The following is a 57,671-nucleotide window of genomic DNA, read 5'->3' on the forward strand; positions in this document are numbered from 1 at the left end:
ATAAATTTTTACGTCTTTATTGCCGATGTACGACAATATTTCAACGATGACATGGGTTACAGAATATAGATCAACATTAGTAAGACGTAGTTTTAGTTCACCTTCTTTTATCTTTGAAAAATCTAATATATCATTAACAAGATGTGATAACTTTTCTGTGATATTAAAGATGAGCGAGATTTTTTCTTTTTGTTCCATCGTTAATGTGGTGCTTTCCTGAGGCTCTAGCATGGACTGAGAAATAGCAATTACACCATGTAAGGGCGTACGAAATTCATGAGAAGTTTTTGCGAGAAACTCATCTTTTAATTTATCTACTCGCATTAAAGCACTTGTTATTCGTCCTTTCTCTAAATAAGAGTCAGTAAAACGATGGGAAATATAAAGAGAAAGCATCGTTAAACAAATAAAAGGAAGTAAAGGTGGTAATGAATAGATTTCTAGATTAATATTCAGATTTAAAGTAGCTACGACCATATAGATGAGAATAGCCATCGAACTAAGCGATAAATATATAGCTCCTACTGATCGTTTAAAGATAGCAATGATTTGAATATAAAGGATATAAAAGATATTCATAAAAATATAAATAGAGTACACAAATTGTAAGTATGAGCTAATGGATATGGGGAGCATAACCGTAGCTAATAATAAAACGCCAATTATACAAAGTATTTTTACAATTTTTTCATAAGCAAATTGTTGAAGGGCATAGTAAAAATACAACAGCATGAAGATACCTGTACCGATACTCGAAATAATTTGAATTCTTATCAGGAACTCATAGGTAACAGGGAGTAACGACATTAAAATTTTTTCACCATGGGAGACGCTATATAAACCGACCATGAAACAAAATAAGGAAAAATAAAGCTGTTCGATATCGAGTCTCGCATAGAGATAAGAACCAGCAAAATAAATAAACATTGTAAAAAAAGCAGCAATCGTTATCAAATCGTAAAAAAGAGAGCTTTCTCTTAATTTTCCAATACTTTCTTGATCTCCAATGAAAATTGAACCAATAATTCCTCCACCTGATGCATAATCAAAATTAGCCACATGTATAAGCAGCTCTAACTCGTTTTTATTAGGTTGAAAGTAAGCAACATAGGGTACATTCTTTTGTACATATATTGACTCTTCAGCAGGTACACCGCTTTGTCCAATACGCTTTTCATCAATATAAATGGCATTGGACATACGAATATTCCCTGTTTTGATACCTAAAATATCATCGGGATTATTGATTAAAATTTTTAATCGATAAGTACCACTGCCGAAAGTGGTGAAATTTTCTTTATTGAGCGTATACTTTGACCATTGTGACGGGACTTCTACTAAATAGGAATGATGGTTATCGAAATCGGAATAATTCAACAATTTATCGGGGACGAAATCCCATTCTCCATCTAAACTTACTGTATTGTGGTGCAAATCGTATTGTTTTAGGTCTATTACGCCAGCAACAGCTTTAGGAGCGTCGGTTCTTTCATGTTTGAGTAACTGTGACGCCACACCAATAATCACTACACTAATAATGACCATAGAAATAAGTATTAGCTTTCTCATTATGGTTCTCTCAATCTTGTTATATTTAAAGGAAATAATATGTAATTATACCTACAGTATAGCATGTGAAAGTAAACTAAGAATAGTTAAAATGTGAGTGAATGCCTATTGTGACGAGTCCATTTTAGATGGATTTTGTGCATTTTATTTATTTATAGTGCATATGCTTACAATCACTCTGTTTTTTGCTTATAATAAGGAAGTCAGAGTTTTCTCTGAACAAAGTAGCCGCAAAGTGAGCGATTGCGATTGAAAAAATTATTATATAGTGTATGCTTTGTTGTGTTTATAGTCATTTTTTTGTACGTAAACAATCACTGGCTAGTCGTAAGTAAGCATGTGTTCGAATCAGAAAAAGTGCCTGCCAGCTTTGAAGGGCTACGCATTGTACAGGTATCGGATTTACATGACGCCCTCTTTGGTGACAATCAGCAAAGACTGATTGCAAAGGTTAAGGATACAAATCCTGACTATATCTTTATCACAGGTGATGTGATAGATAGCAATCGCTACGATTTAAAGCAAAGTCTACAGGCAGTAAAAGGACTAGTTGAAATAGCGGATGTTTATTATGTACTGGGCAACCATGAAGTAGCGACGAATAAGGTTGATGAAATTTATGAGGCGCTGTCATCGTTAGGGGTACATATACTGGCCAATGAATCGACCGTACTAGAGCGCGACGGGGAGCGCTTGGCGATTGTTGGAATTGAGGATCCGTTAATGGGTAGATCCACGGCAGACATGCTAGACATAGCAACAGCTTATTTACCAAACGATATGTTTAAGCTGTTACTGGCACATCGACCTGAGGTGTTTAATACGTATGTAAAGTATCACATGGATTTAGTATTTTCGGGACATGCGCATGGTGGGCAAGTTCGTATTCCTGGACTTGGTGGACTTGTTGCGCCAGGACAGGGGCTGTTTCCAAAATATACAGCTGGTGTCTACGAAGCAGGATCGACTGAAATGGTGGTTAGTCGTGGGCTAGGAAATAGCTCAGTACCATATCGCATTTTTAATCTTCCGGAAATTATTGTGATGGAATTAAAGAAAAAATAAGCACTGCGTTAAATTTTACGCAGTGCTTTCAATTTGTTTACGTTCTGTACGTCTGACAAGATAGATACTAATTTCATACAAAATAATCATAGGTATTAATACGAGTAGCTGACTGATAAAATCGGGTGGCGTGATAACAGCAGAACCTACGCCCATTGCGATATAAGACCAGCCTCGTATTTTTTTCATGGATTCAGCAGTCAGTACACCAATGGCTGATAAAAAGAGAGCAACAATGGGTAACTCGAATAATAAACCGAGCGGTACGGTGGTCATGATTAAAAAATGCATATATTCACTAGCTGATACCATAACATCGAAATTGGTAGCTCCGATACTTACTAAGAAGGTATAGCTAAGTGGATTGACAACAAAGTAGCCAAAAGCTATTCCTATTAAAAAAAGAACTAGCATAATCGGTGCATAGAGACCTAAAAATCGACTTTCCTCTTCCTTTAAGCCAGGCTTTACAAAGCTCCACAGAAAATGAACGAGAAAAGGCATTGCAAGACCAAATGCTAAAGTAGTAGAAATAGTCATATAAAATTTAACAACCTCAAGCGGCCCTAAAATAATGAGAGAATGACCTCGAGTTATGAATGGAAACCAAATATTTATAGTCGAAAAGACTACAATAAAAAATAAAATGAAAATTGTTAGCCCTTTTATAATTTGCTTACGCAGCTCAGAAAGATGTTCCAATAATGAGGTAACAGGTATCAGAGGTTCATCTGCTACATGATCTTCTTCACTTGCTACTACAGGTATTTCAGCTAAAGCCTCCACGGGTGATGGAAGCTCAGCTTGTGGTTTATCAAGAGGGCTTAAATATTTTCTTTTTCCGTCTTCATATGGATCCATAGGAACCCCTCCTACGAAGCATCAGATTTTTTTTCGACCTTTTTCTCGGAATCGTCCTCATCATCCATAAGCCCTTTAGTGGACTTTTTAAATTCTGCAAACGTTTTGCCAACTGCTCCGCCGATTTCTGGCAATTTCTTCGGACCAAATACAATTAACACAATGACCAAAATAATGATTAAGCCAGGTACTCCAATTGCTCCAAGACCTCCCATAAGCCTTACCTCCTTTAAATATAAGTTTTTTACACTAAAGAACCGCCTGATTGACTATATTTAATAACTCCCTCTGCACAGCGATAAGCAAGTGCTCCTAATGTACCTGTTGGATTGTAGCCGCTATTGTGTGCAAAGTTGCCTGCACTTACCGCGAACAGATTATCAACATCCCAATGCTGTAGGTAATTATTCACGACACCTTGCTCTGGCGTTGAACTCATGACTGTCCCACCTGTGTTATGCGTTGTTTGGTAAGGTACGATATTGTAGTCGGTAATTTCAGCGTTAGGAACAATTGTTTTTGCACCCATCTCTTTCATAATGTCAGCTGCTCTTGCGGAAATATATTTATGAAGTGCACGATCCTGCTCAGTAAAATTGTACGTTAATTGTATTAATGGCAAGCCATAAGCATCTTTATAGGTAGGGTCCAGTGATAAATAGTTTTGCTTATGTGGCATAGATGCTCCTTGCGCACCAATACCGAATGAGCGTGTATAGTAATAAATAGACTGCTTTTTAAATTCAGGTCCCCAAGTAGGCGTATCTGGTGGTGTTGGATTGGAACCAATTGGTCGAGTACCTGTCTGTGTAAGAGCAATGTTTCCTCCGTGAATAAAATCTAAATCACTATGGTCAAAATTATCCCCATTGAAGTCGTCTATACACATGCCTAATGAACCTGCGCCCATAAATGTATTGTATTGTTCATCGAAGAACCCCGCAGCACCAGGTAAGATTTGATAGCAATAGTTTCTGCCAAGTGTGCCTTTACCAGTAGTAGGATCATATCGTTCACCGATGTCTGAGACCATTAACAGCTTGGCATTATTAAAGACATAGCTAGTCAATACAACCGCATTAGCAGGCTGAATAAATTCTTCTCCCGACACAGTATCGATATATCTTACACCAGTAGCCTTATTGCCCTGCTTTAAAATTTCGACAACATTGGAATTAAAGCGTAAATCAAAGTTTCCTGTCTTTAAAGCGGTAGGGACGACTGTAATTTCTGCAGAAGATTTTGCGCCATATTCACAGCCAAATCGTTCACAGAAACCACAATATTGACAAGCATTGATCGTTTCACCATCAGGATTTTTATAAACCTCGGATACGTTGGCAGATGGCACCATATAAGGTGTAAGCTTTAAGCTTTGTGCCGCTTTCTCAAATTGCGTAAGCATAGGTGTTTTTTTCATAGGTGGTGTAGGATAGGGATTTGAACGCTTGCCGCTAAATGGATTTTTATCATCACCTGAAATACCTGCTGTTTTTTCAAATTTATCGAAATAGGGCTCCAGTTGATCGTATGTTAAACCCCAATCCTGTATTAGATAATCTGGTCCAAGCTTGTTTGGTCCATAACGTTTATCTGTTAATGTTTTTATTTGAAAATCATAGGGTAAAAATCGATAGGTCATACCATTCCAGTGCGTTCCTGATCCTCCAAGACCCTCTCCAAGTAGGAAGGAGCCAAGCTGTCGCATTGGCAATGCCTTCATATTGCGATCATTTCGAAAGCTTACCGTTTCTTTAGATAGATTTTGCATCAAATCATATCGAATGGCATAACGGTATTCATCGTGAACATTTAAATAATCTTCGGTACCGCGCTTTTGACCACGCTCTAAACCGACCACCTTTAAGCCGGCTTTTGCACATTCAGCAGCAACGATACCGCCTGTCCAACCTACGCCAACTGTTACAACGTCTACACTAGGTAATGTTTTAGCCATTTTCTAACCCCCCTTAATGATTGCCTAATGGATTAGGCTCAATTTTTTGGAATTTCGCATCTTCTATTTGTGTAATATAAGCCATTTGGTGGCCAGGGAAGCCTTTCATGCGCCAGCCATCCATATTACGATTTCCGCCATACATAGGGTCAGAATAGGCACCCTCTAATGTAGCCGCACGCAGCAGTGTAAAGAAGAATGCGGATGTCACCCCAACCATTTCTATGTCACCCTTTTGAAAGGCTGTTAAAATTTCATCCATCTGTTTACCTTCTAAATCATTAAAGCTCTTTTGATAACGCTTTTGAGCTTCGTCCTCTAATTTTTGAATGCCCTGCCTGAAAATTTCTGCTCGTGTTAAACGACTTTGATAGCCTTGTGTAGGGGCACCTACGTCAAATGGAGCTTGCATATATTCTTTAGAGTTACTCCCATAATTTCCTGCCAGTTGATGATCGATAAAATAGGGAACATCTAAGCCTATAGCGCCGGGCCCTAAATCATCTTCTGGGAAGATACGCTCTGTAGCCTTTGATAAGATACTAAAATCTTTTTCATTTCTAAAAAACATCTTAGCCTTAGGCGAACCAGTAGCCTCATTCGTTTCATGCCCACCATGCTCCAGAGTGGAAGTCCCTTTACCTTGGATGTTGTAGCCTACTAGCCCTCCTATTAATCCACCACCGACTAATGTACCAGCAGCAATACCTGTTGTTTTCAAAAAGTCTCGACGAGAAACATTGTTTTTGTCTGAACTCATAGAAATCCTCCCCTCAAAATGTTTTAAACCGATCCTATTGTTAATAATCAGCAAAAATTGTGAATTATAATCAATTTTTATTGGAAAATGTTTTAATTTCATCCAATGTAGCGAGTATTCTGTCTTTCTATAGCAAACTATATCTATGAATTAAAAAATTTGTAGAAAATTGTTAGCACTATATAGATAGTGAAAATGGTATTATTATACATTTATTAATCATATTGGAAAACTTTTGTTGACTTCTACTTTTTGTGACTTTACTCTGAAGTTATGCATAAATATTCGAATAATATAGCTAAAAACGGAAGAAGTGAGAAAAAGGGATATGTGGATAAAAGGTATTGGTGGTAAATTAATTATTGCAATTATTGCTCTTGTTTTTGTAACTTGCGGCACACTTGGACTATCTACTTGGATCAATAGTACGAATGCAATGAATGAGCAAGTGGAATCCAATTTAGTATCTAGAGCAGAGGATGTTTCACAATACATAGAAGAACACTTCCAACTAACACTGGTAGAGGTAGAAGCAATCGCAGAGCAAGAGGCAGTTCGTAGTATGGACTTTGAAAAACAAAAACAATATTTGTCAAAACGCCTTGCTAATAATAAGAACTACTTAGGTTTTGGCATTATAAAAGCTGATGGGGTAGCCCATTATCTAGATGATACAACTGCTGAATTAGGCGATCGTGATTATGTAAAAGAAGGTTTTACTGGCAAGTCTGTCATGTCTGAAATAACGATTAGCCGTGTAACCGGCGAGCCGGTTATTTTAATTGTTTCACCAATTACTACAGCTACAGGTGAAAAAGCACTATTATTGGCTCGTATTGATGGTTATTATTTATCTAATATTGTCGAGGACATTAAGGTTGGAGACAGTGGCTATGCATTTATGCTGGATGCTCAAGGAACGATTATTGGACATAATAATCATTCCTATGTGAAGGAGCAAAATAATCCAATCGAAGAAGCGGAAGAAACAGGTGTTATGACGGGCAGGGCATTAGCTGCAAAAGAAATGATTACCAATGAAAGTGGCTATTTTTCGTTCGAAACAGAGGATGCTGGTACGAACTTAATGGGCTACCATACCCTTGATAATGGTTGGAAAATGGGGGTTATTGCATTAGAAAATGAGATGTTCTCAGGACTTTCTAAGCTTAAGACGAACTTTATTGTCACGACCATCATTGTTTCGATACTAGGACTATTCATCTCATTTGCTATTTCACGTTCGGTCAGTAGACCACTTCGTCATGTGCTTCGTATTAGTGAAGGCTTATCAGAAGGTGACTTTACACAGGAGATCCCTGAGAAGTATTTAAAGCGTATTGATGAGATGGGGACAATGGCGCGTGCATTAGATCGCATGATTGATAATATGCGAGAAATGGTAGCGAAAGTGAGTCAGGAAGCAACTGCAGTGAATGAAGCCTCGTGTGATTTAATGGGAGATGTCACTGCTGTGACAAAGCATTCTAAGCAAATAGCTAGTGCAATCAGTGAAGTAGACAGGGGGGCACAGAGTCAAACCGTGATGGCAGAAGAAAGTGCCTCTGCAATGGAACAAATGGCTATGGGTATACAAAATGTTGCCGAAGTAGCCTCAGCTATTGCCTGCAATACAGATTTTATTTCCCAGAAAATTAGTGAGAGCAATGAAGCTGTCCAGCAATCTATGCGCCGTATGAATGAAATTCAGGAGGGGACGACGGCTGAGCTAACAATTATTCACAAGCTAGAAAGAGAGTCAGAGGAAATTAGTTTAATTTCTAAAATGATTACAGATATTTCTGATCAAACAAATTTATTAGCATTGAATGCCTCCATCGAAGCAGCTCGTGCAGGAGAGGCAGGTAAAGGATTTGCTATTGTAGCGGATGAAGTTCGCAAGCTTTCGGAGCAGACGGCAGAGTCAGCTACCAAAATTAATGTATTAATTGAAAGCGTTCAATCCTACACATTAGAGGTAGTAAAGGCGGCAGAATCGGGCGAAGTTCATGTTGAACGCGGATTAGCTTCTATTGAGGCGGTTGGTGAACGTTTTGAGGAAATGGTTCGAGCGGTAGGTGAGATAGCAGGTCAAATTGAAGAAATGAACGCTTCAGCTGAACAAATGTCTGCAAATACAGAGGAAGTTTCAGCATCTATGGAAGAAATGGCAGCAACCGCACATGCAGCAAGTGATTATGTGCATGAGGTAACAGATGCAACAACAGAACAGTTGAATACAGTAGAAACCATGAACGGTCAAACTGAAAAACTATCAGAAATGGCGAAACGGTTATATGGAGCCATTCAAAAATTTAAGTATTAAAAAGGAGGAGCTGTCTCATAATGACGGCTCCTTTTTCATAGTAGAATTAAGCTTTTTCCATAGCTAGCAGTAGTTCTTCTTTGGAAATCATACAATCGCCACCGCCTTGGACCATTTGGTCACTTCCGCCGCCCTTACCATTAATAAGAGGTAATGCCTTCGCGGCAATATCTTTCATGCTTTTGGTAACATTTTTACCTTTTGCTGCAACAAATTGTAGTTTGCCTTCATTTTCAGAAACTAGTAAGGTCATAGCATCTGACTGGTCAGAGACAATCAGACGAGCGATTTTTTGTAGCTCCTGCATTGTTCGTTGATGAAAAGCAGCCGTTACTACACCTTCACTATTAGCCACCAGTGCCTTTGCTTCGTAAGTTAGTAACTCCTCTTTCGCAGTAGCAAGTGCTTTCTCCGTAGTTTTTTGGACAGATAGAACTTTTGTAAGTGCTGTAGCAGCCTCAATCTCTGGAACACTTAATTGTCGAGCAACATCTGCTAATACTTTTTTCCGCATGGCAAGCTCGGCTAAAACACGTTGTCCACAGACAAAAGAAACGCGCACATTGCCTTTCATTTTTTCAGTGCTTAGTATTTTAATAGCACTGACCTGCCCTGTGGATGTTGGATGAGTGCCACCACAGCCGTTATAATCAAAATCAGGGATAATGACCAGTCGAATGTCCCCCGTCACAGCAACTTCTTTCCGAAGATTATAGTTAACAAGCTCATTTTCTGTAATCCATGTTGTTTGAATTGGACGATTTTCTAAAATGATGTCATTGGCTCTTGCTTCCGCCGCTGCAAGCTGCTGTTCAGTCAGCGTATCTACAGCAATATCAATTGTGACCTGCTCACTACCTAGGTGAAAGCTTACAGTCTGTGCATTAAAAAGCTCTATAAATGCCGCTGTTAAAATATGCTGTCCAGCATGCTGCTGCATATGATCGAATCGTCTTGACCAATTGATTTTGCCACGTACTACACCGTCTAAAGTTGATGGATCTCCTTGAATATAGTGACGAATTTCATCATCCACTTTTTCAACATCTATGACATCTACATTATTCAAAGTGCCTGTATCGTGAGGCTGTCCGCCACCAGTTGGATAGAATGCGGTATTGGATAGGACAACATAATGACGACCAGCTTCATCCATTCCTTTGCTTACAAAATTAGCATTAAACTCGTGTAACATAACGTCTTGATAATATAATAGCTCTTTCATGAAAAAGCCTCCTTTTTATGTAGGGATTCTTAATTCTAAAACAATTCCATTTTATTCTGGCATAATTACTTACACGTGTATACGGCTTTTCTAGTTGACCCATGCTGAAATTGATTTAATATAAAAAGGAACAGCTAAAGAAAAAGGAGCTAGAACAATGGAAATTACACAATTCACAATGGAAGAAATTTTAGACCCTACAAATATTATTGAGGGTAAGCGCTATGAATTTATTTTGGATGTAGAAATTGATGAAGAGGACGAATTATATCACGAAGCTGGCATTGAAATTCGTGTCCTCATCGGTGAAAAGGGCGAATCGCCATTTATTTTAAATTACTTCATTCTGGAAAAGGCTGAAGGTGAATACTTAGATTTTGCTTTAGAGGATGATGAACTAGAGGAAATTCTGACATTCTGTAAAGAAGAAATTGCTAAATTATAATAAATGGGAGCAGGTAGAGAGTATATTCTTTACCTGTTTTTTATTTTGTTGTAGTAGCTGCCACAGGACATGATTTCTTTAGATTAACTACTCCTCGTAAGTATCAGCCATATTTGATTGAATTAAGGATTATGTAAGCTTACTGAAATAAATATGTTGTATTGGAGAACTAAACTTAGTTTTAGTGTTCATAAAAACGGGCATTTTAAAGAGAGAGGTGCTTATATGTCAACTTACACAGATTCCATTTTAATAGCGTTTTTTATAACGATTATTTTATCATTTATACTTTTTATTCCATGGCTTATTTATACGTATCGTAAATATGGATATTTATCTATGTCCAAAACCATTATTATGTTCTCATTTATTTTTTATTTTTTATCCGCACTATGTTTAGTATTACTGCCATTTCCATCTACAAGAGATACATGCTCACTCCAATCCGCAGACACTGTTCATACTAATTTGCGACTTTTTCAATTTGTTGAGGATATTTTAAAGGACAGCGGGGTTGTAGTAACAAATCCCTCTACATGGCTTGCTATAACGAAACAGCAGGCATTTTTTCAAGCGTTCTTTAATTTCTTGCTACTGATGCCGTTTGGCGTTTACTTGCGATATTTTCTTAAAGAAAGAAGGTACTGGAAACGTGCATTTTTAATTAGCTTTTTGCTAACATTGTTTTATGAGGTCACACAAAGAACAGGTATTTACGGCATCTTTAATTGTGCCTACCGCATCTTTGATGTGGACGATTTATTACTGAACAGTGTAGGCGCGTTACTAGGATTCTTTTTAGCACCAATCATATGGGCACTATTCCCTTCGCATGAAGAGGTTGAGGCAAAAGCTGCTGAAATGGAAAAAATGGATATTGTTAAGCCCATCTCTATTTTGCTGGCACTCGTCATTGATTTATGTATCGCACAAATGATATGGATTATGGTTGGCGGTCTGACAGGGTATAGTGGTACATTCGAGTTCTTGGTGAACATGGTCTTGTACATGATCCTCTTTGGCGTGATCCCAAGTATGATGAATGGTGCAACGCTAGGTATGAAGATTATGCGTTTTACAATGGCCAACAAGAATGGCAAAAGTATTGTAAAGCAATCGTGGCGTCGCTGTATCGCTATTGTCGCTACGGCTAGTCTATTCGAAGCCATTTCAACGTTTGGTAGTATTCAATTAAATATGGATTCACCATTTTATGTTCTGCAAATTGTCATTTCTCTACTAGCCGCAACAGCAGGTTTTGCACTTACAATGATTATAGCCATCCATATAATACGTGTCATCGTAAGTGGAGGAAAACGACGTTTGTATATCGATCAATATGCAGATTTAATGGCAACAAGGAAAAAATAAGGGGGCTTGTAGAATGAAATACGTCATCATTGGGGGAGATGCTGCAGGTATGTCTGCAGCAATGGAAATCTATCGTAATGTGCCAGGGGCAGAAATAACTACTTTAGAACGTGGTTTTATTTATTCATATGGGCAATGTGGATTGCCTTATGTTGTAGATGGACGTATTTCATCAACCAAACGTTTAATTGCACGAGATGTCGAGACTTTTAGAGATAAGTATGGCATTGATGCAAGAGTTGGCTATGAGGTAGAAAATGTAGATATAGAGAAGAAATTTATTACGGGGACACAGGCGAGTGGTGAAGCATTTGAGATTCCCTATGATAAGCTTCTTATTGCTACGGGAGCTAGTCCAGTAGTACCTGTGCAAGAGGGGATTGAATTAGAAGGTATCCACACGGTAAAAACGATTCCTCAGTTGGAGGATTTACTGGCTGATTTAACGCCAGATATTGAACAGGTAACCATCATAGGTGGTGGCTATATTGGATTAGAAATGGCTGAAACGCTACACGCCTGCGGGAAAAAAGTAAGGCTAGTTCAACGAGGAAGCCATGTAGCACGAATTTTAGATGAAGAGCTTGCCCAACATGTTCATGAGGAAGCAAAAAAGAACGATGTGGAGCTATTATTAAATACAAGTGTGGAAGCATTTGAAGGGAGTAAACGGGTCGAGCGTGTCGTCACAGATAACAGTGTTTTAGAAACAGATTTAGTGATTGTCGCTTCAGGTATTCAACCAAATACGCAGTTTTTAAAGAATACTGGAATAGCACTTGCGAAAAATGGAGCAATTATTGTGAATCGCCATTTAGAGACTTCTATTGAAAATATTTATGCAGCAGGAGATTGTGCAACCCATTTTAATATTGTGAAGGAGCGTTTAGATTACGTACCTTTAGGAACGACTGCTAATAAGCAAGGTCGTTTAGCAGGCCTTAATATGTCAGGCAAGTTTGCGCCGTTTAGAGGAATCGTGGGAACTTCTATCTTAAAGTTTTTCAATTTAACCATTGCTACGACAGGCATCAATGAGCGTAAGGCGAAAGAGCTTGGCTTTGACTATGAGGCATTTAAACTATCTGCACGTCATATTGCTGGCTATTATCCAGGTGCACAACGTATGTATATTAAGGTGGTTGTTCGCAAGCGGGACCAGCTGCTATTAGGTGCACAAATCGTAGGTCCAGCAGGAGTTGATAAGCGTATCGATGTATTTGCTACGGCATTGTATAGTAAAATGACATTACCTGATTTGCTAGATTTAGATTTAGCCTATGCACCACCATTCAATGGTGTTTGGGACCCATTACAGCAGGTGGCACGAATGAATGGACGTTTATAATAGGAGGTAGAGAGATGAGCATTTATGATATTAACGTAACTTTAGAAGATGGTACTGTCTATAGCCTCGAACGTTATAAGGGAAAGCCTTTGCTAATTGTTAATACAGCCTCCAAATGTGGCTTTACACCGCAATTTGAAGAATTAGAAGGTCTTTATGAAAAATATCAGGAAGCAGGTCTTGTGGTACTTGGTTTCCCTTCAAATCAATTTAAACAAGAGCTAGCGACTGCTGAAGAAGCTGCATCACAGTGTCGTCTGACATATGGAGTGACTTTCCCGATGCATGAGATAGTTAAGGTAAACGGAAAAGAAGCACATCCTATTTTCGATTATCTAACTTCTCACTCCAAAGGATTTTTAGGCAGTAGCGTGAAGTGGAATTTTACAAAATTCCTTGTAAATCGCGATGGTGAGGTTGTAGGGCGCTACGCCTCAGCAGATAAGCCAAGTAGCTTTGAGGACGATATTCAAAAGGTTTTAGGACAATAGATTAAAATGGTTCATGCACAGTTATTTGTGTATGAATCTTTTTTTATGTCAATCAATTTTAAAAGTTGGGGTATACAAAAGGGAATGGCTTCGATAAAACGTAGGAATTAATCGATAACTAGCGATTGATTTAAGGTTGCTGTAAGCTTGCGACAAATTTGTTGTAAGTTTGAGGTCGTATACTAAAGTCAGAAAGAAGAGGTGAGCGTATATGACGCCATTATTAAAGGTACAAAACGTTGGAAAAACTTACGGCAAAGGCGCAAATACTTTTACAGCGCTATCGAATATATCATTTGAAGTAGAAAAAGGAGAGTTTGTTGGTGTAATGGGTCCTTCTGGGGCCGGGAAATCTACCCTTTTAAATGTATTAGCAACGATTGATACGCCAACGACTGGTGAAATAATTATTGGGAATACTAATTTAGCACGTATGAAGGATGCCGAATTAGCGGATTTTCGTCGCGATAATTTAGGATTTATTTTTCAAGATTATAATTTACTCGATTCTTTGACAGTGCGAGAAAATATTGTTTTACCACTAGCTATTGCGAAGATGCCAACAAAGGCTATCAACGCAAGGGTTGAGCGGATTGCTGCATTATTTGGTATAAGTGACTTGCTTGATAAATATCCTTATCAAATTTCAGGAGGACAAAAGCAGCGTACTGCGTCGTCACGAGCATTAGTGACAGAGCCAAAGCTAATCTTTGCGGATGAGCCTACAGGTGCACTTGATTCAAAATCTGCAACAGATTTACTAGAAAGCTTAAGCGATCTAAACCAATCTCAAGCCGCAACGATTATGATGGTTACCCATGATGCTTTTGCAGCTAGCTTCTGCCAGCGGATACTATTTATTCAAGATGGACAGCTTTCTAAGGAAATTCAACGTGGGACTCTAACAAGGAAGCAATTTTTCCAAGAGATCTTGCAGGTGCTGTCTAGCATCGGGGGTGGAGTAAATGACGTTATTTAGTTTAGCGCGCAAAAATATTCAACGCAATTTGTCGAATTACTTTTTATATATTGCCTCGATGGTATTTAGTATCGTTATTTACTTTACATTTGTGACGCTCAAATATAATGATGATCTTTCGGCCTTAAAACAATCATCACAACAAATAAAGGGATTGATGAGTGCATCGTCAGTAGTGCTATTATTCTTTATTGTCATCTTTATGGCCTATTCCAATTCATTTTTTATGAAGAAGCGGAAAAAGGAAGTAGCCCTCTATTCATTGCTAGGTGTGCGTAAGCAAAAAATTGGCTTAATGCTCTTTTTTGAGAATTTAGTTATAGGACTTGTTTCTCTAATACTTGGTATCATTCTAGGGTTCTTTATGTCACAAGGGCTATTAATGATCTTAGTACGCTTAATGGGCTATGAAGTGGTTGGTAGTCTGACATTTTCGATGGAGGCATTAATTAATACGACTGGCATATTTACACTACTGTTTTTATTCACATCATTGCAAGGCTATCGTGTTATTTATCAATTTAAGCTAATTGATTTATTTCACGCTGACAAACAGGGTGAGCAAATTCCACGTGCCTCTTTAGTAGCTGCTTTACTCGGTACTGCGCTAATTGCATTTGGATATTATACAGCTGCCTCTGATATGTTTACGAGTGAAATATGGAAATTCTTCACTATGTTAGGTACGCCATTAATGGTCATAGGTGTAACGATTGCAGGAACATATCTTTTATTCCATAGTGTGAGTGTTTTTGTGTTAATAGCATTAAAAAAAGCCACATCATGGTCATGGAAAGGCTTAAATTTAATCGGTGTTTCTCAGTTATTATATCGTATTCGAGCTAATGCTAAATCGCTGTCGATCATTGCAATTTTAAGTGCAACAACGATTACAGCAGGTGGCGGTGTCTTCGGCATGTATTACAATGCAGAAGCAAGTGTGCGTCAGATGCTGCCAAATACATTTATGTGGAAAGGCGAGACGGTAGAATTTTCTCAAGAAGATGTCTTATATAATGAAGCAGTGGCTGTGAAAAATTTACGTGTTGATAATGAATTCTCGTTTTTCGAATATACATTATTGAAGGAATCTGATTATAATCGTTTAGCGAAATTACAAGGTAAGGATGAAGAACTGCACATTGCAGATGGCTCTACAGTTTTACTTGATGCAGCCTATGATGAACGATTTTCACATGATTTTACGGGTGAGGACTTTAAGCTACAAAACGGAGATTCCTTCCATGTAGAGAAAATGTACAAGGAAAGCGTGCTAAACTTTATAGCAGCGGGAACAGTACTCGTTGTGAATGATCAGGAATTTGCGACTACAAATGCCGAAGAGCTCATCATGCAGGTTGTTGGATTGGACAATGATTTGAAACAACAGAACGTTTCACAAGATATTTATAAACAATTACCTACTGAACAACAAGAAACTTTCTCTAGTGTTCCACAAAGCTATGAGGATGGTTTAGCAACAGTTGGTGCACTATTGTTTGTGGGAAGCTTCTTAGGTCTCGTTTTCCTAGCGGCAACAGGCAGTATTATCTATTTCAAAATTTTAACGGAAGCTGAGGAAGATCAGGCGAAATACGCTATATTAAATAAAATTGGTGTGAATAGTAAGCAAATTTTAAAGACAGTTGCAGGACAGGTGGCTGTGATCTTTAGTGCTCCACTTATCGTCGGCATTGTGCATAGTGCTTTTGCGTTACTAGCATTTTCACAGCTATTTGGTATGAATATTACAAAGCCAGTTATGTTGTGGATTGTTGCATATTCAGCTATTTACTTTATTTATTATATCTTTACCGTGCGTTCGTTCTATAAAATAGTGAGACAGGGGAATTAAATATGAAAAAAGTATTTTTCGGAATAGGTGCATTGTTCATCTTATTCGTGGCAGGATTGGTTGTATTGATGACTGTAGACTTTAATCGGTTAAATAAAGACACATACTATGTCCATATTACAGCTGAGGGAGAAGTAGAGGAGTATAAGGTTGATAGCGGTGAAATCTTTAAAATGTACTGGTACGAGCTACCTGCTTACAATAAAAATGGCGAAGAAAAAACATTAAAGTTTTCAGCACACAAAAATTTACGCCAGGATGCTTATTTAAAGCTTTACGTGAAAAAGGAAACGGAAGTCTCTTCATTTGATGAAGTAAAATTCCACGAGTTACCTGCAAAAGTGCAAGATCAAGTGAAATAGCAAAAAGGTGATGTCAATAGCAGAAAAAGAACCTTTAGCAAGGTGAGAGGTTGATTTCCGTTCCGCCAGCGCCCTTTCTAGGGGGCGTCCGATGAGCCGCTCTTCATTCACTTACGCTCGCTCCAGGGTCTCATCTGTGACGCTAAATCCCCTAGGAGTGACGCTGGCTCCACTCCAATCAACCATTCTGCAAAGTGTCTTTACTTTTTTCATAGTAGTATAGCGATCAAATAGCCCATTATCTGTATTCTTAGAGGGGATAAACTCTTATTTTCAATATGGAGAAGTGATGCGTGACAACACCTCTTCATAAAAAGTAGTGAGCACCTTCACTTTATTTGAAAACTTTGCTAAAAAGGTAACACTTTTGTGGGTTGGAGTGGAAGGCTACTTGACTCCCGTGGGATAGCGAGACAGGCGAGCCTCTAAACGGAGCGGTAGCGGAGGAAGCGGCTCGGCGCTCGCCCACAGGAAAGCAAGTAGCCTGCAGCGGAAATCCATTTTCACCTTTCACAAAAATGCTATGGATAGTTTTGTTTTTCAACACTCTGAGGGGTGTCTCAAAAGTTATTTGAGACACCCCTTTTCTGCACGAAAGTGAAGAGTTACGAAGCGCCAGTGCCAAAAGTATGTTTGAAATTTATCGTTTTTCAAAGAATGCTGCTAGTTAAATTTTGGGTTTTCGTTTATTAGGTATTCCTTTTTAAATAAATGTTAACGCTTGTACCTTTCCCTTCTTCAGAGCTGATACTTACGGTTCCTCCATGGGCCTCGATAATATCTCTAGCAATAGCTGTACCTAAACCAGTGCCAGTTGTTTTTTCCGTATTTGTACCTCGGTAATAGCGTTCAAAAATATGTTCCAGATCCTCTGCTGCGATGCCTCTACCATTATCGGAAATCGTAATAGAATCTTCATCAACTGATACAAGTACGGAAACATCAGGAGTATTATGGAGGATGGCATTGTGTAAAAAGTTCATAATAGCTCTGCGCATAAAGTGCTCGTCAATTTGATGCAGACTGTCCTCGGTGGCTGTCTCAAACTCAAGATTAGCAAGCTCATATTGTGGTGTATTCAATGTATCGATTACAATTTCACGAATAAATGGCACCATATTCACTTTTTTTAATGTGAGAGGAAGCTGTTGATGTCTTAAACGCATCGTTAAATTTAAATCATCTAATAGATCTTGCATATGCAATGATTGTTTTTCTATAATTTTTGCGTACTCAGTTTGCTCACTAAGTGGCAATTTTTCATCATTCAATAGCTCTGCATAGCCACGAATAGAGGCAAGTGGTGTTTTCATATCGTGTGAAACATTACTAATCCATTCCTCACGCATAACTTCTAGTCTCTTTCTCTCTTGTTCATGGGCAGCTAGTTCTAGTGATACTTCATTTAGATTTTCAAAAACAGGCTTGTAAACTCCTCCAGGCGCTTTGTCGGACGAATGCTTATGATCTTTTAAATGGTGAATTCGTTCAATCATCGCATAAAGAGGCTTCGTTAATGTGCGCCCAAAAAGCCAGCCTACCAATGTTGCTACTAACAAGTCCGCAATAACGATGAACAAGCCGAATTTCCCGATAAACTGTAAGATTGATGTGCCAGAAAAATGCATAACATATCTTGTAACACCACTACCTTGAATGCCAATTAAATAACTAAAATCATCCTTATTGCCAATATAAACCGTAGTATTAGAATCAAATTCTTTATATTTATATACCTGAATTAAGTCGATGGGTGTATAGTGCGAGAGTGCTTTTTCTGGTACAAAATGGGCGTCAATAACTTGACCATTTACATCAAGTAATTGAATCCAAGCATTTCGCAGATGCAAATGTTCAAGCCCATCTGCACTTATTGAGGGAACCCCATTTTTAATTTCGATATATTTTTGGAATTCGCGTACAAAGTTTTCTTCTTTAGTTGCAGAAGCACCATCAGAATCAGTAGCTAACCGATAAGTGAGCAGACCTACTAGAATGGCAGTATTGACAAAAATAACGATGATGACAATAGAAAGTACAGAAAGGAGGAAACGCGCTGTTAATCTCCACTTCATTCTTGTGCCTCTTTTGGTACGACGAATTTATAACCAAGTCCTTTAACAGTGGTGATATACAGAGGTTTTGAGGCATCCTGCTCGATTTTTTCACGCAAACGACGGATATGCACCATGACTGTATTATCTGAACCGAAAAAATCCTCTCCCCAGACACGTTCAAACAGCGTTTCTTTACTTAAAATTCGATTAGGATTGTGCATAAAGCACGCCATTAAACCAATTTCCTTTGCCGTTAACTCCAATAAAACGCCATCTTTATGAACTTCAGTTTCATCGGTATTCAGCTGGAATGGTCCAAGCTGTAGTGCTTTCTTGGTAAGGCTCGGAGCAGTATCTTGAATTTGGTAGCCAGCTCTTCGTAATTGGGCCTTTACACGATAGGCAACCTCTTTAGGGCTAAAAGGCTTTGTAATGTAATCGTCTCCACCAATGGCTAGCCCTAAAATTTTATCAATTTCCTCGTTTTTAGCAGACATGAAAAGTACAGGCACATGTGAGACTTCACGGATACGTCTACATAAATCGTAGCCCTCACCATCTGGAAGCATGACATCTAGCAGTACAATATCTGGTTTTGTTAGTTGAAAGCTTGTCCAAGCATCATGAATGGAGCCAGCCGTATAAATTTGTTTGTAGCCCTCTTTTTGTAAGCTTACTTTTAACAGATTAGCTAAATCAGCCTCATCATCCACTACTAATATAGTTGGTTCTTGCACTTATTCACACGACCTTTCGATTTGGAAGAATCCTTTTCTGACAATCATTATAAATGAAATATACATGAAAGAGGAAATGAAGTATTGATTATATGAAAATTTGTATACAGTAGGGGAATGTATTATGAAACTTTTACAGTTTCTAAAGCGTAAAAGGAGTATGACGATTTAGGAGGAATGACGGTGTTCAAAAAAATAGCAGCAGATGCACTTGGACTTTCAGATATTGGAGTAGTTGTGCCACAAGTGGATTATGATAAAACAGATGCAGATGATTTTATCTTACATGAAATTGACGAAAAAATATATTTTTTAATTAAAACGAAGGCAGATGAGTACTGCTTTACGAATCGTGCCATGATTCATGTAGATGGCGAGAGTGCCATGAGTAAAAAAAGATTATTGCGACGCTATGACTATTCTATGTATGCCATTACAGATGTTTTTCTAGAAACAGCAGGAACAATTGACCTTGATGTCGAAATTAAGTTTACAATTGGTAATTCTCCACTATCCATCGACATCCATAAACGCTTTATTGACGATATTAAAGACCTCTATAAAGCACTACATGCTATTAGCTATGAGCAAAAACACAATGCCTATAAGCTAGAGGTAGCAGAAAAAAGCTTAAACATTGCTTCTTCATCACTTGGACGGATGGGCAATGATAACATTTCCCCATCTACGTCATTCGAGGAAATCACACGCTTTGCGAGTACTTGGATGATCGATCATAAAGATAAGTACAAAAAAGAAGATTTCTCACATATTTTTGATTTATACATAAACAATTGATAAAAATAGCTCTCTGCAAATGTGGAGAGCGTTTTTAACATATAACACTTACATAAAAATTAGAACCAGGAGTGTGACGAAAAATGACAAACGAATTGCATGTGCTTGAAAAGGAAGGATTAGAAAATGATGACTTTATACAGCAACCGCAAGCCGCTGAGACATTGTTCGTAAATGAGTTCATTGATGGTATTTTAGATCCTTCACAGAAGATGTTAGGGCCCATTAAAGACGGTGGAACGATCATTGCCAATACAGCACCTGGATGCTGGGGACCAATGCTTACACCTACTATTCGTGGGGGACACGAAGTAACAAAGCCTGTTTTTGTAGAAGGCGCTGAGGTGGGTGACGCCATCGTCATAAAAATTAAATCTATTCAGGTCACATCTCTGGCAACCTCGTCAGGTTACGATGAGGCGATTATAGATCGATTCATTGGCGACCCGTTCGTTTCTGTCAAATGCCCAGGTTGTGGCAAGTTACATCCAAGCACAATTGTCAAAGGGATAGGTCCACAAGCGATTCGCTGTTCAACCTGTGATACAGAAACGGCACCATTTAAAATGATAAACGGCTATACAATGGCCCTTGATCAAAAAGGCCAAATAGGTGTCACTGTTGGAAGAGAGGGGGCTCGCCGTATCGCCCTTGATGCTAAAAATTACATGAGAACACCTGAAAATTCTGTACAAAATCCAGTTGTTGCATTAGCACCAAGCGACCTAGTAGGTATAATGGCGAGAATGCGACCTTTTTTAGGACAGCTTGGTACAACCCCTTCAAAAGCAATGCCGGATTCTCATAATGCTGGTGATTTTGGTTCGTTCTTAATTGGAGCACCGCATGAATATGCCTTTACACAAGATGAATTGGATTTACATCGTACCGATGGTCATATGGATATAAGTAGAGTACGCGAAGGGGCAACGATTATTTGTCCTGTAAAGGTTCCAGGTGGCGGTGTCTATATTGGGGATATGCATGCTATGCAGGGAGATGGGGAGGTTGCAGGGCATACAACAGATGTAGCTGGTATTGTACAGCTACAAGTTAGTGTCTTGAAAAAAGTAGCATTGGAAGGCCCAGTGTTATTACCAAACGAAGAAGATTTACCTTATACAGCAAAGCCCTTTACGAAGGAAGAAAAGCGCCGTGCACGAGAGCTAGCAGAGGAGTTCGGTGTGAAACAGGTAGAGGAAGCATTCCCTGTATCTATGATTGGTTCTGGAAAAACGCTAAATGAGGCTACGGATAATGCAGTCCAGAGAGCCGCAAAGTTATTTGAGATGAGCGAGCCAGAAGTATTAAATAGAGCGACGATAACAGGTTCCATTGAAATTGGACGTCATCCAGGAGTTGTCACAGCAACCTTCCAAGTACCTAAAACGATATTGAAAAAGGTACGAATTTATAAGACAGTGAAAAAGCAATATGATTAATAGGTGAATTCATTCTAAAGCAAACTGTTAAAGGTTTGCTTTTTTGTATGGGTTATGGGGTGGCAAAGTAAGAATTTGTCTGAAATATGAAGTTTAGATTGAATTCTAATGTTGTGTTGATATAATAGGTAAAGTTTAAAAATGATTAGCCTAACCGAATTTAAATAGAACGTAGCATAGAAAAGTTGGTGTCGAATGACAGAGTTTTTTGGTGTGGAAAATAAAATAGAGAAAAAGAATAGTATAAAACCTTTTATATTAAAAATGAGAGGAGGGGGACATGCCCCCTCTCGAACAAATTTTGCTGATGCCATCACGGGAGCAATAGGCGGCTTAATATGTATTTTTGTTTTGCTATGGCTAACAAATTTTACAGAGGCACCTTGGCTAATGGCTTCACTTGGTGGTAGCTGTGTACTTGTATTTGTCGTCTGGAATGCACCGTTATCTCAGCCTCGAAATATTATTGGCGGCCATTTCATTTCCGCCTTTATTGGTTTGGCTATGTATGCACTATTAGGCTCGAGTATGCTGTCTATTAGTTTAGGCGTAGGGCTAACAATATTTTTTATGGCCTTCCTGGGCATTATCCATCCGCCGGCAGGTGCCAATCCTATAATTATTATTTTAGGAGGCTATGGTTGGAGTTATTTAGTAACACCTGTGTTAATTGGAGCTGTCATTATTGTATTTTTCGGATTGTTGATAAATAATTTACGTGAAAAAAGAAAATATCCACTATTTTGGTGATGGAGATTTCCATCTATGAAGTGTATTCACTTGATAGGTGGTTCTTTTTTGTTTGAGAACATTTTAGCTAGGCATATCACTAATTTTTTAGCATATTTTACTTAAGATTTGTTATATTGAAGAAAGAGTGTTAAAAACATGTATTTGAATGATAGGGGAAGATCTTTGTTGGTCGAATTTGATGGGAGGCTCCAATTTTATGCTGTTGGACTGTGATGAGCAATTATTCATGGCTTATAAACAAAAAAGTGAAAAGGGTGCTGAAAATTTACTAGCAACATGGCTGGAGGCAGAGTCAAATCTGCAGGAAGATCCAAAAATACTTGGTACTTCGCTTTCATCAAAGCTATTTTTAGTAAATGAAGAAACGGCTAAGAATATTGCCTTTTCCACAGCTCGTAAATATTGGGGTCGTGTATCAACAGAAATGCAAATGTATTTTGACAAATATGGCTTAGATGCAAAATTTGTGAATGAACGGCTCAATGCTTTTTTTTATACACAAAAAGGAAAAGAAACTTTTTTTGAGCAACTCTTTGCGCAACACACAATAGACTTAGAACGACTAATTTGGCTAGTTTTTGGGAAACGAATGCAAATAGCAATGCCAGTTAATGAACTACAAACAATTATTTTATATAAATTTCAAGATGAATATTTAGTGCATATGATGTATAAAGAGCATGCATCTTTTTGGCATTGGCTTTTTACAAAAAAGGTTTATTCACTGCTTATCCACAGACCCTTAGAGCAATTCACATTTCTTTATGAAATAATGGGACATTTTGAGCAATCTATGAAAGAAAATTGTGAACATGTGGATAACTTTGTGAATAACTATAAAACGATACTGGATAAGTGTATAACTCATGTGGATAAGCACAATGCTAGCTGTTTGGCAAAAAAACAGTTACGTCTTTATCAAATTGTTGTACACTACCGATTGGCTGAGGGAGATAATAACTGTGTGAAGGCACTTATTACGTCCTTTGAGGCGGATTGGCGCTATTCAATGTATGCATTAACGGAGAAGGAAAAAGTGTTAATAGCCTATCTACTATTTCATATAGCACATCAGGAGAAGGATAATGAATTAGTTATTCAATATGGGGAATATTTATTAGAGGATGAGCGACTTAATAATTATGCAATCGAGATAATGCTTGAATATAAAGAGTTACTACCAAATCGTAAGCCGACTCCTCCTGCAATTATTAAAAACTATGAACTAAATTTTTTAGAGAATTTGTATGCTATATTGCTGGATCATTACGTAAGAATGGGACGTTATCAAGAGGGGTTAGTCCTTTTAAAAGAGCATGTACTAGCATCCAATAAAAAAATACATGCAGCATTAGTGGAGGGGAGTTGTAGCAATGAACAATTGATTGCAATTGAGGCATATGTTCAGCAGGATATTGCATTACACGTTAATAATTCATTACAGCATATTGGGTTATCTGTGGAAGAATGGCGTCAACATTATCGCCAATCAGAGGCTCCTTATTATTTTGTAGCTCAAAGTGCCTCTCTCCATCTATTAAATATTTTAAAGATTTTATTTGTAACAGAGCACTATGAGCTTTTTGAGAAATTAATGGAAATCTACAAAAAGTATTTATTGATTGACGATCATTTTGAAAAGCTACGAGTATTTATAAGTGCATATGTATAAAAGTAGGGCTGTCCAAAAAGTTGATCTTCGGCAACTTTCTGGTACAGCCCTGTTCCATATGCAAATAATGTTAGAATGAGTTTTAGAAGTTTTCTTTCTGTGCCTTCGCTGTCTCAAAAGAAGCTTTTATTTCACTTAAAAGATCACTATCTTTTAATAAGCGATAGCCAGCTGAAGCAAGTGCTTTTGCTCCTTTTATTAAAGCTGCATCACCTTCAGGGGATTTAGCAGCTTCTCTAAATTCATTTGTATGCCCAATTAGATCGTCTGGGCCAATTTTTATATATGGATGTGCTGTTGGAACCTCGTAGCTAATATTCCCAGCATCTGTTGAACCTTTGCCTTGTCCTCGAATTGTCCAAACCTTTTCTCCTAAAGCCTCTAACTCCTCTTGTAAAATATTATCTAGTACAGGATTTAGCACAAAATCCTTTACTTCATTTTGGAATCGTTCAATTTTTACCGTTGCCCCGGTTGCTAGTGCAGCACCTTCAGCAATTGCACGTACCTTTACTGATACCTCCTCTGTTTTTTTCCATGAATCCGCACGAATGAAGAATCTTGCTGCTGCATATTCAGGAATAATGTTTGGTGCATCCCCACCATGTGTAATAATTCCATGAATTCGAACATCTGTAGGAAGCTGCTGGCGTAGAGCATTAATCCCAACAAAAAGCTGGATCACTGCATCTAATGCATTAATTCCTTCCTCAGGAGCCCCTGATGCATGTGCGGCTTTCCCGTAAAAATGAAAATCAAGTGGATCAACGGCAAGTGTTTCGCTTGTTAGAGATGTTTTTCCTGCTGGATGAATCATTAAAGCGACATCTACTTCCTTTAAATAGCCATGTGCTACAAAGCTTCCCTTTGCACTGCCGTTTGGACCACCCTCTTCAGCAGGTGTTCCTAAGACGACGACACTTCCACCGGTTTCATCTAATGTTTTAGAAAGAGCAATTCCGGCTGCGACACTCGTTGTTCCGATAATATTATGACCACAGGCATGCCCTAAACCTGGAAGAGCGTCATATTCAGCAAGAAAGGCAATTGTTGAACCAGGTTTTCCACTGTCTTTCACTGCATAAAAGGAGGTTTCATGTCCAGCAACGGCTGTGTCTACTTTAAATCCTGCATTCGTCAAGATTTCTACATGCTTTTGACTTGCGAAAAACTCCTGATTCCCTATTTCTGGATTGGCATGGATTGCCTGGCTAGTTTCAATATACAATGCTTGATTTGTTTCAATGGATTCCTGGATTAGTTCAATTCCCGATAAAGTTTTGCTCATATTTATCTCCCCCTATAGTCCTTTGCTTTGTTTTATTAACTCATCTTTTGATAAATCAACAACAATAGATCCTCCATTTGTTTCTGCCTCGACTGCCTTCATTACGTCTTCCTCATGATACAGCTCGACAATTCTCTGATATGTTTTATTATCTTGATCATCTGCTCGTGCAGCAAAAATGTTCACATAAGGTAAGGCGTTTGGATCGTTGGCATCTTCAAGATAAATGGGGTCCTTTACGGGATCAAACCCAGCTTGTCCAGCAACTCCATTATTAATAACGGATGCAACTACATCTGGTAATACACGTGGTGTTTGTTGAGCTACAATCGGTAAAATGTCTAAATCTTTCGGGTTGTCGACGATTTTACTTGGGTCACCGAAGAGACCAAAATCATCTGCCAATTTAATTAAGCCAGCTGATTCTAATAATCTTAATGCACGAGCCTGGTTGGAAGGGTCATCAGGGATAGCAATTTTGTCACCTTTTTTAATTTCGTTAACATCCTTCACTTTCTCTGAATATATTCCCATTGGAGCAATAACAGTAGCACCGATTGGAACTAAATCGACATTATTTTCTTTAGTAAATTGTGTTAGAAACGCGATATGCTGAAAGGAATTAATATCAATTTCTTTATTTGCTAATGCCTGATTCGGCAATGTATAGTCAGAGAACTCAACAAGCTCAATTTCAATCCCTTCCTTTTTAGCTTTCTCTTTTAAAATCGGCCATACTTCACCATCTGTTCCAGTTACACCAATCTTTACTTTTTCTTCTTTTTTAGCATTATCTGTAGCTGAATCAGACCCACAGGCAGCCAATGCTAATACGGCTGTTAAAACTAATAAAATACTAAACCACTTTTTCATTATTAATCTCCTCTTTCGTTGTTTTATTCAAATGAAAAATGTCCTTCTTACCGTCGCATAATTTTTCTTGATAGCTTATTCCCAATCCACTGCGCAATTTGTACAAGAATAATAAGAATAATAACGGTCACAAGCATGACACTTCCATCAAAGCGTTGATAACCATATGTCATTGCAATATGACCTAAACCGCCTCCGCCAACTGTACCAGCCATTGCAGAGAAATCTATTAAACCGACTGTCACAAACGTTAAGCCTAAAATTAACGGTCCAAGTGCCTCTGGAATTAATACAGTAAAAATAATTTGTAGAGGACTTGCTCCCATTGCCTTTGCGGCTTCAATTACCCCAGGGTCAATGCTAACTAAGTTATTCTCTACTACTCTCGCAATACCAAATGATGAGGCAATCGTCATTGGAAAGATTGCTGCCCACGTACCAATCGTTGTTCCAACAACCATTCTTGTTAATGGGCTAATGGCCACTAGAAAAATAATAAATGGAACTGGGCGAATAATATTAATTAAAAAATTTAACAATTGAAACACGAATTTGTTCTCTAAAATATTTCCTTTTCGTGTCACATATAGTAGTAAACCTATTGTTATACCAAGAATAGAACCGAAGATAAGGGTTATAATAACCATTAAAATCGTTTCACCCGTAGATTCAAAAATACGGGGCCAAAAAGTCGTCCAATCAACCTTCATTGAATTTTACCTCCTCAACAGTTACAATGTCTTGTAATTCAGTAAGAACACTAGGTATTTTATCGCTATGTCCCTCAAATGAGACGAGCAAGTTCCCATAGAACTTCTCCTGAATTTCTCGGACAGAGCCATAGACGATATTAACGTCCACATCAAATTTTCTTGTTACGCGAGAAAGGATAGGATCGCTAGCAATATCACCTTTAAAAATAACACGGTATAAATTTTTGCCGCCTTTTTTTCTCCATTCCTCTAATAGAGATGCAGATGGTCGATCTTGCTGAACCGATTGAATAAACCGTTGAGTCGTTAAATGCTGTGGATTTGTAAATATATCAAAAACTGAATTAGATTCAATTACTGCTCCATTTTCCATGACTGCTACTCTGTCACATATTTGTTGGATGACATTCATCTCATGTGTGATTAGCAAAATAGTGATTCCTAAATCCTTGTTTACTTTTTTGAGAAGGCGGAGAATTTCCCCAGTTGTATCTGGATCGAGCGCTGAGGTTGCTTCATCACAAATTAATATATCAGGGGAGGTAGCAAGCGCCCTCGCAATGCCAACCCGCTGTTTTTGGCCTCCAGATAATTGCTCAGGGTAATCGTTCGCTTTTTCTGTAAGACCAACAAAACTAAGAAGTTCTGCAACTCTTTCATTAATTTCTTTTTTAGGCACTCCCGCCAGCTTAAGTGGATAGGCTACATTTCCAGCTACCGTTCTTGAGGAGAATAAGTTGAAATTTTGAAAAATCATGCCGATTCTTCTTCTCAGCTTTCTTACCTCTTTTGGTGTGAGCGAATTAATATCAACACCTTGTACTTGAACAGTGCCGTGGGTTGGACTTTCTAATAGATTCACAAGCCGCAATAATGTGCTCTTTCCTGCACCACTAAATCCAATAATTCCAAAAATCTCTCCTTGCTGAATTGAAAGAGATACATCTTTCACTGCATTCACTTCACGATCACCAAATTTAAAGGTTTTCGCTACATTCTGAAATTCAATCATTTACTTGCTCAACTCCCTATTTAAAAATAAAGAACAAAAAGGACCTTCCTTTTGTTCTTATCGATTAAGAAAAAAGGAAGGTCCCCACTATTGAAGAAACTACTTCCTTCTCATCTTTCAAATGTAAGTACATTTGCAGGAATTGGCACGGTATTATGTTAATAACCCGCTGCCGAGACTTCATTGGGCCTGTCCCTCAGTCTCTCTGGATAAGAAGAAATTATCGTATTTAATTGTCTGTTAAGATTTAAACAATACTATAATGCTTGATGAATTATATGTCAACATTTCTTTTAAAAAGTTTTATTAGAAAAATAAATCCATTTACTGTTATAACAGCAGGAGTACATTGGTAGCCGCGTTTTTTCTAGTGAAATAATTTATGCTTATGTTACTGAGGATGTCAATGAGCAGGCAGCCATAAAAAGGTTCAATTTGAAAATTGCCTACTTCCAAATTGAACCTTTCCGTTATTCTAAAACGCCCTTTTCTCGTAAACTAGCAATTTGTTCATCATTATAGCCAAGTGCAGTTAATACTTCTTCATTATGCTCTCCAAGCTTGGCACCGACATACTTGTACTCAGGCTCAGTGCCATCAAATTTAAAGGCAGAAGCAATTTGCTGTTGCATGGTGCCATCGCTTTTTGGAATATCGACGATCATGCCGCGAGCCTTCAACTGTGGATGCTCACATGCTTCTGGAAAAGTGAGTACAGGCTCTACACAACCTTCAAAATCCTCGTTAAATACCTCAAGCCATTCCTCATATGTCTTTGATAGAAAGGCATCATGAACAGCCTCTTTAAAGCGTATTTGCGTATAGTAAGAATCATTAAAGGTATTATCAATCAACTCAGGAATGTCGAGTGCTTCACAGAGCAGTTTACGAAATTGAGGTTCTAAGCTACCGACAGAGAAGAAGCGTCCATCTTTTGTTTTGTAAAAATCATAGTAACTGCCTCCGTTTAAAATTTCTTGCTCTGGCTGTGGTACACGACCACCCCCAATAAACGCAGCACCATACATAGCATTCAGCGAAAAGACAGCATCTGTCATACTAATATCTATGAATTGTCCTTCGCCTGTTTTTTCACGATGAAGGGCAGCAGCCAGTACCCCAATTGCGGCATGCATTGTCCCTCCAGCTATATCAGCTAGTTGAACCCCCATGGAGACAGGCTTTTTATCCTTATGGCGTGAATAATCGAGTAAGCCTGCTAAAGATAAATAGTTATTATCGTGTCCAGGTCGATTGCTATAAGGTCCAGTTTGTCCGTAACCAGTAATCGCACAATAGATAACCTTTGGATTTATTTCCTTTAGAGCTTCATAGCCAATGCCAAGGCGTTGCATGACACCAGGCCGAAAACCTTCGATAATAACGTCATACTCTTGCACCAGTGATTTTACAATGTCTATAGCCTCTGGTGATTTAAGATTTAATGTAATTGATTTTTTAGATCGATTTAAATGTTGATGAATGTAAGCCTCATGATCTTCATCATAGGGAGGCATAATTCGTGTTAAATCAACGCGCTTTGAAGATTCAACATGGATGACATCTGCTCCTAAATCAGCAAAAATCATTGTCGCCATTGGCCCTGGTAGTAATGCAGAAAAATCGAGAATTTTTAACCCTTGTAAAATGCCCAAATCTTCCAACCCCTTTTTGTGTAGGCTACACGACCATCCCATTGATGGAAGCGTAGCGCTTTTCTCATAATCCCCATTGTGTGAAAAGCGTAACGTTCGATTCTGTATTAATACAGTTTATTTTATTTTAAAGAGTATTATAACAGAATAGACCTTAACTTGCCTATGCTATTTTTCATTATAAAATAAACATTTCAACTTTCATATGTCAGAATAACAATAAAAGTAAAAAAATTTAGAATTTAGATTTTTTATCAAATTTCAGACAATAGTTGTCAGTTGTTAGAATATTTAATTTAAGAAAATAAATTGTAGAATTTTGTTTACTAGCTAGCTATATGATACGACCCTTTTTATTGATACAATCCTAGTGGTGTATTGGATTCTTCTTACGCAATTTGGAAATGATACTATTACCCCATTTATTAATAAAGTATCTCTCAAAAAATACATATAAAATTAACGTAAATAGGAGAGAAGAAATGAAATCACATCAATTAAAACTAAAGCATTTAATTATGGGAGTTGCGATGGCAGCATTCTTTTTCACGAGCCTTGGTAGTGTTTGGGGCGGATACAGAATGAATATTGACTCGATAAAGGAAAATACACTAGAAACGAATAGGGTTTATGCTCAAAAATTGGCATCTACTGCGGATTCTTATCTACATGAATCTTTCCAAATATTAGGTTATAGTGCAACTCAGATACAAGCAAAGATGGACGATGCGCAAGCATTGAATCAGGAAACAGAACGTTTGAGATTGCAAAATCAAATGTTTAATTCTGTAGTAATAACAAATGCAGAAGGATTGGTTTTATCCGTCTCTCCACCATCTATTGAAATAAAGGGAGAAATTTTAACATCAATCGGTGCTAAAGAGGCGTTATCCAAAAGGACACCACTTATCTCTAAACCATATGAGGCGATGACAGGACGTCTCATCATTTTTATTTCTCATCCTATTTTTTCCGACTCCAATGAGTATTTAGGAATGATAGCAGGGACTATTTATTTAAAGGAACCAAATGCCTTTAAAACTTTACTGGGAGAGCATTATAGTAAGGACGGCTCTTACGTATATGTAGTTGATTCAGATGGACGTGTTATCTATCATCAAGACCCAAGTCGGATTAATGATGTGGTAACGAAAAATAAAGTCGTTCAATCGGTGATATCAGGAAAGAGTGGTGCTCAACTTGTTGAGAACACAGAAAGAGTGAAAATGCTTGCTGGCTATAGTACAGTCCCATCAACAGGATGGGGCGTTGTCGCCCAGAAACCTTTAGACGTAGCACTAGCCCCTTCCTTTGATCGTGTGCAGGAAGTCATTATTAAATCTGTACCCCTTATGATTCTATCTATTATCATTGTACTTTGGGCGGCAGCACGCATTGCCAACCCTTTGCAGCAACTAGCAAATTTAACGGAGGAAAGTTTAGATAAGAAAAATGTAGAAGGTTTAAAATCTGTAAGTGGATGGTACTTTGAAGCTTATTCTTTGAAGAATGCCTTGGTTCGGAGTTTATCATTTTTACATGGACAGGTCTCGTTTTTCAAGGATCAATCTACTGTTGATCCACTGACGGGAGTTACGAATCGACGTACAATGGATTCGATGCTTGCCGAATGGTTAACGAACAATGTACCACATGCAATTATTTTACTAGATTTAGATCACTTTAAAAGTGTGAACGACACATATGGTCATGCAGTAGGCGATAAAGTTTTGCAATTTTTAGCCAGTCATATGGAAGCTGTGGCTCGTGAAGGAGATGTATGCTGTCGATATGGTGGCGAGGAATTTGTCATACTGCTACCAAATACGGCAGCAGAAGAGGCAGCACAAGTGGCTGAACAACTACGAGAAATTTTGGCAACAACAGAAAGTCCATGTGGCAGACCCATAACATTATCTGCAGGAATAGCTGCCTATCCAGCAATGGCAGATTCAACAGAGGAACTAATTAAAGCAGCTGACGATGCACTATACCTTGCGAAACAAGAGGGACGCAATCAAGTAAAGGTTGCGGAAATATAAATGCAGTAAAAAATGAAACAAAGGGGCTTACAATTTTGAATTTCGGGGTAATTGATTAATGCAAACATCATTTGGGCAAGCTACTTGTAAGTCATCCGCCATATGACTTCCTAAACCATGTTCAAATGATATGTAACTCGGGTCACATCTCTTGATCGACTTGACAAGACGTAAGGTTATCCCCCTTTCCCTTATGACACCCCAAGGACGACTAGATGTATGCCTATATATCGTGAAAAGCCAAGCGAGCACCGATGCTCCTTGGCTTTTTTGTTGTGTGGATGAAGGGAATTTATTTTGTTATTAGTGAGGGTCAAACGTGGCCACAATGGTTTGAAGAGGAGAGAAGTGGTGATATCACATGGAAGAGCTCGTCAAAGTGTAGAGCCCGTTCTAAAAGTGGGAAAAGATGCTCATTAAGAAGGGCTATCATTCCAAAAGAAATAGAAAGGTGAGTCAAAATGGCGAATCACTCAGTTAGCAAACTGAAAAATTAATCACCATTTCAGAAATAGAAAGGTCATTTGATTAATCAAGAAATTTACCTGACTAATTTAGATTTATCTATGAAGGTTCGTTAGCTACGAGCCGATATAAAGAGTATGAGGAAATGATATTTGTACGTATCAAAATACATAAGCGAAAGGAAGAGTGGGATGGATAAATCTAAAATCCAAAAAGTAAATAAAGCCTTGATAGCAACAGTATTTGCTACAAGTGGGATTGCTGTTGTAGTACCTCCACCACAAAAAGCGGCAGCGGCTACTTCTCCCTTTACAGACATCGACCAATACTCAGTTCATTATAACGATATATTAAAATTATATTCTCAGGGTGTGATTAACGGGTTTGCCGATAAAACCTTCCGTCCGGATGTCAATGTAACACGTGGACAAGCAGCAAAAATGATTGCAACGGCATTAAAATTGGATATGAGAAATGTCCAAAATCCTTATTATAAAGATGTACCGAAGGGTAGCGAATTTTATAAATTTGTCGCAGCATTGCAAAACGCGGGCATTATGTCTGGGTATTCTAATGGCACATTTATGCCAAACGAAGTGATGACTCGTGGCGAATTAGCAAAAATATTAGTATTAGCATTCCATTTGGAGGTATCTCCTAGTTACAACAATATTTTTAAAGATGTAGATAGCCAATCAAGCAATGCTATCTATATTCAAACACTTATCGATTTAAATATTACTGAAGGCACAACACCTGTGACATTCTCTCCGTTTGATGCTGTAAATCGCGGACAGTTTGCTTCTTTTGTGGTTCGTTCACAAGAGAAAAAGAACAATGAAACATCTTTCAAAATCATAGATGTAGATGATGATGCCGTTTATATAAATGGTGAAGCCTATGCAGTTCCAGAAAGTCTTTCACATATTTTTAATGACGATAATGCACCTGTCTTAAAGGGTGCTTATATTGAGGGTGATCTTTCTGGTAAGAAGGTTCGATCCATCTCTAAACTAACATTAAATGCAAGCGGAACAAGCTCAAGATTCCTTGATTTTGATGGTGATTATGGTTCATTAGGTGCAACCATTGTAGTTAATGGCAACTATATTGAATTTTCGAATCTGAAGATGACAGGTACTATGTTTGTCAATGAAACAGTTCGACCACCATTGCATTTAGGTGCTACTAACAATCAACCATTATCCATTGGGCGTGTGGCGAGCAATAATATTTCTTTTATCAACTGGTCGAATCCAGATAATACTAAAGGCGATGGTCCATCTAATAACAATTCAACAAACGATCTTCAAAATTGGACGAACCAAAATCCTGATAAAGATAAGCCATTTGTCAACTGGTCAAAAGAAAAACAAGAAATGAAAAATGTTGAAAAGCATCTTGAATTTTATAACAGCACTGTTTCGAGACTAGTAGTATCACAAACAGGGACAAAAATCGAATCCAATATGAAACTACCACGTGTAGACATCATCGGAAGTGTTCGCGAATTTGAAATTCAAGGCTATATTGGAACATTAAATCTGGATACCGAAACAAAGTTAACGATCTATGGAGATGGCAATATTGATTGGATAAACTACAACAGTTATACAGATTTAGAGCTGTATATAGATGGCCGTATCGGTACTCTATATGTTGATAATTCATACGGCAAGGTTGACATTGGGGACTATACGTATATCGACAAAGTCATTTTACCTAAAGATGAATCTCCAAATAATATCTTTGATGATTTCCTAGATGATAAAGACAATATCGGAAATATCACAGATCCAGATGGCAAACCAATCGATAAAGACGAAAACGAGAATCAGAATCCAGATGATAAAACAAAGCCTATTGTAAGTATTACAAATGTCAAAGTGCTCAATGGCAGTGAGATTCAAGCAGATTTCACATCTGATGAGGTAGGTACGTACTACTATATTGTGCGTGAAAAGGGAGCAGAGGCACCTAATAAACGTGAAATGGTAAACCATCTTTCAATTGAAAACGTTGCATACGGAAGTAGTGCAGCAATCAAAGGCACAAACTCAATAAAAGTGTCAAATCTAGGTGAGAAAAAAGAATATGTCATCTACATCATGGTTGTAGACGGCTCGAAAAATGCATCTGATATTGTCTCTCAAGCATTCCAAATGAAAGATGCAACTCCACCAGTAGTTAAATCTCTACAAGTTACGCCTTTACATGGAGGAACACGTGCTGAATTCAAGTTTGCAGCAAGTGAACCTGGAGATTATTACTATTATGTACGTAAGAAAACAACAGCAGCTGACCCGACGACGGCAGATATCGTCGCAAACCCAACAGGTAAAGGGAAAGCAAAAGCTGGAGAACTTGGAATAACAGGAATTTTAACAGAATTAGATGCTGAAACCGAATATCAACTTTATGTTGTCATGAAGGATGATTCAGGCAACTTCTCGGTAGATCCTATACCTAAAGAGGCGGTTAAAGAGTTTAAAACTGGTGAGCTTGATAATATCCCACCATATGTTGTAGGTGGACAACTTGTATTACTAGATGAGATTAAAAATGAATTTTATCTAACCGTGAGTGAGGATTTAGATCCTATTTCTGCTGAAAAAATAGAGAACTATGATCTTTCAGGTACAGGGATAGTCAATCAAGGTGCACAGCAACCGATACATCCTACAAAGGTTGTCTATAATAAAGCTCAGAAAAGATTAATTTTCACCATTCCATCACTAACAGGCTTTGTAAACGGGGATAATCTAGTTGTTACAATATCACCGAATGTTAAAGATTTGGCTGATATCGAATTTGAAAATATCAATAACATTCCAAATAATACTGTTCCGCGAAACACAGCCGAATACATTCATAACGATATTGAATTACCAGTCCTCACAATTATAGGAGAACCAGTAATTAATAATACAAAGGACCAAACACTTCTTGAGTTTAATGCTTCAAAAGCAGGAACGTATCATTATCTAATTATGGAGTCAGATATAACTCTTACACGTGATGACCGCTTACGTTTAATTGAAGCTGTCCAATTAAATGAAACAAAATTTAAGGTTGGAACAGAAGAAATCGATATTGTTGGGAGCGGAGGTAATAAACCTGCTCAACTAGGAAAACAAAAGGTAGTAATCCCATTACCAACAGCAAATTTAAATCCGTTTAAGAGCTACTCTATCTATATGGTATTGCGCGATCGTTCAGGAAATGTTTCAGATATTGAGACTAGACATGTAATCGATGACCAAACACCACCGAAAATTGAAAATACATCGATAAAGATAGCTCAAGGAGATAAGAATGCTACCTTCAAATTTATGTCAGATGAAGATGGTACGTATCACTATATTCTTAGAAAAGCTGGCGATGCAACAGTTCCAGTACCTTCAAGTGCTGAGGAGGTTATTGAAAGAGGAAGAGCTAGCAATATGCGAAAGGGTACTAATGAAATTAATTTTACCTCTTTAGAACCCCATCAAAATTATGAGCTTTATGTTGCGGTAAAAGATAGATATAAAAATGCAACAATGCTTCAAGTAGGTACAGAGTCAAAAGTATATACTTTTGATGAACAGCAAAATAAAACAATTACTTTGACACCAGGCGAAACTGACAAAGGTGTAATGGCATATAAATTCTTCTCAGATGGTACACCACCAAAGGTAGAGGATCCGATCGTTAAACAGCTTGATGGAAAAACATTAGAAGTGACTTTTTCTGAGGCTATTGAATTAAAAGACTCAGATTTCCAATTAGTGAATCCTGAAACAGGCACTGCAATTACTCCTACTTATGCTTCATGGAAGTGGCAGGATAAGGTAGATGAAATTGATGAATGGAAGCCACGTAAAATGATACTAACATTTGCAAATGAAGTTACACAAAGCTTTGATATGACAATCAATGCTACCGCGAAGGATAAAGGCGGATGGGCATTCAGTAAATTAAAAGCAGAATACAAATATCCAACAAAAGTGAATACAATTACTTCAGCAACGTTAGTACCTGATATACAGTACCCAGGTGACTTAAATATTTCTAAGCAGGTTCGAGTTATTGCTAACTTAGATGCAGATATAACATGGAATCAGCATTACTATTATGCAGTTCTTTCAAAAAACCAGGGTGACTTAACAATAGCTAATATTAAAGATATTATCGAAAGAGCTGATAGCAGTAATTACACAGACATTCCTGGCGGAGGAATAATATCTTATGGTAAGGGACAAATAACAAAACCTTCAGATGCAAGTTCTGAAAAAACATTTACGGCTATTCAAACAAGCACTGATCCAAATTCTACAAACATATTCCAAAAGGATCAAAAAATATATTTATTTACGAAGGATAAATACGGAAATATAGTTTATGCGAAGGAATCTACATCTCCAACAGCTCCAAACTATGTCTTAATCCAACCTAGAACTCAATAGAATATAAGAACACTAGCTATCAATTCTAATAGCTAGTGTTTTTTATTTACTTAAACACGTTATTTTAAAAGTGGATGATAATCAATATCATTTATAATACATAGTGAAGGAGGGTGAAAGTCGACATGAATATAGAAGAACATCTACTACTCTGGAATTACGCTTCTATCAAGGTATTAGACGTTCGTCATAGAGTAATGAGGATAGGGGATACATTACAGCCTTATAAATTGCCAACAAGTGTACTTATAGTAATCACGCGTGGAACAGCGCAAGTGCATTTGGATCAAACTAATTATCACGTGATTCAGTTTCAAATGATACATAGCGGTAAAGGGGCAGCTTTAGAAATTAATCAAATAACTAATGAACTAGAGTGCTACCTTATTTTTTATAAAGGTTCTGTTCCTTATCCTGTTGGTCAAAGGATTCTTCAGCTGTTTGAGAAAAGAAATGCATTTCAAATCCAGTTTAGCTTGGTACCGAAATATCCGGTAACTATTTATGAAAAAGTGCAGCTTATGTACGAAAGCTGGCAACAATCACGGTGGCTGGAACGTTTGCAAGTTAAAACATTATTCTATCAAATTATATTAAGTATATATCAAGAGTTATGTAGCCAAGAGAGCTATGTAAAAGAAACAGATTTAGTAAGTCAAATAAAGAGGTATGTGGATGAGCATTATGCAGATTCGATAAAGCTAGAGTCTCTTGCAGAGCATTTAAATTACAGTGTATCACATATATCGGCAGTATTTAAAAGAGAGACCAACTATAGCTTTATCGAATATGTCATGCATACAAGAATGAAAAAGGCTGTAGCTCTATTAAAATCAACAAACGTGTCTTTAAAGGATATTGCGACAAGTGTTGGCTATACAGATGTTCATTATTTTAATCGTATTTTTAAAAGACATCTAGGAATATCACCAGGGAAATATAGAAAACGAGTAATGGAACAAGGCATACTAGAAGATACTCCACAAATCATCATGGAATCCTCTATTGAAGGGGAAATGTTTCAACGATATATTGTTAATGATAATCATTATCAATATAAAAAAGGAGAAAATATTCCAATGTCTCAGAAACATAAAACAAACTTTGCAGCGATAGTATTGCTTTGTCTAACACTACTATTGGGTGCTTGTTCGAATGGCACAAACCCACAGTCCAAGACACAAGGACAGACTACCGAAGTAACACAAGCAACCATCGTTTATAAGGCGGCGAATAGAGAAGTGGAGATTCCCAAAAATCCGAAACGTATTGTAGTTGTAGCAGACAGTTATGCGGGTTATTTATTGGCATTGGGCATTAAACCTATTGGTATGTCTGATTTTGCGTTAAGTAATCCTTATTTTGAAGGTAAAATAGATGGCATTGAAAGTATTGGTGACAACAAATCGATTGAAAAAATCTTGGAATTGAAACCAGATTTAATTATTGCTTTTGATGGCATGGAAGGCTTTGAAAACTTTGAAAAGATTGCGCCAACTGTTGGCATTAAGTATGGCGCCATGAGTTACCGTGAACAATTAGTAGAGTTTGGTAAGATGCTTAATAGAGAAAAAGAAGCCGCTCAATGGATAAATAATTGGGATGAAAAAATTGCCGACAACAAGTCAACTATCCAAGAGGTTGTTGGAGATCAGACCGTTTCTCTAATGGGTGGTACTGACAAAGAGGTTTACATATATGGTGATCATTATTCTAGAGGTGGAGAAATTATTTATGGGGAGTTCCAGCTAAATGCGCCAGCCTTGGTTCAAAAAGAAGCACTTGAGTCGAAAGAATGGGGAGTTGCATTTTCCATTGAACGTTTGCTGGATTATGCAGGAGATTTTATTTTTGTAGAAGATACAGCACTTGCATTTCTAAAGGAAAGTATTTTATGGAATGAGCTACCTGCGGTGAAAAATAACAAGGTCACTATATTAGATAGTGATGCTTCCTACTTTAATGATCCCGTTTCATTAGAGAAGCAGCTTGATATTGTAGTAGAAGCCTTTAACAAAATGCATAAAAATGAATAACATGAATATTTTCGGAAGCCAAACTACCATCAATGTAGTTTGGCTTTCATTTGAGAATCATTTTCAATTATAATGATAGTAGTAAAAAAGATAGGTAGGAGGAATTATGTGCATTATGAATGTTGATGACCATATATACCTGTGGGATCATGCTGCTATCAAAGTGCTAGATGTTCGGCATCAGATTATGAGGATGGGAGAAACATTACAGTCTTATAAAATGCCAGCTAATGGCTTTATTTTTGTTTCTCGAGGAAGGGCGCAAGTTCAGCTCAATCAAATCGAGTATATTATTCAGCAGTTTCAAGTCATACATGGTAGCAAAGGGACTATTTTAGATATTTTTCTAACGGAGGATGAGTTGGCGTATTATTTGATTTTTTATAAAGCGACCATGCCTAATCCTATGCGCCCGGAAGTATTACGCCTAATGGATAAAAGTAATCCATTTCAACTGCAATATAGCTATATACCCAGTTACCCGATTGCTATTTTTCACAAAGTTAAATTGATGGAGCAGGAGTGGAGGAAGTCTGGTGGAATAGATCGCTTTCATGTGAAATCATTATTCTATCAATTTGTTCATAATCTGCTACAGCAACTACATAGCCAAGGTATAGATATGATGAAGCCCGACCTTGTAGGACAGGTAATGAAATATTTACAAGAGCATTATGCACAGGCTTTGACACTAGAATCTATTGCAGCCAATTTGAATTATAGCGTTCCTTATTTAGCGTCCATTTTTAAAAAGAAAACGGGTTATAGTGTAATTGACTATTTGATTCAGATTCGCCTTGATATAGCGGCAAATTTATTAGTAGAAACGGATGCCACATTGAAGGAAATTGCCGAAAATGTGGGCTATAAGGACCCTTATTATTTGAGCCGTCTTTTTAAAAAGCATAGGGGTGTTACGCCATTACGCTTTAGAAAACAAGAAAGAAAAAATGCTATACATCGTCCTCAAAATAGCATTGAATCGTCCATTGTTTGGAGACCAATATGGCGATATATTGATAGTGATAATCATTATCAATATAAGCGAGAGGAAGTTATACATATGCATAGAGGTTCAAGAGCTTCATTCACAGCAATGGCACTACTTTGTATTACGTTACTATTATCAGCATGTACGGGAGGTACTGTTAATCTAAACAATGAAACTACTGGACAAAATCAGACTGTAGTAGAAAGTCAGTCAGCTAGCTCTTCTGAGACAAGGGTTTACAAAGACCTTCAAGGGACAGAAGTAGACATTCCTACAAATCCAGAACGAATTGTCCTTCAGGGTAATGCAATTGGTGATTTAATAGCATTAGGTATAGAGCCTGTTGGGGTAGATCGTCGTTTCATCGAGAGCGGTGTTTTAGAAGATAACGGGAAAATTAGTTCAACAGATATAGGCTTTCCAACAAATTTAGAGAAGGTACTGACGTTAAAGCCCGATTTGATTATGCTGTCATATATTATGGATAATGAGGTCGAAGAAGCTTCTAAAATTGCACCAACCGTTGTTTTCGATGGTATGCAGCCATTAAAGGATCGATTCCCAGTCGTTGCTGATATTGTTGGTAAAAAGGAAGAGGGAGAGCAGCTACTGAGGAAATATAATGAAGATGCCGATGCAATGTGGGAACAGCTTCGCGCAGATGGTAAGGTGACTGAAGGAGAAACGGCTGTCGTATTCCAATTTTTTTGGAATAAAAAAATGTTCGTGATGAAAACAGGCGGAGTAGCAGGCTTGCTGTATCAAGACAAAGGATATACTATGGACGAAAAGGTACAGGCATTACAGCCAAATAGTGGGCCATATATTGAAATTACTAAAGAAACACTGCATGAGACACTTGTGGGTGATCAATTATTTGTATTAATTTCTGGAGATAAAGAGGCACAAAAGGCATTTGATGAATTAACACAAGAGCCATTGTGGAACTCCTTACCTGCCGTGAAGAACAATAAAGTTCACTTTATTGAGGATAAATGGAATTATGATGATATGACAACAAGTAACATGCTGTTAGAGGAATTTCCAAATATACTGAAAAAATAAGTAAACTAGAAAGGCTCGGGGAAATCCTTAGCCTTTTTTGTGTTTGCTAAATAAAGGCAGACGTTATCAAATCATCATCCAGCAGGGGCAATAGATAGTAAAGAGGACTATCAAAACTGTTAGAGAAATAGCTGGCTTTTCTAAAGAATTAAATACGATAAACTATGAAAGTCAAGCAATTATAGTTATCTATATTTGCTTGACTTGTTGTTGAAAAAAGGTAATGTCAACGGCATAATAAGCAATTTGGTAAGGCGAGGGGTTGATTTCCGTTCCGCCAGCGTCCTTTCCAGGGGGCGTCCGATGAGCCGCTTCACTCACTGCGTTCGCTCCAGGGTCTCCTCTGTGATGCTAAATCCCCTAGGAGTGACGCTGGCTCCACTCCAATCAACCATTCTGCAAAAGTGTCTTTTCCTGAACAAAATAGCCATTAAAAGTGATGTGTGACAACACCCCTCCATAAAAGAGTAATGAATACCTTCCCTTTTTTGCTAAAAAGTTAACATTTTTATTTTATGGATTGGAGTGGAAGGCTACTTGACTCCCGTGGGATAGCGAGACAGGCGAGCCCCTGCACGGAGCGGTAGCGGAGGAAGCGGCTCGGCGCTCGCCCATAGGAAAGCAAGTAGCCTGCAACGGAAATCCTTTTTCACCTTTCACATAAATTCTATGGATGGTTTTGTTTTTCAACACTAAGTCAAGCAATTATAGTTATCTATATTTGCTTGACTTTTAATGATAACTATTATCAATTATAATGACTCTATAATGATTGTTTCAATTATATTAAGGTGGATGCAAAATGTATAGATTAATGGACACAGCAATAATTGAATGGAAAGAAAAGGTTAATACATATTCACTTCATACAAAATTTCCAACCTTATTAGCTTGCGGCGTTGCTACCAAAATTTCCTTAGATGGAAAATGGTTATGTTTAGATAAAAATGAAATGATATATCTTAGTGCGGGAAAAATAGCAAAGTTAGAAAAAGCAAATCACCAAGTTGTTCATTTATACATTGTATCTTTTCAAATGTACAGTCTTACTGAAGAAAATGCTGATTTATTGCTTTATCGTGTCGATCATAAACAATTGCCTGCCCATGGCTCAATTGCTAGTGTAGAAACATTATCGTATCGTGCTGTTACTCTTCTTCAAGAACTTGTAGGTGAGATAGACGTAGGTGAACAGCATTTTCATAGTAGACAAAATTTTTTGTTGGAGGAAATATTACATTTATTTATCCAAGCTTTAAAGCCGTATAAAGAGAAAGTAGATTTGATTATGCGAGAAGCTCTAGCATATATCAATCGCCATTATGATCAAAATCTAAATCGATCACAATTAGCAGAGCTTATGGGTTTTAATCCAAGTTATTTTTCAAGATTGTTTCAACAACAAATAGGGCGTAGTTTCTCGAACCATTTGATGAGAGTGAGAATAGACAAAGCCAAAATGTATCTTCTTTCAACGGATGCCACATTGAACGAGATTGCGAGAAAAGTTGGCTATACAGATGGACTCTATTTAAGCCGAAAGTTTAAACAAATTGTTGGTGTATCGCCAAGTGAGTATCGGTATAGACCAAAGCCGAGACGTATTGTAGCATTCCAATATAGTGGTGATTTACTTGCTTTAGGCATACAGCCAATTGCTGCTCCTTTTACACCATGGGAAGTATCACCGCTTATACATCGTGAGCTTAGTGGTACGATTGATCTGGAGCAAGATAGAACTCATCAACTGGAGAAAATGGACATCGACCTAATCATTGTGCCTGAATATTTATATTATTGTCCAGGCAAGTTAGAAAAATTGGAGCAACTTGCACCCATTTTGGTTTTGCCATGGAATCAATTAGATCGACTTGAAGAAGTTAAGCTTATAGGGAAAATTCTTGGATGTGAGGCAGAGGCAACGATGTGGGTTGAGCATTATCAATCCATTACACATACAGCAGTTGCTAAGCTCGAATTCATTATACAACCTCATGAAACAGTAGGTTTATATGAGGTATGGGAGGATCATACAATATGTATTTGGAATACCACTGCAAGAGCTACCTTTAATTTATATAATGGCTTAAAGTTAACTCCTCCTCCACGTATTCAGCAAGAGGTGCTAGAAGTAAATAGTCATCTTTTTATAGAGGGAAATATATTGTCTGACTACGCTGCTAACCACATGTTTGTTGTCCTCACAGAAGATTACTATCAAGATTTCCCAAATAAGTTATTAAAGCATAAAGCTTGGAAGCAGCTATTTGAAGATCCAACAAGGAGCATTTATCCAATTAAGCTGAATGATTTTTGGTGCAATGATGGATTAACGCTAGAAAAACAACTTAGTATTATGCTAGAAAAGCTATATAATCATTAATAATGAAGCCAATGTCACTTTTGTCCATATGCAAGTTCTCACATTTTGAAATAGACGATTGAAGAAGAGACCATTACGATAAGGATATTGATTGAGAAAGATTATCATTATCGATAGGAGTGGAACAAATGGTCAAGGCTAGGCAAAGAATTTGGATAGGGTTAATGATGCTACTGTTGATTTTAATTGTTTTAGGTGGCTGTAGCAAGGCGACAAAAAGCAATTCAGAAAGCCCTCAGTCAGAGTCAAAAAGTAATTCAGAAACAGATACAAAAATTATTAAAACAGTTGATGGTGATGTTGAAATACCTGCCAATCCTCAACGAATCGTTACGCAAGGGTATTTAGCAAATTTTTTAGTTTTTGATGTTAAACCAGTCGGTGCACCATATTGGGAAATGGAAAGCCCTTATACTATGGAATTAAGTGAAGGGATCACAGATATTGGTCAAATTGATGGAGGCTCGGTTGAAAAAATTTTATCACTTAAACCAGATTTAATAGTCACGGTTGGAGGAGATGAAAAATTAAATGAGCAATTCCGTAAGATTGCCCCAACATTGGTCATCCCTTATGGTACATATCATGAAGTTCATGACGAAATGAGAGCTTTTGGGGAGATTTTAGGAAAAGAGAAGGAAGCCGAAGAATGGCTAAAAGAATTTGATAAAAAAGTAGCGAAGGCAAAGGACTCTATTAAAGGGTTAATTAGAGAAGGAACGACTTTTTCTCTTATGGGTCCGTTTGGAAAGGATTTTTATGTCTATGGTGATGGTGTAAATCGTGGTGGACAAGCAATTTATCAGCAGCTAGGTTTAACACCACCGAAATTAGTACGCAAGGATTTAATTGAGCCAAAAATTAATGCACTGAGTATTTCACAGGAAAAGATTGCAGATTATGCAGGTGACTATATCTTTTTAGACATTTCAGGAGAAGCGGAATTTGATGAGAATGACCCTGTATGGTCAACGATTGATGCAGTTAAAAATAATAAAGTATTCTACTTAAATCCCGAACGTTTCTGGCCATATGATCCAATTGCAGTGGAATCACAGGTTGAAGAAATTGCTAAAATGTTAAAGAACCATTTAGAGCAAGAGAAGTAAATGCTACAAAAAAGCCCAAGTGGATAAATTACCACTTGGGTCTTCTACTAGGAATCCAAAAAACGGGGAAGACGACTAAGCATACAAGGGAGGACGCTCACATGGTCCTCCTCATCAAATTTCACATAATCAGTAAGAATGTTTTTGTCGCTTAAACGCTTCATTTGTTCAGCTGCTTGATCAGCTCCTTCAAGCATATCTGGCAGCTCGTTAGCGCCGATTGTAAGTAAGAGATTAATAGTATGCTGACTGTTCCAAGTTTCAGCAAATTTGTCTATTTCTTTTAGTACGGCATTGTTAGCCCACCAAACAGAGGGGCTTCCGACTACTACATGACTAAATAAATTTGGTCTCGCACATAGAGCATACAGTGTGAAAAGACCGCCTAATGAATGACCAACAACCGCTTGTTTCTTCTTATTGACTGGCCATTCCTTTGCGATAGCAGGCATTAGCTCATGCTCAATAAAGTCTAGGAATTCATTGGCTTTGCCATTAGGAGGCCAAGGCGATCCATCTGGACGTGGTGGTAGCTGAGCTTCACTAACAGGTAGTGTAAAATCATTGCAACGTCGTTCCATATCAAAGGGTTCCTTTGAGGGATAGCCAATCCCAATAACAAGAATTGGCTCATAGCCTTTTGGTTTACGTGTTTGTAATTTTACTGCCTCAGCGAGCGTTGGAAAAAGAGCGTCCCCATCTAAGGCATATATAACAGTATAGCCATCTGCTGGTGGTGCTTCTGTTGGGGCAGCAATTAAAATTCGATAGTCAAGCTGTTGACGAGATGTCATGGCAACTTCAAAGTAGTTATCTGATGTATAAGGTTTCTTTGTCATTGTTGTCATGGCGCTAAAAACTCCAATACATCCTCTATCACTTTTCCTTGTGCATGAATACCACCATTTAGCCAATAATCCTCGGATGTTTCAAATACTTGATTATGTTTGAAGGCAGCTGTACTTTGCCAAATTTTACTGTCCTTCAACTCATTTATAAATTCATCTCCAAGATTGCCATCATTGATTAGGAAAATATAATCGGCATCAAGTTCAGGTAGAATTTCTAATGATACTTCAAAGGCACCATTTTTCACGTAGCTGCTTTGTTCAAATCCTAATTCATGTGTTAAGACATACCCACTGAAATACTCATCAGTCATGAAAAACATTCCTTTTGCATTAAAGCGAATTAACGCAACCTTTTTACCTTCTGTGATGGAGGCTAGCTTTGTTTTTGCTGCATCCACCTTTTCTTGATAGCCTTGTAAAGCTTGCTCAGCCTTGTCTGGTTCATCAAGTAATTGCCCTAAAATTTTAATAGAGCCTTCTAAATCGCTTGCAGCATTATTAAATACATAGGTTGGAGCAATTTTGGCATATTTTTCGTATGTGCCATTTTCCACATAAAATGAATTGTGCAAAATAATTAAATCTGGTTTATTAGCCATAATTGATTCGGCTGAAGGGGGACCACTTGCAAAGCTAATTTCAGGTACGCCTTGTAGCTGATCTTGTAAATAGAGCTGTGGTTTAACACCATTCGACCATTGCATAATAGGCTTGATGCCAAAAGCTAATAACGAATCCTCCATAACAGGTGCAAATATTTTTGTAGGCTTATCAGGTAGTGTCACATCATTGCCAACCTCATCTTTTATTGTTAATGGATAAACACTTTGCTCCTTCGTATTTTCTGAGTCAGCCTGTTCTTCTTTATTACTTGATTGGTCATTGCATGCCGAAAGTATGCCAATAGCAAGCAATAACATCGCTAATATATAGGCAGATTTTAAAATCGTTTGACAGTGATTACGACAATTTTGTTTCATTGTTCATCAAAGTCTCCTTCCATTGATAATCATTCTCAAATGGAATTATAAATCACTGTCTGATAGGATACCATGGACGGAAACAGGAAAAGGGTTTGGATTTTTTCCGGTTAACATCAGCAACATTTCATCTAGCATTCGGTTTATAGCAATAGCAGAGTATTCGAACCAAGGATTTGATGGCAAAACATATACATGTCCATTTTTTACGGCTTGGAGCTCTTTCCAATGATCGAGGTATTGTAAAGTGAGCCAATAATTCCGAGTGGGCGAATCTGGGCAAATGATAAATAGTAGACGGTCTGGATCTATATCTACTAGCTGTTCAAGTGTAATAGGTTCGTTACATGTTTGTTGTTGCGCATCAACAAGACGAAGCTGCAAATCCGTAAAGAGCACATCCTGAATGCCTTTATTACAATATAAAAATAATTGGTCGCCACATAAACGGAGAACAGCAAAAGTATCCTCCCCAGTCACTCCTTTGATATCTTGTTTAGCCTGTAATACCTTTTGTTCATATGTTTGAATGAAATGCTCACCCACGCTTTGTTTTTTGACAGCAACAGCTATCTCTCTTAACTGTGTTCGCCAGTCCTTAGCTTGTATATAGACATTTTTAATACCCATTGTTTGAAGCCAATCAAGCATGGAGAGGGAGGGCTCCTCTTGGAAAATGTGAATGTCTGGCTTAGCAGAGGCTAATTTTCTAAAGTTGTCTTCGGACTCTGCATCAAAAATATTGACATGCACTTGAATTTTGTCTTGGTAATGGTTGTAATAATAAGGACTCCATTTAGCATTCAATGGAGCTGCAACAGGTATGATGCCAAGTGCTAATAAATTCCCGGTAGCTGAAACAGAAAAAGTAGAGATTCGCTGACGAGCTATTTTATTAAAAGCAGAAGGTGAAACCCCCACTTCCTTTTTAAACTTCCGACTAAAATAAAATTCATCACTGTATCCAACTTTTCTAGCGATTTCACGAAGCAATAGATCTGTATCACGCAATAGCTGCTTAGCATGTCCAATACGCAGCTCCGTTAAATAATCAGTGGCACTTTGACCGAATGCCTTTTTAAATGCCTCACCAAAGTAGCTAGAACTTAGACCAGAAATGAGTGCCAGATGCTCCATCGTGAGTGGTTGATGATGGTTTTTAGCAATATAATCTCGAATATCCTTTAATGAAATTTGAGTTGTCATTCTATCTGTTATGCTTTCCGTTTTCATGTAACATGTCACCCCTTGTATATAATTATGGGAATTACTTTGCAGTAACCAATAACTTTGGTAATGCACCGAGTAACTTCTCCCTTGTAAAGGCATCACTATAATTCCACTTTGTTGCATCCACTAAATAAACGTGGTTATTTTGTACGGCAGTGAGGCTTTTCCAAATATCACTTTGCATCAATTCCATCGTTGCCTTTTGCGATTCTGGTTTATCAGATAAAAGCATAAAAATTCGATCACCAGCGTATTGAGGCAAGTGGTCTATCGGTATTTCCTTATACCCCATGCTTGCTTGAAGTAATTTTTTTACTTGCGGGTGAGGCTGAAATCCATCTGGATGAAAAAGGGCAGGGGATAGACCTGTACAGCCCATGACATAAAGGCGTTTACCATGATCAAAGGTCAAAACTGATGCCGTTTCACCAGGCTCTACAACGGTTTGTAGCTGCTGCCACATAGTTTGTTCTTGGATTTTAAAACGTGTTAGCCAATTTTCTGCACATTGTTGTTGGCTTAGCCATTGTCCTAATAGACGGATGCGTTCTTCTAATGAATCCCAAGAATTTAGGGTAATAGTTGGAGCAATTGACGATAATGCCTGATATTGCCGTTCATCGTTATTTGTAAAAATGATTAAATCTGGATTAAGCTTTGAAGATTTTTCTAGATTGATTGGAAATGCTACATCTTGAATGTACGGAACATGGTTTTTATAAAAAGATTTACTAATAGAGTTTTTGTCACCACCTATTGGCTGTACATCAAAAATCAACATATCGCCAAATGTCTCTCCATGATAAATAATACGATGAGGAGAGGAAGGGATGACTACCTCATGTCCAGTCCAATCTTTTACAATTGTTCTTTGCTTATACTGCCGTGCAAACTGCTTTGGGGGAATCCCAATCACTTGTCGGAAGCGGCGATTAAAATAATATTCATCATCAAATCCAACTTGCTGTGCAATATCCTTTAATGGCTCATTTGTTTGTAGCAATAATTCCTTTGCATTGGTAAGACGTAAATCTGTAATATAATCTAACGGTTTTTTCCCTGTTAAAGTTTGAAAGATTGCGCTATATTGCCATTGAGCGATATGAGCTAGCTCTGACAGCTTTTTCACGGTTAAAGGCTGTTGATAGTAGCTATGTATATAGTTAATCGTTTCTTCAACCGACTTTGTCATTGTTAATTGGTAATTCACATGAAGCTGATGTTCAAATAATAAATTTAATAGTTCATACAAGATTCCGTGTTGTTTAAGATAATCTGATTTAGGCTTTAAATGATATAGATCTTCGGTAAGACGAATAAAGCGCGTATTTGGGTAAACGGTATACTCCACTTCATCAGAAAAAAGGGCTCCTAAATATGGAGAAGGGTACTCATGTTTTAGCTGAAAAGCTGTAAAAGTTATTTTATAGAAATGGAATTGCTTCGTTAGATCCGATAAATCTATCATAGAATGAGGTTGTATAAGAAAAATCTTCCCTTTCGTCACCAAATAGGGAATATCATCAATCGTTAATGTGCCACAGCCATCCATAAAAAGTATCATCGTATGGTGAGAAGTTGAGATAAATGGATAGCTCTGTGAAATATAGTCGATATCTTCTAAATGAAATAGTAAATTATTGTTAAAAGAAGATGAAATATTGTCTTCCATCTGTTCACTTCCTTGCTAAATGAAAATGATTATCAATTAACTATATTGTATAAAAAGTAAAGAGACATTTCAACAAAGATGAAATGTCTCTTGCTATTTATTTTTTTAGCATAGTAGGTATTTGTGTTAACAGCCATTCTCTAGTTGAGGCATCGCTATCACTTTTTTGAATATCAATTGTGTAAACATGTCCATTTTTCACAGCAGGTAGGTTCTTCCAGATCGGGCTTTCCATCATTTCTTTTGTCGATTGTTTCGCCTCATCATCTACTGGTGTTAGGATGAAAATTCGATCACCAGCATATTCAGGGAGAAGTTCTGTGGAGATTTCAGCAAAGCCTGTTCCATCATCAAGTATTTTTTGTATTTTGTCACCAGGCTTAAGAACGTTTGAATCGTATAAAACTTGAGAAAGTCCAGCACGTGCCATTACAAATAATCGGTCTCCTGGATAATAGGTTAAAACCGATGCCGTTTCATCTGGTTTAACGCTACCATCAGCTACAAGTGAGTTCCACATTTTATCTGCTTTTTCTGTATAGTCATCTATCCATTGTGCTGCTTCATCTTTTTTATTAAGTATATCGCCTAGCTCTGTCAAACGTTGGTCCAAAGGCGCGAAAGTATCAAGCACTATAGTTGGAGCGATTTTAGAAAGCTGTGAATATGTCTTATCATCAGAAGTACCAATAATGATAAGGTCTGGTTTTAATGACAATGTTTTCTCAACATTTATAGGAAAACCAACGTCCTCTACATCTTTTACACGATCTTCCCAAGCATAATTTGTAATCCAGGAGAAGCCTGCACCAACTGTGTTGATATTCAATGCAAGCAAATCACCGTATCCTTCTCCATGATAAACCACTCTCTGTGGATTTACTGGAATTTCAACCTCATGATCTAGATAATCCTTATACAAACGAGTTGTTGCTTCAGTTGCTGTTGTCCCCTTTTTATTTGTTTCTTCATTGCTTGAACCACAAGCAGCCATAAATATCCCCATCAGTAGTAATAGGCTACAAATGAGCATATGTCGATTTAATTTTTTCATGTCTATTCCTCCATAAATGATAATCATTATCGATATAGATTAGCATAATTTAGTCATTGTCCAAGGACAATGGACAAACAAAAGATGGGTCATTGAGGTTTATCCAAAAAGCGAATGTCTTCTCTTTTAAATGGCAGAAAATAAAATCCGTTTAACCGTATAAGCATCCTTCCATAGGTGGAAAATGGGCCTTTCATTGAACTAAGATGCATGTAATGAAAGGAGTATACAAATGAAAAAATTTTGGGGGTTTGTCTTAACAGGTATGCTATTAATTGTTACAACGACAGGATTTGCACGTATGGCCTATGGCATTATTTTACCGTTTATGCAGGAGGGGTTAAGCCTTACGACCTCTCAGTCTGGTTACTTAGGTACAATGCTGTTTTTAGGCTATTTACTAACTGTTGGACTTTCAGGAGTACTCACAATACGCATTGGTGCAAAAAATGTTCTGTTAGTTGGAGGAGTCTGTGTTGTTTTAGGATTGATGGGTCTAGTTTTCGTCACTAGTTTCTGGGAGGCTGCTATCACACTGTTTTTTGCAGGCGCTGGTAGTGCACTTGTGTATACACCACTACTATCTATAGCCATTAGGCTATACCCTAAGAAACGAGGGACTGTCATGGGACTGTTAATGAGTGGAGCTGGAATTGGGATGCTTTTATCAGGCTTACTCGTCCCTTTTATGCTGCAACAATTTCCTACGTTAGGATGGCGAGGGGCGTGGTTAGTATTTGCGATTTTGACACTGATCGTCATGTTGTTAGCGTTCTGGACGATAAAGCAACCAAATCCTGTTAAGAAGGATACAATACAGGAAAAAACAACAGCATGGCGCAATAAGCAGCTATATATCATTGCAGGTATTTATTTTGCTGTTGGTCTAGTCTATCTTATTCCTAATCTATACCAAACAAGCTATATGAAAAGCCTTGGGCTATCCAATGGACTAGCAGGTTCCATTTATGCCATTGCGGGAATCGTGTCGATTGGAGGCGCTCCATTCTGGGGAATGTTAGCAGATAAAATGGGTGTTAAAAAGGCATTAACAGCGGCATTACTACTATCGGTTGTCGGCGATTTACTACCAATAATGTTTGAAAATATTGGAGGGTTTATATTATCCTCTATTATTTGGGGTTCATCACTCGGTGGTGTTCTTGTCTTGATTCAGATGAAGGCAAGCCAGCAAGTGCCACCTCCATATATTGCATCTGCCATCGGATTTATTTCCATTTTTTATGCAGTTGGTCAAATGATGGGGCCTGGTTTAGCAGGTTGGTTAATTGAGCATGTTGGAGGATTTCCAGTTGCTTATGGCTTTGGAGCGATAGTTTTCTTTATATGTATCCTGCTAGCATTTACAATGACTACTGCAACAACAGAAGAATTCTAAATTTCATAGCGGAAAAGATGTACCTTTGCTATACTTTGGTTAATTATTGATAATCATTCTCAATAAAATACTGAGGGATGGTGAACGCTATGAATATCGACTTTCATCAAAATTTTACTCAATTTTTTCATGCATTAGAGATACTAAAACCACAGGAAAATGCAACACAATATATGACATTCCAATCATCGATAAAGGAAGGGGCAATACATCGTTTTATGCCTCGTGCAGATTTAGAGGTGGTTGTATCGGATTATTCATTTCATCAAGAACATCGAATGTATATCTCTACAGCGAAGCCAATGGTGGAAGTTAGCTACTGCTTGCAAGGGACACGTGGCGTTCATATTTCTAATTGTGAATATGAAGTAACGCCAGGAACATGTACTTTGCAATTAATGGAGCAAGTAGAGGCAAATTTTTTATTTAATAAAGATGAGTCTTATCAGATGGTTGGCATCGGTATTCCCGTAACAACTTTTAATCATTACATGGAAAAAATCAATGGCAATGGCGGTGCTACCAAGTTTTCTAAGGTTCTTCAAGGATATCCCTATCGTTTGTTTCAAGAGAAGATAGATTCGCTTGATTTGTTTATGGTAAAACAGCTGCTAGAAGGGATAGCAGCTAATCGGATGACTAATTTGGAGTTAGAAAGCATGGCTTTACAGCTTTTAACGAGAACATTTCAAACCTTTTTCTCTCATCCTACTAATTCAATGGAATTTTCACAGGACGATAGAGCTAAACTATCTCAAGCAAAAGCCATCATGGCAGGAAATATAGTGAATCCTCCTTCACTCATGGAGCTGTCTCGTTTAATTGGCTTAAATGATTATAAGTTGAAAAAAGGATTTAAAGAAATGTATGGCACAACAGTATTTGGCTACTTACGTGAGCAACGATTAGAAAAGGCTTGTTATTTACTACAAAATGGAACAATGAATGTCATGGAAGTGGCAAATGCTGTCGGGTATTCGAATCCAAGTCATTTTGCTGAGGTTTTTAAGGAGAGGTATGGGCTGAGTCCTCGAGAATTTGTAAAATATAGTTCACACTAAAACCCCTCCAGCGTTATGTTGACGCTGGAGGGGTTTTCTTACTTAGCAATGCTATCTACGACATTTTGAATGATTTGTCGATTAGCAATAGCCCCTGAATATAACCAACTTGAATTTTGGTCAAATTCATAAACATGGCCATTTTTAATAGCAGGTATATTTGCTAAGAGTGGATCACTTAATAATTCAGTGCTGCCTGTATGATCACTGTTAATAACAAAAAGATAGTCAGCATCTATTTGTATAAATTTTTCTAAAGAAACCTGTGACCAATCACCAGCAGCAGAGGCTGATACCTCTTTTACTAAGGTTGGTGTTTGTAGTCCGAGATCCTCATAAAGAACAACACCGCTAGAAGCTGTGTCACTTACCATATAAATTGTATTTTTAATATTCCAGATGACAGTGGCAGAAGGGCTTCCAACTTTGTTGTGAATATCTTCTTTAGCTTCTTTAGCAAATTGATCATAATCTGCAAGGACTTTTTTTGCTGTATCTGTTTGACCAAAAATTTCGCCCATTGTTAAGAGCTTATTGCGCCAATTATTATCCTCTGCTCCCATGACATAAGTAGGCGCAATTTTGCTATATTGCTCGTATTTTTCACCTTCAGCAATTTCAGGTGAACCAATTACAATTAAATCCGGATTAAAGCTTGTAACAGCTTCGTAAGGAAGATCAAATTCAATTGTTGGGATGTCTTTTAATGAATCTTGAAGGTAGCCTTGGATAGAGGTACCTCCTTTGACTGACCATTGTGCAACTGGCTTTATGCCCAATGCTACAAGGTGATCTTCTAAATAGGGTGCAATGACATGCTGAGGATTTTTGGGAATGGTCACTGCATGACCGATGGCATCTGTTAAAACCCGATTAGTGCTCTTTTCATTTGTTGTATCGGATGAGGAAGATGGTTGATTTCCACATGCAGCTAATAGGATGGAAATAATAAAAATGCCTATTAACAAGACATTCTGTTTTATATATTTTGTCAAAACGATAAGCCTCCTAATTCAATTGATTTCTATCATGCTATTTCATTATAATGAAAATGATAATCAATATCAATTTGATGTTTAGGAGATAAAACGAAATGAACAAAGATCGTCAGTTACTGTCCCATATTTTTTATCAACCTATTCAAATAGTGACATTACAAGAAATGTTAAATGACAAAGCAGCACATTTCACACATCCTATTATTGTCATCATTTATGAGGGACAAGTAGAGTGCACCCACCAAGGTAAGAAGATTCAGCTTAGTTCAAATTCTGTTATGCTGTTGAACGATACTGACGATTTTCATCTACTTGAAACAGGTGAAAGTAGCGGAATCGTCATTCAATACTGTGCATATGGCTCTAAAACGGATCATTTATTACAAGATGCTATTTTAATTGAACATGGCTCCTATCGGCTCATGAATCTAGCTAAAGAAATAGAAAAGGAAGCGGACGCCCAAGGTAACAATCCGTTTCACTTACAAAAATTATTTGGTGAAATGCTTGAAGTGTTATACAACCATTTACGTGATAATACACAACAACAACTATGGATTGATAAGGTACTTCATTATATCAACCTACATTTTCGTGAAGAATTAACAAGGGAGCAGCTGGCTGAAAATGCACAAGTAAGTCCTGAGCATTTTTCACGTACCTTCCACAAGCATACTGGTCATACATATAGTGAATATTTAACGTTGCTAAGAATACGAGAATCCCAGAAAAAGCTGTTGTTAGCGATGCCGAAATTAGATGATCTTGCCCAGGAGGTTGGCTACCGTGAGGGTACTTATTTAAGTAGGAAATTTAAAGAATTAGTGGGTATGTCACCGACAGTTTATTATCAAAAATCGAAGCGTGTCATTGCGCTTAATACCAATCATACAGCCTGCTTACTTGCTCTGGGCATTACGCCAGTGTTGGGGGTGTATTCTCCATTTCTGGAGGGCATCGAGCCAGTACCCTCTTTGCAGAGGCTTAAAGGCTATGAGTATGCTATTACGTCAAATTATCAGGAGATAACCGCAGCATGTCCAGATGTTATTGTTAACTACAGTGGTGGCAAGGAGAAACAAGCATTACTGTCAGTAGCCCCTGTATTCGAGCTACCATGTAGACAATTGAGTTGGCGAGAGCAATTTGGGCTGATTGCCGATATTGTTGATAGGCGAGAAGTGTGTAAGAGCTGGCTTCAGCAATATGATGAACAAATAGCGCATTGTAACTATATTCTTGATCAACAACTTGGGTCAAGAAGGGGTACCGCTATTGTTTGGGAAATAGGTAGTCATCAAGCATATTGTTTAAATAGTAGTCATGGGAGAGGAAGTCATATATTATATGAGGATTTAGGCTTTAGTCGACCAGATGCGATAGTCACGAAAAACATTGAACAAACAGGCTACTTAACAGTAGATATTGAAGATATTGTGTACTTTCCAGCTGATTATATATTCGTTACGGCTCTTCCTACAACCGATTTTGGAAAGGAGTGTCTCTTAACAGTATTGCAGTCAGAAAAATGGCGGTCACTTACGGCAGTGCAAAAGAAGCAGATGTACTTTATGAATCAATATGAATTATTTTATGGCTATGACCCATTATCTACAGTGGCTCAATTACAAAAATTAATGGAAGTACTAACATCATAAAAGTACAAGGGAACAAATCACTTCCATGCATAGACAGTTATTTTACTTTCTTCTACAATTATTGAGAATGATTATCAACTAATGTGTATGGAGGGAAAAAATGCTTAGACAAAATAGAAAATTCATAGCACCACTGTTTCTTCTATTACTTCTTTTGTTAACGGCTTGTGGGGAAAATGAAAAAAACACTAGTTCAACTACAGAACAAGATACAAAAGAAGCAGAGACAAAAACGGTCCAGACGACAAATGGCGAAATTGTTATTCCGACTAATCCACAGCGTATCGTAGCAGAGGAATATATTGCTAGTTTGCTTGTATTGGACGTGAAACCAGTGGGAGCTCCTGGGTTGGCTCTTGAAAACTATTATTTAAAGGATGGATTAAAGGATGTAGAAGAAATCGGTGATTATGGAAAACCATCGATTGAAAAAGTTATATCACTCAAACCAGATTTAATTATTACGGGCAATGGGGAAAATTACGATGCCTTAAGTAAAATTGCACCGACAGTTGTCATCCCTTATGGTGAATTAAAGAATGCACATGAAGAGCTTACATATTTTGGTGAATTGCTTGACAAAGAGCAGGAAGCGAAGGATTGGCTCGCACAATACGATCAAAAGATTGCCGATGCAAAAGCACTGGTAGATGCTATTATTCCAGAGGATGCAAGCTTTTCTATTATTGAAGATGCAGGCAAATCTTATTATGCTTATGGCGATAACTTTGGACGTGGTGGACAGCCAGTTTATCAGTCGCTTGGTCGTAAGCCACCCGCTAAAGTAGCAGACGAAATTATGGAAAAGCAGTGGGTTGAAATTTCAAAAGAGGTGCTAGCAGATTATACAGGAGACTACATCATTTTAACTGCAGATGGTCGCACAGTTGAAGATTTTAAAAATGATCCAATATGGGGCAGCCTACCAGCTGTAAAAAACGATCATCTTTATGTTTGGCCTGAGGAACGTTCGTGGTACTATGACCCTACAGCAGTGTTGGCTCAGGTTGAGGAATTAACCAAATGGCTAACGACTAAAAAATAACAGGGTGAGTTGTGCAGATAATTTATTAGTACGATGGTTTTTAGCAAGTAAAAAAGGAAGCAACTTTAGCAATAAAGGTGCTTCTTTTTTGTTGTTTCATTTTAATATATTATTGAGAATGTTTATCATTTATAATATTCACATGAGGTACCATTCTATGCTTTGACTAGAAAGGTGTGAAAACAAACAGTGAACATAGATGACCATATCCTTTTGTGGAAGGCTGCTTCCATTCAATTGTTTGATATTCGTTATACAAGGATGCAAAGTGATGAACAGCTTAGCTCCTATCGTGTGCCAGCAAGCGGTTTTTTGTACGCAATAAAGGGAAAGGCTAAAGTATTATTAGACAGTAAAGCCTATAAGATAGAAAATTTTTATATAGTGCATGTTGGTAAAGGGAGCTGCCTGCATATTAGTGCTGTAGAAGATAGTTTGGAGTACTATTTAATTCTCTACAAAGCGACGTTACCTCTTCCTCATAGAAAAAATTTGCTAGCATTGTGGGAACGTGAAAAACCTTTTCAGCTTCAATATGTTTTTCAAATTTCGAATGCGCTCACATTACAGGAAAAAATCGAAACTATGCACCGAGAGTGGCTCAAACAGGGCAATCTAGCCCATTTTCATGTCAAAGTCCTTTTTTATCAATTCATTTATGAACTTTTGCAGCAATTACATCAACAGCAGGTCATTGTTCAACAGCCGGACCTTGTGGAGCAAATTCAAAATTATATAGAAGAATATTACAATCAACCGATTACACGAGAATCGCTTGCTCAAATGTTGAATTATAGTGTGCCCTATATAGCTAAGCAATTTAAGCAGAAGACGGGTAGAAGTATTATTGATTATCTTATCCAGATAAGAATACAAAAAGCACAGCAGTTATTATTACATACCACTTCGAGCTTGCAGGAGATTGCGTCGAGTGTTGGCTATGAAGATGTCTCTTATTTTATCCGTATCTTTAAAAAGTACAGTGGGCAAACCCCAATGCAATTTAAACAACAGCCAGATAAGCATAAATCGTATCGTCCTATGTATCGGCTTTCTTTGTCTAATGATAAAAAGTGGATACGACATTATATTGATAATGATAATTATTATCAATATAAAGCAAAAGGAGATTTATCGATGAATAAAAAAGCAAAGTCCTCTATGATGGCGACTTTATTGCTATGCTTCACTTTATTGCTTAGTGCATGCTCTGGTACTGCTATCACAGCTTCTAATAATGGAGAAACAAAAGCACCAGCTAATGAGTCAACGGAAGTACAGTCGACAACCAAAATTGTATCCACTGTGAAGGGGGATGTCGAGATTCCTGTTGACCCAGAACGTATCGTAACCGATTATTACCCAGGTTTTTTATTAACTATGGGCATTAAACCAGTTGGAACACAGGAGCTTTATATGAAAAGCCCTTACCTGAAGGAGCATAATGAAGGAATTACTTATTTTGAAGAATCCCTTGAAGCAGTAGTTGATTTGAAGCCCGACCTTATCATTACTGGGGATGATAAGAAATACGAAGCATATGCTAAAATAGCGCCTACAGTTTTAATAC

The 57,671-nt window shown here is 37.7% G+C and carries 43 protein-coding genes and 1 riboswitch (2 of these 44 cut by a window edge); of the genes, 24 read left to right on the forward strand and 19 right to left on the reverse strand.

Annotation, left to right across the window (positions count from 1 at the left end; genetic code table 11):
- On the reverse strand, positions 1-1,569 hold the 5' portion of the coding sequence (locus MHI04_RS00890) for an ATP-binding protein (RefSeq protein WP_342535264.1). It extends 1,458 nt beyond the left edge of the window; 1,569 of the gene's 3,027 nt are visible here — the first part of the coding sequence; the start codon lies at positions 1,567-1,569; the stop codon falls past the left edge of the window.
- A gap of 249 nt (positions 1,570-1,818) precedes the next feature.
- On the opposite strand from MHI04_RS00890, the gene MHI04_RS00895 reads away from it, so the two are divergent.
- Complete coding sequence (locus MHI04_RS00895; protein WP_058843756.1) at positions 1,819-2,634, forward strand: metallophosphoesterase; 816 nt, start codon at positions 1,819-1,821, stop codon at positions 2,632-2,634.
- Positions 2,635-2,649: 15 nt separating this feature from the next.
- Here the strand turns inward: MHI04_RS00895 and tatC are convergent, their stop codons facing one another.
- Genes tatC through MHI04_RS00915 form a run of 4 tightly spaced genes read right to left on the reverse strand, consistent with a single transcriptional unit; the run spans position 2,650 to position 6,212 of the window.
- Positions 2,650-3,495 carry a twin-arginine translocase subunit TatC gene (gene tatC / locus MHI04_RS00900; RefSeq protein WP_330493867.1) on the reverse strand — a complete coding sequence of 282 codons (846 nt, stop codon included), beginning with the start codon at positions 3,493-3,495 and terminating at the stop codon, positions 2,650-2,652.
- 11 nt (positions 3,496-3,506) lie between these two features.
- Positions 3,507-3,710 carry a twin-arginine translocase TatA/TatE family subunit gene (gene tatA / locus MHI04_RS00905; protein ID WP_036125774.1) on the reverse strand — a complete coding sequence of 68 codons (204 nt, stop codon included), beginning with the start codon at positions 3,708-3,710 and terminating at the stop codon, positions 3,507-3,509.
- 29 nt (positions 3,711-3,739) lie between these two features.
- On the reverse strand, positions 3,740-5,452 hold the full coding sequence (locus MHI04_RS00910; RefSeq protein ID WP_036125775.1) for a GMC family oxidoreductase: 1,713 nt from the start codon (positions 5,450-5,452) through the stop codon (positions 3,740-3,742).
- Positions 5,453-5,465: 13 nt separating this feature from the next.
- Positions 5,466-6,212: a gluconate 2-dehydrogenase subunit 3 family protein gene (locus tag MHI04_RS00915; protein WP_058843752.1), complete on the reverse strand. Its 747-nt coding sequence runs from the start codon at positions 6,210-6,212 to the stop codon at positions 5,466-5,468.
- Positions 6,213-6,540: 328 nt separating this feature from the next.
- Between MHI04_RS00915 and MHI04_RS00920 the strand changes: the two genes are divergently transcribed.
- Positions 6,541-8,538, forward strand: a complete 1,998-nt coding sequence (locus tag MHI04_RS00920; protein WP_342535266.1) for a methyl-accepting chemotaxis protein — start codon at positions 6,541-6,543, stop codon at positions 8,536-8,538.
- Between the two features lie 46 nt (positions 8,539-8,584).
- Here MHI04_RS00920 and MHI04_RS00925 read toward each other — a convergent pair whose 3' ends face one another.
- Complete coding sequence (locus MHI04_RS00925) at positions 8,585-9,763, reverse strand: DHHA1 domain-containing protein (protein WP_342535267.1); 1,179 nt, start codon at positions 9,761-9,763, stop codon at positions 8,585-8,587.
- Between the two features lie 157 nt (positions 9,764-9,920).
- Between MHI04_RS00925 and MHI04_RS00930 the strand changes: the two genes are divergently transcribed.
- From MHI04_RS00930 to MHI04_RS00960, 7 genes are all read left to right on the forward strand, one after another.
- Positions 9,921-10,208 (forward strand): DUF6509 family protein, encoded by a 288-nt coding sequence (locus tag MHI04_RS00930; protein WP_058843749.1) that lies wholly within the window; start codon positions 9,921-9,923, stop codon positions 10,206-10,208.
- A gap of 225 nt (positions 10,209-10,433) precedes the next feature.
- Positions 10,434-11,579, forward strand: coding sequence for a VanZ family protein (locus MHI04_RS00935; protein WP_342535268.1), 1,146 nt, complete (start codon positions 10,434-10,436; stop codon positions 11,577-11,579).
- Between the two features lie 13 nt (positions 11,580-11,592).
- The gene (locus tag MHI04_RS00940) at positions 11,593-12,927 is read left to right on the forward strand and encodes an FAD-dependent oxidoreductase (protein ID WP_089933979.1); all 1,335 of its coding nucleotides are present in this window, start codon (positions 11,593-11,595) and stop codon (positions 12,925-12,927) included.
- 14 nt (positions 12,928-12,941) lie between these two features.
- Positions 12,942-13,418, forward strand: a complete 477-nt coding sequence (locus MHI04_RS00945) for a glutathione peroxidase (protein WP_089933982.1) — start codon at positions 12,942-12,944, stop codon at positions 13,416-13,418.
- Between the two features lie 211 nt (positions 13,419-13,629).
- Entirely contained in the window at positions 13,630-14,397 is a 768-nt protein-coding gene (locus MHI04_RS00950; RefSeq protein WP_036125791.1) for an ABC transporter ATP-binding protein, read from the forward strand.
- Positions 14,384-16,252 carry an ABC transporter permease gene (locus MHI04_RS00955; protein WP_342535270.1) on the forward strand — a complete coding sequence of 623 codons (1,869 nt, stop codon included), beginning with the start codon at positions 14,384-14,386 and terminating at the stop codon, positions 16,250-16,252. The genes MHI04_RS00950 and MHI04_RS00955 overlap by 14 nt, the downstream gene beginning before the upstream one ends.
- A gap of 2 nt (positions 16,253-16,254) precedes the next feature.
- A complete protein-coding gene (locus MHI04_RS00960) occupies positions 16,255-16,614 on the forward strand; it encodes a YxeA family protein (protein WP_271912076.1) in 360 nt (119 codons plus the stop codon).
- 689 nt (positions 16,615-17,303) lie between these two features.
- On the opposite strand, the gene MHI04_RS00965 is transcribed toward MHI04_RS00960, so the two are convergent.
- Together MHI04_RS00965 and MHI04_RS00970 are read right to left on the reverse strand one after the other, a co-directional pair.
- Positions 17,304-18,689 (reverse strand): HAMP domain-containing sensor histidine kinase, encoded by a 1,386-nt coding sequence (locus MHI04_RS00965; protein WP_342535272.1) that lies wholly within the window; start codon positions 18,687-18,689, stop codon positions 17,304-17,306.
- Positions 18,686-19,408 carry a response regulator transcription factor gene (locus tag MHI04_RS00970; RefSeq protein ID WP_141905268.1) on the reverse strand — a complete coding sequence of 241 codons (723 nt, stop codon included), beginning with the start codon at positions 19,406-19,408 and terminating at the stop codon, positions 18,686-18,688. Before MHI04_RS00970 ends, MHI04_RS00965 begins: the two co-directional genes overlap by 4 nt.
- A gap of 183 nt (positions 19,409-19,591) precedes the next feature.
- On the opposite strand from MHI04_RS00970, the gene MHI04_RS00975 reads away from it, so the two are divergent.
- The 4 genes from MHI04_RS00975 (at position 19,592) to MHI04_RS00990 (ending at position 24,073) form a co-directional block, all read left to right on the forward strand.
- Positions 19,592-20,206, forward strand: coding sequence for a PH domain-containing protein (locus MHI04_RS00975; RefSeq protein ID WP_342535273.1), 615 nt, complete (start codon positions 19,592-19,594; stop codon positions 20,204-20,206).
- An 83-nt stretch (positions 20,207-20,289) separates the two neighbouring features.
- Positions 20,290-21,648: an acetamidase/formamidase family protein gene (locus tag MHI04_RS00980; protein WP_058845258.1), complete on the forward strand. Its 1,359-nt coding sequence runs from the start codon at positions 20,290-20,292 to the stop codon at positions 21,646-21,648.
- Between the two features lie 195 nt (positions 21,649-21,843).
- On the forward strand, positions 21,844-22,398 hold the full coding sequence (locus MHI04_RS00985) for an HPP family protein (protein ID WP_036124979.1): 555 nt from the start codon (positions 21,844-21,846) through the stop codon (positions 22,396-22,398).
- 229 nt (positions 22,399-22,627) lie between these two features.
- A complete protein-coding gene (locus MHI04_RS00990) occupies positions 22,628-24,073 on the forward strand; it encodes a hypothetical protein (RefSeq protein ID WP_342535275.1) in 1,446 nt (481 codons plus the stop codon).
- An 82-nt stretch (positions 24,074-24,155) separates the two neighbouring features.
- Here MHI04_RS00990 and MHI04_RS00995 read toward each other — a convergent pair whose 3' ends face one another.
- The 5 genes from MHI04_RS00995 to MHI04_RS01015 all read right to left on the reverse strand — a co-directional run bounded on the left by MHI04_RS00995 (position 24,156) and on the right by MHI04_RS01015 (position 29,614).
- Complete coding sequence (locus tag MHI04_RS00995; RefSeq protein ID WP_036124984.1) at positions 24,156-25,361, reverse strand: M20 family metallopeptidase; 1,206 nt, start codon at positions 25,359-25,361, stop codon at positions 24,156-24,158.
- Positions 25,362-25,373: 12 nt separating this feature from the next.
- Positions 25,374-26,234 (reverse strand): MetQ/NlpA family ABC transporter substrate-binding protein, encoded by an 861-nt coding sequence (locus MHI04_RS01000; RefSeq protein ID WP_058845259.1) that lies wholly within the window; start codon positions 26,232-26,234, stop codon positions 25,374-25,376.
- 47 nt (positions 26,235-26,281) lie between these two features.
- The gene (locus tag MHI04_RS01005; RefSeq protein ID WP_036124987.1) at positions 26,282-26,944 is read right to left on the reverse strand and encodes a methionine ABC transporter permease; all 663 of its coding nucleotides are present in this window, start codon (positions 26,942-26,944) and stop codon (positions 26,282-26,284) included.
- On the reverse strand, positions 26,934-27,959 hold the full coding sequence (locus tag MHI04_RS01010) for a methionine ABC transporter ATP-binding protein (RefSeq protein ID WP_058845260.1): 1,026 nt from the start codon (positions 27,957-27,959) through the stop codon (positions 26,934-26,936). Before MHI04_RS01010 ends, MHI04_RS01005 begins: the two co-directional genes overlap by 11 nt.
- A gap of 107 nt (positions 27,960-28,066) precedes the next feature.
- Positions 28,067-28,175: riboswitch (SAM riboswitch) on the reverse strand.
- A gap of 254 nt (positions 28,176-28,429) precedes the next feature.
- Positions 28,430-29,614 (reverse strand): CaiB/BaiF CoA-transferase family protein, encoded by a 1,185-nt coding sequence (locus tag MHI04_RS01015; RefSeq protein ID WP_101966944.1) that lies wholly within the window; start codon positions 29,612-29,614, stop codon positions 28,430-28,432.
- Between the two features lie 482 nt (positions 29,615-30,096).
- On the opposite strand from MHI04_RS01015, the gene MHI04_RS01020 reads away from it, so the two are divergent.
- The 6 genes from MHI04_RS01020 (at position 30,097) to MHI04_RS01045 (ending at position 44,153) form a co-directional block, all read left to right on the forward strand.
- The gene (locus MHI04_RS01020) at positions 30,097-31,656 is read left to right on the forward strand and encodes a sensor domain-containing diguanylate cyclase (RefSeq protein WP_036128290.1); all 1,560 of its coding nucleotides are present in this window, start codon (positions 30,097-30,099) and stop codon (positions 31,654-31,656) included.
- 656 nt (positions 31,657-32,312) lie between these two features.
- On the forward strand, positions 32,313-36,569 hold the full coding sequence (locus tag MHI04_RS01025; protein ID WP_342535276.1) for an S-layer homology domain-containing protein: 4,257 nt from the start codon (positions 32,313-32,315) through the stop codon (positions 36,567-36,569).
- Positions 36,570-36,694: 125 nt separating this feature from the next.
- Positions 36,695-38,605 carry an AraC family transcriptional regulator gene (locus MHI04_RS01030; RefSeq protein WP_342504267.1) on the forward strand — a complete coding sequence of 637 codons (1,911 nt, stop codon included), beginning with the start codon at positions 36,695-36,697 and terminating at the stop codon, positions 38,603-38,605.
- A 115-nt stretch (positions 38,606-38,720) separates the two neighbouring features.
- Positions 38,721-40,661: an AraC family transcriptional regulator gene (locus tag MHI04_RS01035; protein WP_342535278.1), complete on the forward strand. Its 1,941-nt coding sequence runs from the start codon at positions 38,721-38,723 to the stop codon at positions 40,659-40,661.
- Between the two features lie 802 nt (positions 40,662-41,463).
- Positions 41,464-43,044 carry a helix-turn-helix domain-containing protein gene (locus tag MHI04_RS01040; RefSeq protein WP_342535279.1) on the forward strand — a complete coding sequence of 527 codons (1,581 nt, stop codon included), beginning with the start codon at positions 41,464-41,466 and terminating at the stop codon, positions 43,042-43,044.
- A gap of 128 nt (positions 43,045-43,172) precedes the next feature.
- Positions 43,173-44,153: an ABC transporter substrate-binding protein gene (locus tag MHI04_RS01045; RefSeq protein WP_342535280.1), complete on the forward strand. Its 981-nt coding sequence runs from the start codon at positions 43,173-43,175 to the stop codon at positions 44,151-44,153.
- A gap of 47 nt (positions 44,154-44,200) precedes the next feature.
- Here the strand turns inward: MHI04_RS01045 and MHI04_RS01050 are convergent, their stop codons facing one another.
- From MHI04_RS01050 to MHI04_RS01070, 5 genes are all read right to left on the reverse strand, one after another.
- Positions 44,201-45,001: an alpha/beta hydrolase-fold protein gene (locus tag MHI04_RS01050; RefSeq protein WP_036125805.1), complete on the reverse strand. Its 801-nt coding sequence runs from the start codon at positions 44,999-45,001 to the stop codon at positions 44,201-44,203.
- Positions 44,998-45,984 (reverse strand): ABC transporter substrate-binding protein, encoded by a 987-nt coding sequence (locus MHI04_RS01055; protein ID WP_058845285.1) that lies wholly within the window; start codon positions 45,982-45,984, stop codon positions 44,998-45,000. The genes MHI04_RS01050 and MHI04_RS01055 overlap by 4 nt, the downstream gene beginning before the upstream one ends.
- A gap of 45 nt (positions 45,985-46,029) precedes the next feature.
- Positions 46,030-47,217 carry a helix-turn-helix domain-containing protein gene (locus tag MHI04_RS01060; RefSeq protein WP_058845286.1) on the reverse strand — a complete coding sequence of 396 codons (1,188 nt, stop codon included), beginning with the start codon at positions 47,215-47,217 and terminating at the stop codon, positions 46,030-46,032.
- A 34-nt stretch (positions 47,218-47,251) separates the two neighbouring features.
- A complete protein-coding gene (locus MHI04_RS01065; protein ID WP_342535281.1) occupies positions 47,252-48,886 on the reverse strand; it encodes an AraC family transcriptional regulator in 1,635 nt (544 codons plus the stop codon).
- Between the two features lie 97 nt (positions 48,887-48,983).
- The gene (locus MHI04_RS01070; protein ID WP_342535282.1) at positions 48,984-49,940 is read right to left on the reverse strand and encodes an ABC transporter substrate-binding protein; all 957 of its coding nucleotides are present in this window, start codon (positions 49,938-49,940) and stop codon (positions 48,984-48,986) included.
- A 232-nt stretch (positions 49,941-50,172) separates the two neighbouring features.
- On the opposite strand from MHI04_RS01070, the gene MHI04_RS01075 reads away from it, so the two are divergent.
- Positions 50,173-51,339, forward strand: coding sequence for an MFS transporter (locus MHI04_RS01075; protein WP_342535283.1), 1,167 nt, complete (start codon positions 50,173-50,175; stop codon positions 51,337-51,339).
- An 89-nt stretch (positions 51,340-51,428) separates the two neighbouring features.
- Complete coding sequence (locus tag MHI04_RS01080; RefSeq protein WP_036125819.1) at positions 51,429-52,400, forward strand: AraC family transcriptional regulator; 972 nt, start codon at positions 51,429-51,431, stop codon at positions 52,398-52,400.
- A 38-nt stretch (positions 52,401-52,438) separates the two neighbouring features.
- On the opposite strand, the gene MHI04_RS01085 is transcribed toward MHI04_RS01080, so the two are convergent.
- A complete protein-coding gene (locus tag MHI04_RS01085; RefSeq protein WP_058845289.1) occupies positions 52,439-53,395 on the reverse strand; it encodes an ABC transporter substrate-binding protein in 957 nt (318 codons plus the stop codon).
- Positions 53,396-53,493: 98 nt separating this feature from the next.
- Here MHI04_RS01085 and MHI04_RS01090 point away from each other — a divergent pair, with 98 nt between their 5' ends.
- From MHI04_RS01090 to MHI04_RS01100, 3 genes are all read left to right on the forward strand, one after another.
- Positions 53,494-55,056: an AraC family transcriptional regulator gene (locus MHI04_RS01090; RefSeq protein WP_036125824.1), complete on the forward strand. Its 1,563-nt coding sequence runs from the start codon at positions 53,494-53,496 to the stop codon at positions 55,054-55,056.
- A 100-nt stretch (positions 55,057-55,156) separates the two neighbouring features.
- A complete protein-coding gene (locus tag MHI04_RS01095) occupies positions 55,157-56,101 on the forward strand; it encodes an ABC transporter substrate-binding protein (protein ID WP_036125827.1) in 945 nt (314 codons plus the stop codon).
- 189 nt (positions 56,102-56,290) lie between these two features.
- Positions 56,291-57,671 carry the 5' portion of an AraC family transcriptional regulator gene (locus tag MHI04_RS01100; RefSeq protein ID WP_271912098.1) on the forward strand. The gene runs 530 nt beyond the window's last position, so 1,381 of the gene's 1,911 nt are visible here — the first part of the coding sequence; the start codon lies at positions 56,291-56,293; the stop codon falls past the right edge of the window.

This window comes from Lysinibacillus sp. FSL K6-1151 (genome assembly GCF_038630755.1).
GTDB classification, from domain to species: domain Bacteria; phylum Bacillota; class Bacilli; order Bacillales_A; family Planococcaceae; genus Lysinibacillus; species Lysinibacillus fusiformis_D.

Bases quoted from the DNA above. Each gene is read 5' to 3' on its own strand.
- tatC (WP_330493867.1), bottom strand. From the start codon at position 3,495: ATGGATCCATATGAAGACGGAAAAAGAAAATATTTAAGCCCTCTTGAT.
- tatA (WP_036125774.1), bottom strand. From the start codon at position 3,710: ATGGGAGGTCTTGGAGCAATTGGAGTACCTGGCTTAATCATTATTTTG.
- MHI04_RS00910 (WP_036125775.1), bottom strand. From the start codon at position 5,452: ATGGCTAAAACATTACCTAGTGTAGACGTTGTAACAGTTGGCGTAGGT.
- MHI04_RS00915 (WP_058843752.1), bottom strand. From the start codon at position 6,212: ATGAGTTCAGACAAAAACAATGTTTCTCGTCGAGACTTTTTGAAAACA.
- MHI04_RS00920 (WP_342535266.1), top strand. From the start codon at position 6,541: ATGTGGATAAAAGGTATTGGTGGTAAATTAATTATTGCAATTATTGCT.
- MHI04_RS00925 (WP_342535267.1), bottom strand. From the start codon at position 9,763: ATGAAAGAGCTATTATATTATCAAGACGTTATGTTACACGAGTTTAAT.
- MHI04_RS00930 (WP_058843749.1), top strand. From the start codon at position 9,921: ATGGAAATTACACAATTCACAATGGAAGAAATTTTAGACCCTACAAAT.
- MHI04_RS00935 (WP_342535268.1), top strand. From the start codon at position 10,434: ATGTCAACTTACACAGATTCCATTTTAATAGCGTTTTTTATAACGATT.
- MHI04_RS00940 (WP_089933979.1), top strand. From the start codon at position 11,593: ATGAAATACGTCATCATTGGGGGAGATGCTGCAGGTATGTCTGCAGCA.
- MHI04_RS00945 (WP_089933982.1), top strand. From the start codon at position 12,942: ATGAGCATTTATGATATTAACGTAACTTTAGAAGATGGTACTGTCTAT.
- MHI04_RS00950 (WP_036125791.1), top strand. From the start codon at position 13,630: ATGACGCCATTATTAAAGGTACAAAACGTTGGAAAAACTTACGGCAAA.
- MHI04_RS00955 (WP_342535270.1), top strand. From the start codon at position 14,384: ATGACGTTATTTAGTTTAGCGCGCAAAAATATTCAACGCAATTTGTCG.
- MHI04_RS00960 (WP_271912076.1), top strand. From the start codon at position 16,255: ATGAAAAAAGTATTTTTCGGAATAGGTGCATTGTTCATCTTATTCGTG.
- MHI04_RS00965 (WP_342535272.1), bottom strand. From the start codon at position 18,689: ATGAAGTGGAGATTAACAGCGCGTTTCCTCCTTTCTGTACTTTCTATT.
- MHI04_RS00980 (WP_058845258.1), top strand. From the start codon at position 20,290: ATGACAAACGAATTGCATGTGCTTGAAAAGGAAGGATTAGAAAATGAT.
- MHI04_RS00985 (WP_036124979.1), top strand. From the start codon at position 21,844: ATGACAGAGTTTTTTGGTGTGGAAAATAAAATAGAGAAAAAGAATAGT.
- MHI04_RS00990 (WP_342535275.1), top strand. From the start codon at position 22,628: ATGGCTTATAAACAAAAAAGTGAAAAGGGTGCTGAAAATTTACTAGCA.
- MHI04_RS00995 (WP_036124984.1), bottom strand. From the start codon at position 25,361: ATGAGCAAAACTTTATCGGGAATTGAACTAATCCAGGAATCCATTGAA.
- MHI04_RS01000 (WP_058845259.1), bottom strand. From the start codon at position 26,234: ATGAAAAAGTGGTTTAGTATTTTATTAGTTTTAACAGCCGTATTAGCA.
- MHI04_RS01005 (WP_036124987.1), bottom strand. From the start codon at position 26,944: ATGAAGGTTGATTGGACGACTTTTTGGCCCCGTATTTTTGAATCTACG.
- MHI04_RS01010 (WP_058845260.1), bottom strand. From the start codon at position 27,959: ATGATTGAATTTCAGAATGTAGCGAAAACCTTTAAATTTGGTGATCGT.
- MHI04_RS01020 (WP_036128290.1), top strand. From the start codon at position 30,097: ATGAAATCACATCAATTAAAACTAAAGCATTTAATTATGGGAGTTGCG.
- MHI04_RS01025 (WP_342535276.1), top strand. From the start codon at position 32,313: ATGGATAAATCTAAAATCCAAAAAGTAAATAAAGCCTTGATAGCAACA.
- MHI04_RS01030 (WP_342504267.1), top strand. From the start codon at position 36,695: ATGAATATAGAAGAACATCTACTACTCTGGAATTACGCTTCTATCAAG.
- MHI04_RS01035 (WP_342535278.1), top strand. From the start codon at position 38,721: ATGAATGTTGATGACCATATATACCTGTGGGATCATGCTGCTATCAAA.
- MHI04_RS01040 (WP_342535279.1), top strand. From the start codon at position 41,464: ATGTATAGATTAATGGACACAGCAATAATTGAATGGAAAGAAAAGGTT.
- MHI04_RS01045 (WP_342535280.1), top strand. From the start codon at position 43,173: ATGGTCAAGGCTAGGCAAAGAATTTGGATAGGGTTAATGATGCTACTG.
- MHI04_RS01050 (WP_036125805.1), bottom strand. From the start codon at position 45,001: ATGACAACAATGACAAAGAAACCTTATACATCAGATAACTACTTTGAA.
- MHI04_RS01055 (WP_058845285.1), bottom strand. From the start codon at position 45,984: ATGAAACAAAATTGTCGTAATCACTGTCAAACGATTTTAAAATCTGCC.
- MHI04_RS01060 (WP_058845286.1), bottom strand. From the start codon at position 47,217: ATGAAAACGGAAAGCATAACAGATAGAATGACAACTCAAATTTCATTA.
- MHI04_RS01065 (WP_342535281.1), bottom strand. From the start codon at position 48,886: ATGGAAGACAATATTTCATCTTCTTTTAACAATAATTTACTATTTCAT.
- MHI04_RS01070 (WP_342535282.1), bottom strand. From the start codon at position 49,940: ATGAAAAAATTAAATCGACATATGCTCATTTGTAGCCTATTACTACTG.
- MHI04_RS01075 (WP_342535283.1), top strand. From the start codon at position 50,173: ATGAAAAAATTTTGGGGGTTTGTCTTAACAGGTATGCTATTAATTGTT.
- MHI04_RS01080 (WP_036125819.1), top strand. From the start codon at position 51,429: ATGAATATCGACTTTCATCAAAATTTTACTCAATTTTTTCATGCATTA.
- MHI04_RS01090 (WP_036125824.1), top strand. From the start codon at position 53,494: ATGAACAAAGATCGTCAGTTACTGTCCCATATTTTTTATCAACCTATT.
- MHI04_RS01095 (WP_036125827.1), top strand. From the start codon at position 55,157: ATGCTTAGACAAAATAGAAAATTCATAGCACCACTGTTTCTTCTATTA.